The organism is Nitrobacter hamburgensis X14 (assembly GCF_000013885.1).
In the GTDB taxonomy this organism is placed as follows: domain Bacteria; phylum Pseudomonadota; class Alphaproteobacteria; order Rhizobiales; family Xanthobacteraceae; genus Nitrobacter; species Nitrobacter hamburgensis.
This window is the reverse complement of sequence record NC_007964.1, coordinates 1822423-1878229: the sequence shown is the minus strand read 5'-3', so window position 1 is coordinate 1878229 and position 55807 is coordinate 1822423. Positions and strand designations below refer to the sequence as shown.

60 protein-coding genes and 1 pseudogene (2 of these 61 running past the window's edge) are annotated in these 55807 nt (G+C 62.2%); 22 read left to right on the top strand and 39 right to left on the bottom strand.

Annotation, left to right across the window (positions count from 1 at the left end; translation table 11 throughout):
• Positions 1-607: the beginning of a peptide chain release factor 3 gene (locus NHAM_RS08580; RefSeq protein WP_011510179.1), read on the bottom strand. The gene continues 1013 nt to the left of window position 1, outside the view; the window shows 607 of its 1620 coding nt (coding positions 1-607); the start codon lies at positions 605-607; its stop codon lies off the left edge, out of view.
• Positions 608-830: 223 nt separating this feature from the next.
• Between NHAM_RS08580 and sugE the strand changes: the two genes are divergently transcribed.
• Entirely contained in the window at positions 831-1145 is a 315-nt protein-coding gene (gene sugE / locus NHAM_RS08575) for a quaternary ammonium compound efflux SMR transporter SugE (protein WP_011510178.1), read from the top strand.
• On the opposite strand, the gene NHAM_RS08570 is transcribed toward sugE, so the two are convergent.
• The 8 genes from NHAM_RS08570 to NHAM_RS08535 form a co-directional block, all read right to left on the bottom strand.
• Positions 1138-2142: an inorganic phosphate transporter gene (locus tag NHAM_RS08570; protein WP_011510177.1), complete on the bottom strand. Its 1005-nt coding sequence runs from the start codon at positions 2140-2142 to the stop codon at positions 1138-1140. The two genes, sugE and NHAM_RS08570, sit on opposite strands and share 8 nt — an antisense overlap.
• 14 nt (positions 2143-2156) lie before the next feature.
• A complete protein-coding gene (locus NHAM_RS08565) occupies positions 2157-2801 on the bottom strand; it encodes a DUF47 domain-containing protein (RefSeq protein ID WP_041358889.1) in 645 nt (214 codons plus the stop codon).
• 155 nt (positions 2802-2956) lie between these two features.
• On the bottom strand, positions 2957-3928 hold the full coding sequence (locus NHAM_RS08560) for a branched-chain amino acid ABC transporter permease (RefSeq protein ID WP_011510175.1): 972 nt from the start codon (positions 3926-3928) through the stop codon (positions 2957-2959).
• A 1-nt stretch (position 3929) separates the two neighbouring features.
• Positions 3930-4793, bottom strand: coding sequence for a branched-chain amino acid ABC transporter permease (locus NHAM_RS08555; protein ID WP_041358888.1), 864 nt, complete (start codon positions 4791-4793; stop codon positions 3930-3932).
• A 96-nt stretch (positions 4794-4889) separates the two neighbouring features.
• Positions 4890-6119 carry an ABC transporter substrate-binding protein gene (locus NHAM_RS08550; protein ID WP_011510173.1) on the bottom strand — a complete coding sequence of 410 codons (1230 nt, stop codon included), beginning with the start codon at positions 6117-6119 and terminating at the stop codon, positions 4890-4892.
• Positions 6120-6284: 165 nt separating this feature from the next.
• Positions 6285-7025, bottom strand: coding sequence for an ABC transporter ATP-binding protein (locus tag NHAM_RS08545; RefSeq protein ID WP_086008346.1), 741 nt, complete (start codon positions 7023-7025; stop codon positions 6285-6287).
• A gap of 7 nt (positions 7026-7032) precedes the next feature.
• A complete protein-coding gene (locus NHAM_RS08540) occupies positions 7033-7788 on the bottom strand; it encodes an ABC transporter ATP-binding protein (RefSeq protein WP_011510171.1) in 756 nt (251 codons plus the stop codon).
• 345 nt (positions 7789-8133) lie between these two features.
• Entirely contained in the window at positions 8134-8499 is a 366-nt protein-coding gene (locus NHAM_RS08535; protein WP_011510170.1) for an ArsC family reductase, read from the bottom strand.
• A gap of 122 nt (positions 8500-8621) precedes the next feature.
• On the opposite strand from NHAM_RS08535, the gene NHAM_RS08530 reads away from it, so the two are divergent.
• From NHAM_RS08530 to NHAM_RS08515, 4 genes are all read left to right on the top strand, one after another.
• Positions 8622-9062 (top strand): copper uptake system-associated protein, encoded by a 441-nt coding sequence (locus NHAM_RS08530; RefSeq protein WP_245270060.1) that lies wholly within the window; start codon positions 8622-8624, stop codon positions 9060-9062.
• A 155-nt stretch (positions 9063-9217) separates the two neighbouring features.
• A complete protein-coding gene (thrS, locus tag NHAM_RS08525; protein ID WP_011510168.1) occupies positions 9218-11263 on the top strand; it encodes a threonine--tRNA ligase in 2046 nt (681 codons plus the stop codon).
• Positions 11264-11345: 82 nt separating this feature from the next.
• Positions 11346-11909 carry a nitroreductase family protein gene (locus tag NHAM_RS08520; protein WP_011510167.1) on the top strand — a complete coding sequence of 188 codons (564 nt, stop codon included), beginning with the start codon at positions 11346-11348 and terminating at the stop codon, positions 11907-11909.
• A 208-nt stretch (positions 11910-12117) separates the two neighbouring features.
• Positions 12118-12303, top strand: a complete 186-nt coding sequence (locus NHAM_RS08515) for a hypothetical protein (RefSeq protein WP_011510166.1) — start codon at positions 12118-12120, stop codon at positions 12301-12303.
• A 107-nt stretch (positions 12304-12410) separates the two neighbouring features.
• Here the strand turns inward: NHAM_RS08515 and NHAM_RS08510 are convergent, their stop codons facing one another.
• From NHAM_RS08510 to NHAM_RS08500, 3 genes are all read right to left on the bottom strand, one after another.
• Positions 12411-13127 carry an outer membrane protein gene (locus tag NHAM_RS08510; RefSeq protein ID WP_011510165.1) on the bottom strand — a complete coding sequence of 239 codons (717 nt, stop codon included), beginning with the start codon at positions 13125-13127 and terminating at the stop codon, positions 12411-12413.
• A gap of 267 nt (positions 13128-13394) precedes the next feature.
• A complete protein-coding gene (locus tag NHAM_RS08505) occupies positions 13395-13820 on the bottom strand; it encodes a hypothetical protein (protein ID WP_011510164.1) in 426 nt (141 codons plus the stop codon).
• Between the two features lie 167 nt (positions 13821-13987).
• Positions 13988-14191, bottom strand: coding sequence for a His-rich protein BRANT (locus NHAM_RS08500; protein ID WP_011510163.1), 204 nt, complete (start codon positions 14189-14191; stop codon positions 13988-13990).
• A 359-nt stretch (positions 14192-14550) separates the two neighbouring features.
• Here NHAM_RS08500 and NHAM_RS08495 point away from each other — a divergent pair, with 359 nt between their 5' ends.
• The 3 genes from NHAM_RS08495 to NHAM_RS08485 all read left to right on the top strand — a co-directional run bounded on the left by NHAM_RS08495 (position 14551) and on the right by NHAM_RS08485 (position 16675).
• The gene (locus NHAM_RS08495; RefSeq protein ID WP_011510162.1) at positions 14551-15330 is read left to right on the top strand and encodes an NAD kinase; all 780 of its coding nucleotides are present in this window, start codon (positions 14551-14553) and stop codon (positions 15328-15330) included.
• Positions 15331-15435: 105 nt separating this feature from the next.
• Positions 15436-15981 (top strand): response regulator, encoded by a 546-nt coding sequence (locus NHAM_RS08490; protein ID WP_011510161.1) that lies wholly within the window; start codon positions 15436-15438, stop codon positions 15979-15981.
• A 115-nt stretch (positions 15982-16096) separates the two neighbouring features.
• Positions 16097-16675: an Hpt domain-containing protein gene (locus NHAM_RS08485; RefSeq protein ID WP_011510160.1), complete on the top strand. Its 579-nt coding sequence runs from the start codon at positions 16097-16099 to the stop codon at positions 16673-16675.
• A 227-nt stretch (positions 16676-16902) separates the two neighbouring features.
• On the opposite strand, the gene NHAM_RS08480 is transcribed toward NHAM_RS08485, so the two are convergent.
• The 4 genes from NHAM_RS08480 to folE all read right to left on the bottom strand — a co-directional run bounded on the left by NHAM_RS08480 (position 16903) and on the right by folE (position 20923).
• A complete protein-coding gene (locus NHAM_RS08480; protein ID WP_011510159.1) occupies positions 16903-18363 on the bottom strand; it encodes a DUF2336 domain-containing protein in 1461 nt (486 codons plus the stop codon).
• A 227-nt stretch (positions 18364-18590) separates the two neighbouring features.
• Positions 18591-19565, bottom strand: a complete 975-nt coding sequence (locus NHAM_RS08475; protein WP_011510158.1) for a transglycosylase SLT domain-containing protein — start codon at positions 19563-19565, stop codon at positions 18591-18593.
• Between the two features lie 172 nt (positions 19566-19737).
• Positions 19738-20181 carry a phosphoribosyl-AMP cyclohydrolase gene (gene hisI / locus NHAM_RS08470; protein WP_011510157.1) on the bottom strand — a complete coding sequence of 148 codons (444 nt, stop codon included), beginning with the start codon at positions 20179-20181 and terminating at the stop codon, positions 19738-19740.
• A 37-nt stretch (positions 20182-20218) separates the two neighbouring features.
• Positions 20219-20923: a GTP cyclohydrolase I FolE gene (gene folE, locus NHAM_RS08465; protein WP_011510156.1), complete on the bottom strand. Its 705-nt coding sequence runs from the start codon at positions 20921-20923 to the stop codon at positions 20219-20221.
• Positions 20924-21173: 250 nt separating this feature from the next.
• On the opposite strand from folE, the gene NHAM_RS08460 reads away from it, so the two are divergent.
• Positions 21174-21629 carry an iron-sulfur cluster assembly scaffold protein gene (locus NHAM_RS08460; protein WP_011510155.1) on the top strand — a complete coding sequence of 152 codons (456 nt, stop codon included), beginning with the start codon at positions 21174-21176 and terminating at the stop codon, positions 21627-21629.
• A 27-nt stretch (positions 21630-21656) separates the two neighbouring features.
• Here the strand turns inward: NHAM_RS08460 and NHAM_RS08455 are convergent, their stop codons facing one another.
• Positions 21657-22580, bottom strand: a complete 924-nt coding sequence (locus NHAM_RS08455) for a hypothetical protein (RefSeq protein WP_011510154.1) — start codon at positions 22578-22580, stop codon at positions 21657-21659.
• A 313-nt stretch (positions 22581-22893) separates the two neighbouring features.
• On the opposite strand from NHAM_RS08455, the gene yidD reads away from it, so the two are divergent.
• Entirely contained in the window at positions 22894-23238 is a 345-nt protein-coding gene (yidD, locus tag NHAM_RS08450) for a membrane protein insertion efficiency factor YidD (RefSeq protein ID WP_011510153.1), read from the top strand.
• Between the two features lie 262 nt (positions 23239-23500).
• Here yidD and NHAM_RS08445 read toward each other — a convergent pair whose 3' ends face one another.
• The gene (locus NHAM_RS08445; protein ID WP_011509106.1) at positions 23501-24610 is read right to left on the bottom strand and encodes an IS5-like element ISNha7 family transposase; all 1110 of its coding nucleotides are present in this window, start codon (positions 24608-24610) and stop codon (positions 23501-23503) included.
• A gap of 105 nt (positions 24611-24715) precedes the next feature.
• On the opposite strand from NHAM_RS08445, the pseudogene NHAM_RS08440 reads away from it, so the two are divergent.
• Positions 24716-25102, top strand: a pseudogene (locus NHAM_RS08440) (IS630 family transposase); the annotation flags it as partial.
• A 12-nt stretch (positions 25103-25114) separates the two neighbouring features.
• On the opposite strand, the gene NHAM_RS08435 reads toward NHAM_RS08440, so the two are convergent.
• Entirely contained in the window at positions 25115-26161 is a 1047-nt protein-coding gene (locus NHAM_RS08435; protein ID WP_011510152.1) for a hypothetical protein, read from the bottom strand.
• Between the two features lie 227 nt (positions 26162-26388).
• On the opposite strand from NHAM_RS08435, the gene NHAM_RS08430 reads away from it, so the two are divergent.
• A complete protein-coding gene (locus NHAM_RS08430; protein WP_011510151.1) occupies positions 26389-27432 on the top strand; it encodes a patatin-like phospholipase family protein in 1044 nt (347 codons plus the stop codon).
• A 12-nt stretch (positions 27433-27444) separates the two neighbouring features.
• Here NHAM_RS08430 and NHAM_RS08425 read toward each other — a convergent pair whose 3' ends face one another.
• The 4 genes from NHAM_RS08425 to NHAM_RS08410 form a co-directional block, all read right to left on the bottom strand.
• Positions 27445-27873 (bottom strand): CBS domain-containing protein, encoded by a 429-nt coding sequence (locus NHAM_RS08425; protein WP_011510150.1) that lies wholly within the window; start codon positions 27871-27873, stop codon positions 27445-27447.
• Between the two features lie 207 nt (positions 27874-28080).
• Entirely contained in the window at positions 28081-28869 is a 789-nt protein-coding gene (locus tag NHAM_RS08420) for a rhomboid family intramembrane serine protease (RefSeq protein ID WP_011510149.1), read from the bottom strand.
• Between the two features lie 173 nt (positions 28870-29042).
• Positions 29043-29528, bottom strand: coding sequence for a hypothetical protein (locus tag NHAM_RS08415; RefSeq protein ID WP_011510148.1), 486 nt, complete (start codon positions 29526-29528; stop codon positions 29043-29045).
• A 6-nt stretch (positions 29529-29534) separates the two neighbouring features.
• Positions 29535-29726 carry a hypothetical protein gene (locus tag NHAM_RS08410; RefSeq protein ID WP_041357854.1) on the bottom strand — a complete coding sequence of 64 codons (192 nt, stop codon included), beginning with the start codon at positions 29724-29726 and terminating at the stop codon, positions 29535-29537.
• Between the two features lie 398 nt (positions 29727-30124).
• Here NHAM_RS08410 and NHAM_RS08405 point away from each other — a divergent pair, with 398 nt between their 5' ends.
• The 3 genes from NHAM_RS08405 (at position 30125) to rpsD (ending at position 32521) form a co-directional block, all read left to right on the top strand.
• Positions 30125-30682, top strand: coding sequence for a PAS domain-containing protein (locus tag NHAM_RS08405; protein ID WP_011510147.1), 558 nt, complete (start codon positions 30125-30127; stop codon positions 30680-30682).
• 108 nt (positions 30683-30790) lie between these two features.
• Positions 30791-31588, top strand: a complete 798-nt coding sequence (gene murI, locus NHAM_RS08400; RefSeq protein ID WP_011510146.1) for a glutamate racemase — start codon at positions 30791-30793, stop codon at positions 31586-31588.
• 315 nt (positions 31589-31903) lie between these two features.
• Positions 31904-32521 carry a 30S ribosomal protein S4 gene (gene rpsD / locus NHAM_RS08395; RefSeq protein WP_011510145.1) on the top strand — a complete coding sequence of 206 codons (618 nt, stop codon included), beginning with the start codon at positions 31904-31906 and terminating at the stop codon, positions 32519-32521.
• Between the two features lie 66 nt (positions 32522-32587).
• Here rpsD and NHAM_RS08390 read toward each other — a convergent pair whose 3' ends face one another.
• The 3 genes from NHAM_RS08390 to grxD form a co-directional block, all read right to left on the bottom strand.
• On the bottom strand, positions 32588-32833 hold the full coding sequence (locus tag NHAM_RS08390; protein ID WP_347336446.1) for a PepSY domain-containing protein: 246 nt from the start codon (positions 32831-32833) through the stop codon (positions 32588-32590).
• 355 nt (positions 32834-33188) lie between these two features.
• A complete protein-coding gene (locus NHAM_RS24770) occupies positions 33189-33743 on the bottom strand; it encodes an O-acetyl-ADP-ribose deacetylase (protein WP_081434971.1) in 555 nt (184 codons plus the stop codon).
• Entirely contained in the window at positions 33740-34078 is a 339-nt protein-coding gene (gene grxD, locus NHAM_RS08385) for a Grx4 family monothiol glutaredoxin (RefSeq protein WP_198137011.1), read from the bottom strand. The genes NHAM_RS24770 and grxD overlap by 4 nt, the downstream gene beginning before the upstream one ends.
• Before the next feature lie 278 nt (positions 34079-34356).
• On the opposite strand from grxD, the gene egtB reads away from it, so the two are divergent.
• Positions 34357-35613, top strand: coding sequence for an ergothioneine biosynthesis protein EgtB (egtB, locus tag NHAM_RS08380; protein WP_011510142.1), 1257 nt, complete (start codon positions 34357-34359; stop codon positions 35611-35613).
• Between the two features lie 46 nt (positions 35614-35659).
• Positions 35660-36625: an L-histidine N(alpha)-methyltransferase gene (gene egtD / locus NHAM_RS08375; protein ID WP_011510141.1), complete on the top strand. Its 966-nt coding sequence runs from the start codon at positions 35660-35662 to the stop codon at positions 36623-36625.
• 188 nt (positions 36626-36813) lie between these two features.
• Here egtD and NHAM_RS08370 read toward each other — a convergent pair whose 3' ends face one another.
• The 6 genes from NHAM_RS08370 to purC all read right to left on the bottom strand — a co-directional run bounded on the left by NHAM_RS08370 (position 36814) and on the right by purC (position 43082).
• Positions 36814-37947 carry a low temperature requirement protein A gene (locus NHAM_RS08370; protein ID WP_011510140.1) on the bottom strand — a complete coding sequence of 378 codons (1134 nt, stop codon included), beginning with the start codon at positions 37945-37947 and terminating at the stop codon, positions 36814-36816.
• A gap of 84 nt (positions 37948-38031) precedes the next feature.
• The gene (locus NHAM_RS08365; protein WP_011510139.1) at positions 38032-38265 is read right to left on the bottom strand and encodes a BolA/IbaG family iron-sulfur metabolism protein; all 234 of its coding nucleotides are present in this window, start codon (positions 38263-38265) and stop codon (positions 38032-38034) included.
• A 594-nt stretch (positions 38266-38859) separates the two neighbouring features.
• Positions 38860-41094 (bottom strand): phosphoribosylformylglycinamidine synthase subunit PurL, encoded by a 2235-nt coding sequence (purL, locus tag NHAM_RS08360; RefSeq protein ID WP_011510138.1) that lies wholly within the window; start codon positions 41092-41094, stop codon positions 38860-38862.
• Between the two features lie 134 nt (positions 41095-41228).
• Positions 41229-41930 carry a phosphoribosylformylglycinamidine synthase subunit PurQ gene (gene purQ, locus NHAM_RS08355; protein WP_011510137.1) on the bottom strand — a complete coding sequence of 234 codons (702 nt, stop codon included), beginning with the start codon at positions 41928-41930 and terminating at the stop codon, positions 41229-41231.
• A gap of 12 nt (positions 41931-41942) precedes the next feature.
• Positions 41943-42185: a phosphoribosylformylglycinamidine synthase subunit PurS gene (gene purS / locus NHAM_RS08350; protein ID WP_011510136.1), complete on the bottom strand. Its 243-nt coding sequence runs from the start codon at positions 42183-42185 to the stop codon at positions 41943-41945.
• Positions 42186-42314: 129 nt separating this feature from the next.
• Positions 42315-43082 (bottom strand): phosphoribosylaminoimidazolesuccinocarboxamide synthase, encoded by a 768-nt coding sequence (purC, locus tag NHAM_RS08345; protein WP_011510135.1) that lies wholly within the window; start codon positions 43080-43082, stop codon positions 42315-42317.
• Positions 43083-43414: 332 nt separating this feature from the next.
• On the opposite strand from purC, the gene NHAM_RS08340 reads away from it, so the two are divergent.
• Entirely contained in the window at positions 43415-43741 is a 327-nt protein-coding gene (locus NHAM_RS08340; protein ID WP_041358884.1) for a DUF1476 domain-containing protein, read from the top strand.
• 165 nt (positions 43742-43906) lie between these two features.
• Here the strand turns inward: NHAM_RS08340 and cynS are convergent, their stop codons facing one another.
• Positions 43907-44395 carry a cyanase gene (cynS, locus tag NHAM_RS08335; protein ID WP_011510133.1) on the bottom strand — a complete coding sequence of 163 codons (489 nt, stop codon included), beginning with the start codon at positions 44393-44395 and terminating at the stop codon, positions 43907-43909.
• Positions 44396-44630: 235 nt separating this feature from the next.
• Here cynS and NHAM_RS28085 point away from each other — a divergent pair, with 235 nt between their 5' ends.
• Both NHAM_RS28085 and NHAM_RS08325 read left to right on the top strand, forming a co-directional pair.
• Complete coding sequence (locus NHAM_RS28085; protein WP_245270032.1) at positions 44631-45425, top strand: hypothetical protein; 795 nt, start codon at positions 44631-44633, stop codon at positions 45423-45425.
• A 69-nt stretch (positions 45426-45494) separates the two neighbouring features.
• Positions 45495-46229 (top strand): hypothetical protein, encoded by a 735-nt coding sequence (locus tag NHAM_RS08325; RefSeq protein ID WP_011510131.1) that lies wholly within the window; start codon positions 45495-45497, stop codon positions 46227-46229.
• On the opposite strand, the gene NHAM_RS08320 is transcribed toward NHAM_RS08325, so the two are convergent.
• The 5 genes from NHAM_RS08320 to NHAM_RS08300 form a co-directional block, all read right to left on the bottom strand.
• Entirely contained in the window at positions 46212-47291 is a 1080-nt protein-coding gene (locus NHAM_RS08320) for an IS630 family transposase (protein ID WP_081434946.1), read from the bottom strand. The genes NHAM_RS08325 and NHAM_RS08320 overlap by 18 nt on opposite strands.
• Positions 47292-47359: 68 nt before the next feature.
• Positions 47360-48439 (bottom strand): IS630 family transposase, encoded by a 1080-nt coding sequence (locus NHAM_RS08315; RefSeq protein WP_081434946.1) that lies wholly within the window; start codon positions 48437-48439, stop codon positions 47360-47362.
• Positions 48440-48676: 237 nt separating this feature from the next.
• On the bottom strand, positions 48677-50020 hold the full coding sequence (locus NHAM_RS08310; protein ID WP_011510130.1) for an IS1380-like element ISNha3 family transposase: 1344 nt from the start codon (positions 50018-50020) through the stop codon (positions 48677-48679).
• Between the two features lie 304 nt (positions 50021-50324).
• The gene (locus NHAM_RS08305; RefSeq protein WP_011510129.1) at positions 50325-50810 is read right to left on the bottom strand and encodes a hypothetical protein; all 486 of its coding nucleotides are present in this window, start codon (positions 50808-50810) and stop codon (positions 50325-50327) included.
• A gap of 285 nt (positions 50811-51095) precedes the next feature.
• On the bottom strand, positions 51096-52328 hold the full coding sequence (locus tag NHAM_RS08300; protein ID WP_011510128.1) for a TrmJ/YjtD family RNA methyltransferase: 1233 nt from the start codon (positions 52326-52328) through the stop codon (positions 51096-51098).
• Between the two features lie 312 nt (positions 52329-52640).
• On the opposite strand from NHAM_RS08300, the gene NHAM_RS08295 reads away from it, so the two are divergent.
• Together NHAM_RS08295 and NHAM_RS08290 are read left to right on the top strand one after the other, a co-directional pair.
• Complete coding sequence (locus tag NHAM_RS08295) at positions 52641-53858, top strand: NADP-dependent isocitrate dehydrogenase (protein WP_011510127.1); 1218 nt, start codon at positions 52641-52643, stop codon at positions 53856-53858.
• Positions 53859-53927: 69 nt separating this feature from the next.
• Positions 53928-54326: a VOC family protein gene (locus tag NHAM_RS08290; protein WP_011510126.1), complete on the top strand. Its 399-nt coding sequence runs from the start codon at positions 53928-53930 to the stop codon at positions 54324-54326.
• Positions 54327-54357: 31 nt separating this feature from the next.
• Here the strand turns inward: NHAM_RS08290 and alaS are convergent, their stop codons facing one another.
• Positions 54358-55807, bottom strand: partial view of an alanine--tRNA ligase gene (gene alaS, locus NHAM_RS08285; protein ID WP_041357852.1) — the 3' portion only. It continues 1226 nt past the right edge of the window; 1450 of the gene's 2676 nt are visible here — the last part of the coding sequence; its start codon lies beyond the right edge, outside the window; the stop codon is at positions 54358-54360.

The following is a 55807-nucleotide window of genomic DNA, read 5'->3' as shown; positions in this document are numbered from 1 at the left end:
GCAGGCGGATGCCGCCGGTCGCGATGTCGTAAGTGCCGAGAAAATCGCGGCCGCGCCCGACCGGCCAGGTCATCGGGGTGGTATCGAGCGCCAGCGTCTTCTCGATCTCGTCGAGCAGATCAAAGGTGTCGCGGCTCTCCCGGTCCATCTTGTTGATGAAGGTGATGATGGGAATGTCGCGGAGACGGCAGACCTCGAACAGCTTTCGGGTGCGCGCCTCGATGCCCTTGGCCGCGTCGATCACCATGACCGCGGAATCCACGGCGGTCAGCGTCCGGTAGGTGTCCTCGGAAAAGTCCTCGTGGCCCGGTGTGTCCAGCAGATTGAAGACCCGATTCTCGAACTCGAAGGTCATCACCGAGGTGACCACCGAGATGCCGCGCTCGCGCTCGATCTTCATCCAGTCTGACCGGGTGTTGCGCCGCTCGCCCTTGGCCTTGACCTGCCCGGCGAGATTGATGGCGCCGCCGAACAGCAGCAGCTTTTCCGTCAGCGTGGTCTTGCCGGCGTCGGGATGCGAGATGATCGCGAAGGTGCGCCGGCGCGCGACTTCCGCCGCCAATGGCGAGCGCGAGGGCGATACAGTCTGCAATGCGAGGTCGGACATTAGCGAGCGTGTGGCAGGGAAAACCGGTCGAATCAAGGGGATTTGCAGGGTAAAGCGCGGTTGCGAACCAGCGTTTGCGGCCTCATATAACAACCGGGGGGACGACCTTCCATCAGGCTATTTGATTGAGCATGATCTTGACCGAAAACCGGGTCCCACTTTTCGGGATCATGCTCTAACATTCGCGGGGACGACCCTGCCCGTTTTTCAAGGAAGGTTCGTCATGGCTTGGTTCTTGCTGTTCGTCGCCGGATTGATGGAAGTCGGCTGGGCGATCGGCCTTAAATACACAGAAGGGTTTACGCGACTGGTACCGTCGGTGCTGACGCTGGCGGCCATGGCGGTCAGCCTGGGGATGCTCGGGCTGGCGCTCAAGACGCTGCCGATGGGCACCGCCTATGCGGTCTGGACCGGCATCGGCGCGGTGGGAACCGCGATCCTCGGCATCGTGCTGTTCGGCGATCCGGCGACAATGGCACGGCTCGGCTGCATCGGCCTCATCGTCGCCGGTATCGTCGGGCTGAAGCTCGTTACTTGATGAACGCCACCGCCCAATAAGCCAGCGCAGCGACAGTCGCCGATGCGGGAATGGTGATGACCCACGCATAGACGATCGAACTCGCAACGTTCCAGCGCACCGCCGACAACCGCCGCGCCGCGCCGACGCCGACGATGGCGCCGGTGATGGTGTGGGTGGTCGATACCGGGACGCCGAGAAACGTCGCCGTGAACAGTGTCGCCGCGCCGCCGGTCTCCGCGCAAAAGCCCTGCATCGGCGTCAGCTTGGTGATGCGAAGGCCCATCGTCCGCACGATCCGCCAGCCGCCCATCAGCGTCCCCAACGCCATCGCGGCCTGACATGCCAGCACCACCCAGAACGGAACCTCGAACTGATCGCCGAGATAACCTTGCGAAAACAACAGCACCGCGATGAGGCCCATGGTCTTCTGCGCGTCGTTGCCGCCGTGGCCCAGCGAGTAAAGCGACGCGGAAAAGAACTGCAGGATGCGGAATGCGCGATCGACCGCGAACGGCGTCGAGCGCACCGATAGCCACGAGACGATGGCGACCAGCACCAGAGCAAGCAGGAACCCGACCAGCGGCGACAATACGATCGCGAGCAACGTCTTCGACAGGCCGCTCCAGACCGCCGCCGAAAAGCCGGCCTTGGCGATGCCGCCACCGACCAGCCCGCCGATCAACGCGTGCGAGCTGCTCGACGGAATCCCGAGCGCCCAGGTGATCAGATTCCAGACCATGGCGCCGACCAGCGCAGCGAAGACCACCTGCGGGTCGATCACGTTGGGGTCAATGATTCCGGTGCCGATGGTATTGGCGACGTGCAGGCCGAACACCAGGAATGCGATGAAGTTGAAGAACGCCGCCCATAACACCGCGTATTGCGGTCGCAGCACCCGGGTCGAGACGATGGTCGCGATCGAATTCGCCGCGTCATGCAGCCCGTTCAGGAAATCGAACAGCAAGGCGACGGCGATCAGGCCGACCAGAACCGGAAGAGCAAGCGTGGCGTCCACAGCGCGGCCCTGCCCTATACCTGCTCGATGACGATGCTGCTGATCTCGTTGGCAACGTCGTCGAAGCGGTCGGCGACCTTCTCCAGGTGATCGTAGATCTCGACGCCGACAATGAAGTCCATCGCGTTGGCGCTACGGTGTTTCAGGAAAAGCTCCTTCAGGCCGATATCGTGCAGATCGTCGACACGGCCTTCCAGCTTGCCGAGCTCCTCGGTGATCGCCGTCAGCATCGCGACGTTGTTGCTGATCGACTGAAGCAGCGGCAGCGCGCGGCCGACCAGATTGGCGCATTCCACGATCAGCGTGCCCATCTCGCGCATTGGCGGCTCGAAGGTGCGCACCTCGAACAGCACCACGGCCTTCGCGGTCTGCTGCATCTGGTCGATGGCGTCGTCCATCGAGGTGATGAGGTTCTTGATGTCGACGCGGTCGAACGGAGTGATGAAGGTGCGGCGGACCGCGGTCAGCACTTCGCGCGTGATGCCGTCCGCATCGTTCTCGAGCTGGCTGACCCGCTGGCAGAACACCGGTGTTTGTTCACCGCCTTTCAGCACCTCCTGAAGCGCCTGCGCCCCCTGCACGATCGTCTGCGAATGGCGGGCGAACAGGTCGAAAAAGCGTTCCTCTTTCGGCAGAAAGGACCGGAACCAACGCAGCATCGCAGCATCCACATTGCAGAAAATGAACCGGGCCGCCAGTCCGGATCGCACGGGTGTCATAAACCATTTCCGGGAAAGGTGGACTATCGGCATCGCAACCGGCGGGATCATCCACCGGTTTGTGGGCCCCAAACGGCTCCGTCCGAACGATGGATTTACAGCGATCGCTTGAAATAATGAGCAATTTCGCCGACCACGCCGCGGCGGAAAGTCAGCACGCAGACGACGAAGATCGCGCCCTGGATCACCGTGACCCATTGCCCGAAACCGGCCAGGTACTGCTGCATGGCAATGATCGCGAAGGCGCCGACGACAGGCCCGAATACCGTGCCGAGACCGCCCACCAGCGTCATCAGCACGATTTCACCCGACATCGTCCAGTGCACGTCGGTCAGCGAGGCGTTCTGCGCCACGAGCACCTTGAGCGATCCGGCAAATCCGGCCAGCGTGCCCGACAGGATGTAGGCCAGAAGCTTGTACTGGTCGGTCTTGTAGCCCAACGAGATCGCGCGCTGCTCGTTTTCTCGGATCGATTTCAGCACCTCGCCGAACGGCGAGTTGATGGCACGGTAGATCACCAGGAAGCCGAACAGAAAGCCGCCCAGAACGACGTAGTAAAGCGTGTCGGGATGCGACAGGTCGAGGACGCCGAACATCTTGCCCTGAGGAACGCCCTGGATGCCGTCTTCGCCATGGGTGAACGGCGTTTGCAGATAGATGAAATAAAGGAGCTGCGCCAACGCCAGCGTAATCATCGCGAAATAGATGCCTTGCCGGCGAATGGCGACAACGCCGGTGACGACACTCAGCACGGCCGCAGCGACAACGCCTGCGACGATCCCGAGTTCGGGCGGCAAACCCCATACCTTCAGAGCGTGCGCGCTGACGTAGCCGGACGTCCCGAGAAACATCGCATGGCCGAACGACAACAGCCCGCCGTAGCCGAGCAACAGATTGAACGCGCAGGCGAGCAGCGCGAAGCAGAGCCCCTGCATCACGAAGAACGGATAGATCCCGGTCATCGGAACGATGGCCAGCAAGGCCGTCATGAGGATAAAGGCGATCATCTCGTCGCCGATGGCGCGGCCATTTGCGGTCCGAGCGGTACCGTCGGTCAATGCTGGCATGTCAGGTCGCCCGTCCCGTCAACCCCGTTGGCTTCACCAGCAGCACCAGCACCATGAGCACGAAAACCACGGAATTGGAGGCCTCGGGATAAAAATACTTCGTCAGTCCCTCGATGATGCCGAGCGCAAATCCCGTGATGATCGATCCCATGATCGATCCCATGCCGCCGATCACCACCACCGCGAACACCACGATGATCAGGTCCGCGCCCATCAGCGGCCGCACCTGATTGATCGGCGCCGACAGCACGCCGGCCAGCGCCGCGAGGCCGACGCCTAACCCGTAGGTCAGCGTGATCATACGCGGCACGTTGATGCCGAACGCGCGCACCAGTGTGGGATTTTCAGTCGCCGCGCGCAAATAGGCGCCGAGCCGGGTCCGCTCGATCAGGTACCAGGTGGCGATGCAGACCACCAGCGAGCATACGATCACCCAACCGCGGTAGACCGGCAGAAACATGAAGCCGAGATTGATGCCGCCCTGCAATTCGTCGGGAATGGCATAGGGCAGACCGGATGAACCGAAATAGTTCTGGAACACGCCCTGAATGATCAGCGCGAGACCGAAGGTCAACAGCAGTCCATACAGATGATCCAGCCCGGTCAGCCATTTCAGCATGGTCCGCTCCATGACCATGCCGAAGATGCCCACGAGAACCGGTGCAACGATCAGCGCCGGCCAGTAGCCGATCCCAAAGACGTTGAGCAGGAAATAGGCGCAGAACGCGCCCATCATATAGACCGCGCCATGCGCGAAATTGATGATGTTGAGCATGCCGAAGATCACGGCGAGGCCGAGACTGAGCAGCGCATAGAACGAGCCGTTGATCAGCCCGACCAGAAGCTGCGCGGAGAGGGCCTGCAGATTGATCGACATGATGCTCTCGGCTTCAACCGGTCTATAACAGAAACGAGTATGTAATGGTTCCCCGGCGGCTCAGCACCGCCGGGGACCGCAGCGTCAATGCTTGACCAGCGGGCACTTGCTTTCCGACAACGGCCGGAACGCATCATCTCCGGGCGTGGTGCCGACCAGCTTGTAGAGATCCCACTCGCCCTTCGATTCCGCAGGCGTCTTGACTTCGAACAGGTAGGCCGGATGAATCGCGCGACCGTCGATCCGGATCGTACCCTTGCCGAACAGCGGATCGTCGGTTGGTATCTCCTTCATCTTGGCCACCACCTTGGCGCCGTCATGCGGATTGCCGCCGAGGGCCTCCAGCGCCTTGAGGTAGTGCAGCAGGCCCGCATAGACGCCGGCATGAACCATCGTCGGCATCGCATGGGTTTTCAGACGTTCGCTGAAGCGCTTCGAGAAGGCCCGGGTCTGGTCGTTCATGTTCCAGTAGAACGTCTCGCTCAGGTTGAGGCCCTGCGCCACGTTCAGGCCGAGCGAGTGAACATCCGACAGAAACATCAGCAGGCCGGCTAGTTTCTGGCCGCCCTTGACGATGCCGAATTCCGCCGCCTGCTTGATCGAGTTCGTCGTATCCCCGCCGGCATTGGCGAGCCCGATCACCTTGGCCTTCGATGCCTGGGCCTGCAGCAGGTATGACGAGAAGTCGGCCGTGTTTAGCGGCACCCTGACGCTTCCCAGCACCTTGCCGCCGGCGGCCTTGACGACCGCAGCCGTATCGTTCTCGAGGGCATGACCGAAGGCGTAGTCCGCCGTGATGAAGAACCAGCTATCGCCGCCGGCCTTCACCATGGCGCTGCCGGTGCTGTGAGCCAGCATGTAGGTGTCGTAGGTGAAATGGACCGTATTCGGCGTGCACTGCGTGTCGGTCAACTCCGAAGAGCCGGCGCCGGAATCGAGCAGGATGCGGTTCTTCTCTTTGACGATGTTGTTGACGGCGAGCGCAACGCCGGAGTTCGGGACATCGGCGATAATGTCGACCTTGTCGGTATCGATCCATCGGCGCGCGATGCCGGTACCGATGTCGGGCTTGTTCTGGTGATCCGCCGAGATCACGTCGATTGTCCAGCCCTTGGCCTTCAGCCCGGAATCATCGACCGCCATCTGCGCCGCGACGACCGACCCCTCCCCGGCGAGGTCTGCATAAAGGCCGGAAAGATCGGTCAGCACGCCGATCTTGACGTTCTTGTCCTGTTTGTCCTGGGCCGTCGCGCCGACGGTCATGCCCAAGGTCAGCGCCGTGCCAACGAGTAGAGCCGCTAATCTGGTTCTCATTGTCTCCCACTCCGTTTTAGTCCCGCCGGGGACGCTGCCTGGAGCCTTTCACCGTTTCATGGAAATGGTGAAAGACTCCAGGTTCTTGACTTGACACGTTTTCTTCACGCGAACCGGATTCCATCCTCGGGTCAAGCCCGAGGACATGCTTCGCTCGAAAACGCTCTAAACACCGAGATAGCTATGAAGTTTGTCCATGTTGGCCTGTAACTCGGAATTGGCAAAGCCGTCGATGATCCTGCCGTGCTCGACGACGTAAAAGCGGTCGGCAAGGGTCGAGGCGAAGCGGAAATTCTGCTCTACCAGAAGGATCGTGAATCCTTCCGACTTCAGTCGTGCGATGGTACGGCCGATCTGCTGGATGATGACCGGGGCAAGGCCCTCGGTCGGCTCGTCGAGCATCAGGAAGCGCGCCCCCGTACGCAGGATGCGCGCAATCGCCAGCATCTGCTGCTCGCCGCCGGACAGCTTGGTGCCCTGGCTGCCCAGCCGTTCCTTCAGATTGGGAAACAGCGTGAATATCTGGTCCAGCGACAGGCCGCCGCTGCGGACCTGCGGCGGCAACATTAGGTTCTCGCGCACATCGAGGCTCGCGAAGATGCCCCGCTCTTCCGGGCAGAACCCAACGCCCAAACGCGCGATCTTGTCCGAGGAGGCGCGCGCGATGTCGTGATTGTCGAAACGGATCGTTCCGGTACGTTTGCCGATGATACCCATGATCGACTTCAGCGTCGTGGTTTTGCCGGCACCGTTGCGGCCGAGCAGTGTGACGACCTCTCCCGCCGCGACGTTGAAGCTGATGCCGTGAAGGATATGGGATTCGCCGTACCACGCTTCGAGATTGTCAACCGTGAGCAGGGCGCCGCCGGCCGGCCTTGCGGCACCGGCAACGCCCGATACGGTCATCGTCCCGTCAGCCATGACCGGCTCCCAGATAAGCTTCCCTGACGCGCTCGTCCTTGGTCAGGTCGGCATAATTGCCCTCGGCGAGCACCTTCCCGCGTGTCAGCACGGTGATGATATCAGACAGGCTGGCGACCACGCTTAGATTGTGCTCGACCATCAGGATCGTATATTTGGCCGAAATGCGCTTGATGAGCGCGGCGATCCTGTCGATGTCCTCGTGGCCCATGCCTGCCATCGGCTCGTCGAGCAGCATCATTTCCGGATCGAGCGCCAGCGTCGTCGCGATCTCCAGCGCGCGCTTGCGCCCGTATGGCATCTCGGTGGCCAGCGTTTTCGCAAATTCGCTCAATCCGACGTCGTCGAGCAATTCATGCGCCCGACCGTTGAAGCGATCGAGCACCGATTTGGAGCGCCAGAAATCGAAGGAATGGCCGTGCTGACGTTGCAGCGCGACCCTGACATTTTCAAGCGCCGTGAGATGCGGGAAGACCGCCGAAATCTGGAACGACCGCACCAGTCCGAGCCGCGCCACGTCGGCGGGAGCAAGCGCGGTAATGTCCCGCCCGTTGTAGACAATCCGACCCGCCGACGGCTTCAGGAACTTGGTCAGCAGGTTGAAGCAGGTGGTTTTTCCCGCCCCGTTGGGGCCGATCAATGCATGAATGCTGCCGCGGCGAACGCGTAGAGCAACGTCGCGCACGGCGACAAAACCAGCAAATTCCTTGGTCAATCCGTGGGTTTCAAGAATGAACTCATTCGCCACTCAAAATTCCCCCTCAGCTATCGCTCGGTGTCCCCTTCGCGGCTGAGACTAGTTACTGACGGACCCGTTCAGTGCGCTTGGACACCACCCGGACCCGGTCGCCTATGTCGGGAATATGCAGTCAATGGACGGGATCGCGCAAGGTGCAAAGTAGCACTCGGCGGGCGTCTTGAGTCCACATTCCATCAGCCATTAGCGCATGATCCGCCAAAGTGTGAGCGGTTTGGCGAAAAGATCATGCTCATTCTCAATATTCTGGAGCGCGATCGGACGCAAAACCGGCATCCACTTTCGCTGATCGCGCTCCAGTCGAAATGCGACGTGACAGAACCGATCGAGGCTGCGCTATCGCTTCGTCTTCGGCGCTCGAAGCTCTTCTTCATAAACCTCCGGCTTGAAGCCGACGAGCAGCTTGTCGCCGGCCTCCAGCACTGGACGTTTGATCATCGACGGCTGCGCCAGCATCAGGGCCAGCGCCTTCGTTTCGTTCAGTCCCGCTTTGTCCGCATCCGACAATTTGCGAAACGTCGTGCCGGCGCGGTTGAGCAATGTTTCCCAGCCGAGCTTTGCGGCCCATCCCTTGAGCCGGGCGCGATCGACGCCGGCGGTCTTGTAGTCGTGGAAGTCATAGGCGATGCTATGGCCGTCCAGCCACGCGCGCGCCTTCTTCATGGTGTCGCAGTTCTTGATGCCGTAGATGGTAATGGTCAACGCGAGGCTCTCCGGGGATTGCGGCTTGAAACCGGTGGATCGGGCGTCACGGCTACGCGAGCCGCAACGGCCTGCGAAGCGGGTGTATTGTGAAGCGAATGTATAAGGAGATTTCGGTGCCGATGAAACTATTCGCCGCACTCGTCGTGCTTTGGAGCCTCGCCGGTTCGGCGATCGCGGGGCCGGACGAGGACGCGGTGCGCGATCTGCTCCATTCGACCTTCGACAAGCCGGAAGCAAAGCTGGTCATCGCACCGGTGGTCGCCAAAGCGGGCTACGCGATTGCCGACTGGACGCAGGGCGAGATGGGCGGCCGCGCGCTCCTCCACAACAAGCATGGACGCTGGACCATTATCCTCTGCGCCGGAGACGGAATCAGGAGCGCCGAAGCATTGCAGCGTGCCGGCATCGCGCCTGACGTCGCAGGTGAACTCGCCCAAGCGCTCGCGCAAGCCGAGCAAGCGCTTCCGGCCGACCGACTTGCGATGTTCGCCCGGTTCGAGGGGCTGCTGCGCATGGACGAAGCGGGCAACCACCCTCCCGTCCATGACCGGACGCACTGACCAACGATAAAAGGACAAAGCCGGCTTCTGCCTCCGGGTCGGACGGTGCGTCGCCATGCCTGCCGGACAGCCATTGCAACAGACGGACCGGCTGCTATACCGCTGCTTCCCGCTTACCTGCGCTCGTTCGCAGGAGTGAGCCACAGGAGAGATCGATGTCCGACAAGCGCGAAACCGCACCGGGATTCCAGTTTGGCCTCGCCAACCTGAAGCCCGTCTCGACCACCGAAAACGTCACCCTCGCCTTCCCCGACGGCGCGCAGCGTCAGTTCCCGAAAAACACCACCGGCCTCGATATCGCCAAGGGCATCTCGCCGTCGCTGGCGAAGCGCACGGTGGCGATGGCGCTCGATGGCGTGGTCAGCGATCTTGCCGACCCGATCGAACGCGACGCAAAAATCGAATTCATCAACCGCGACGACCCGCGCGCGCTGGAACTGATCCGGCACGACGCAGCGCATGTGCTGGCCGAAGCCGTGCAGTCGCTGTGGCCGGGCACGCAGGTCACCATCGGCCCGGTGATCGAAAACGGTTTCTATTACGACTTCTTCCGCAACGAGCCGTTCTCGCTGGAAGACTTCCCCGCGATCGAGAAGAAGATGCGCGAGATCATCGCGCGCGACAAACCCTTCACCAAAGATGTCTGGGACCGCGAAAAGACCAAGCAGGTGTTCCGCGACAAGGGCGAGGCCTTCAAGGTCGAACTGGTGGACGCCATTCCCGGCGACGAGCCGATCAAGATCTACTATCAGGGCGACTGGTTCGATCTCTGCCGCGGCCCGCACATGACCTCCACCGGCAAGATCGGCAACGCCTTCAAGCTGATGAAGGTGGCCGGCGCTTACTGGCGCGGCGACAGCAACAATCCGATGCTGACCCGCATCTATGGCACGGCGTTTGCGAGCCAGCAGGATCTCGACGCTTACCTCAAACAGATCGAGGAAGCCGAGAAGCGCGACCATCGTCGTCTGGGCCGCGAGATGGACCTGTTCCACTTCCAGGAGGAAGGCCCCGGAGTCGTGTTCTGGCACGCCAAGGGCTGGACACTGTTTCAGGAAATCATCGCCTATATGCGCCGGCGACTTGCTGAGGATTATGACGAGGTCAACGCCCCGCAGATGCTCGATAAGTCGCTGTGGGAGACCTCCGGCCACTGGGAGTGGTATCGCGAGAACATGTTCGCCGCGCAGTCGGCGGGCGACGAAGCCGAGGACAAGCGCTGGTTCGCGATCAAGCCGATGAACTGCCCCGGCCATGTTCTGATTTTCAAACACGGCCTCAAGAGCTATCGCGAATTGCCGATCCGCCTCGCCGAGTTCGGCGTCGTGCATCGCTACGAGCCCTCGGGCGCGATGCACGGCCTGATGCGCGTGCGCGGTTTCACCCAGGACGATGCGCACATTTTCTGCACCGAGCAGCAACTCGCCGACGAATGCCTCAAGATCAACGATCTGATCCTCTCGACCTATGAGGATTTCGGCTTTGAAGGCGAGCTTACGGTCAAGCTCTCGACCCGCCCCGACAAGCGCGTCGGCTCGGATGCGGCGTGGGATCATGCCGAAAGCGTGATGACGGCCGTGCTTGAGCAGATCAAGGCCAGGTCCGGCAACCGCGTCAAGACCTCGATCAATCCCGGCGAGGGCGCGTTCTACGGTCCGAAGTTCGAATACGTGTTGCGGGACGCCATCGGCCGCGAATGGCAGTGCGGCACCACGCAGGTCGACTTCAACCTGCCGGAGCGGTTCGGCGCGTTCTACATCGACGAACATTCCAACAAGGTCGCGCCGGTGATGGTCCACCGCGCGATCTGCGGCTCGCTGGAGCGTTTCGCCGGCATTCTGATCGAGCACTTTGCCGGGCATTTTCCGCTCTGGCTCGCGCCCGTGCAGGCCGTCGTTGCCACCATCACCTCCGACGCCGACGACTATGCCAGGGAGGTCGTCGCCGCCGCGCGCCGCGCGGGCCTTCGCATCGAGATCGACCTGCGCAACGAGAAGATCAACTACAAAGTGCGCGAACACTCGCTGGCGAAGGTCCCAGCTTTGCTTGTGGTTGGCAAGAAGGAAGCCGAAAGCCGTTCGGTGTCGATCCGCCGCCTCGGCAGCGACGGCCAGACAGTGTTGCCGACCGATGAGGCGATCGCAGCGCTGGTCGAGGAAGCCACGCCGCCGGACATAAAGCGGGAAAATAATCCGAAGTAACGGCGTATTCCGAAGGTGGGCGTCAGTCGCGACCGTCTTTTGCATCCCCTAAGCGGCGACAGCAGTTTTTAAGAGAGCAACCATGTCCGATATCATCGACTTCCTGCGCACCCGCCGCTCGGTCAAGCCACGCGATATGAGCAGCCCCGGTCCCTCGCCCGCCGAGATCGAGACCATCCTCACCATCGGAGCGCGGGTGCCCGATCACGGCAAGGTCGTGCCGTGGCGGTTCATCGTGTTCGAAGGCGACGGACGCGTCCGCGCCGGCGACGTCATCGCCCGTGTCTACGCGCGCAAGAACCCGTCGGCGCCGCAGGACGAAATCGAAATGGAAAAGAAGCAACTGATGGAAGCGCCGCTGGTGATCGGCGTGGTGAGCTCCATCAAGCAGCATCCCAAGGCACCGTCGTGGGAGCAGGTGCTGTCGGCAGGCGCCAGCGCCATGAGCATCGTCAATGCAGCCACCGCGCTCGGCTACGGCGCGAACTGGCTGACCGGCTGGTTTGCCTACGATCGCGACATACTCGACGGCCTCGGATTGAAGCCGGACGAACGATTCGCGGGTTTTATCCATATCGGCACACCGACAAAGCCGAACAAGGACCGCCCTCGCCCGGCCTTGTCGGATATCGTCACGCGGTTCTAGCGTCTCGCGCTCGACAGTCATTCGACCTGCCGTCGTGGTTCAGGACGGCGCCCGGCATCAGCACACCACACCGTTCGTAGAAAAACGGAGGCATCGATTTACGCTTGCTTCATGGGAGCAAATCTAGACTTGCTCCCAACAGAGCCGGCCGCGACAAATTCCGCACCGCGGATCCTTCGGCCGCTCGCCGCAACATCGGGGGTATCCGATGATAGTCGTGACTTTCATCATGGCGTTGGCAACGGCGGCGTTCTACGGCGCCGGCAACTATGGCATCGGCGCCGATCAACTTTGCTATTACGGCACGACATTTTGTGTCCACCCGGACTGGCTGGGGATTGCGACCCTGCTGCTGCTGATCTGGACGCTGTTTCTGAGGGTCGACCGCATCTGATCCGACGCGGGACCATGGTTGCGTAAGTAGCGCGCGCTGCAAGGAAAAGGCCGGCGCGAAGCCGGCCTTTGTCGTGTGATCCGTTATCGTCCAAGCTGGCGGCGGTCTCAATAATGAGGGGCCACCGGCCCGCCCCAGCCGAAGCGATAGTTCAGGCCCGCCTTGACGGTGTGATCGTCGTTGCGGAAGCTCGTTCCGACGATATCGGTCGGCGAACCCGCGGCGAATGTCGTTTTGCCGAAATTATAATACTGATACTCCACCTTGGCGGACCAGTTCGGCGCGAACATGTATTCGAGGCCGGCGCCGACGGTGTAACCGTTGTCACGATTTCCGGTGGTTGCGAAAGCCAGCGGCACGCCTGCGGCGTCGGTCACGCCGAGCCTGCTGTCCCGGAACGCATAGCCGCCCTTGGCATACAGAAGTGTCGGCCCCCAGGCGTAGCCGAGCCGGCCGGTCACCGAGCCGAGGCCGCGGTCGTTGCCGGTCACGATGTTGCCGCCCGGGAAGACCGCGCCGCCGTTGTTGTTGGTGAGCCAGCTATACTGGGCCTCGGCGCCGAGCACCCAGTTGTTCGCGAACTGGTAATCGGCGCCGCCCTGCACGCCGCCGAGGAAACGGCCGTCGCTTCCACTCAGGCTGCTGTCGCCTCCGAACGCACCACCGAGATGACCGCCGATGTAGAAGCCGGTCCAGTTGTAGACGGCCTGTGGCGGCGTATAGGGCGGGGGCGCCTTGGTATAGGGCCGCGGCGGAAGATCGGCCGCAAGCGCCGGTGCGGCGAAGGCTGCAACCGCCGCAGCGGTGAGCAAGAATTTCTTCATGATGGGTTCCCCTTCTCGGTGGCTACGACCATCGTCAAACAACGTGGCGCGAATTTGGTTGCCTGAAGGCAACAAGATTGCGGCGATCGTTTGCAACAGTGATACGTGCGCAACATTCGCGGTTCCCATGTAGGATATCTCACCCGGCAAAACAGCACTCGCGCAAGTCGCGCCGTGCAGATAGGTCGTCCGCTGAAGGCTTAACGAGCTCTCCGAAATGTGATCGATTGGGTAAACCGCTCGAACCCGCGACGCTCCGGCCGATGCTCAGCGCGTCAGCCTCTCCAGTTCGGGGAACGGCGCGTAGACGGCGCCGGCACAGAGTTCGCCAGCCTTCTCGATCATGCGATCGAGCCGTGCATCGACATAAACCACCGCGCGCTGCGCCCCACCCCGATAGCTGCCGTCGATCTCGCGGGCGTTGTAGCGCAGGCAGCTCACATAACGCAGCCGGCCGCCGACGGTGCGCTGGACCGGCTCCGCCATCGCCGCATCGCGAATGCCAACGGGATTGTTGAGGTAGGTTCTGAGAAACGCGAGGATTTGCCCGCGATAGTCCGCCGGGAACGGTTGATCGGCCACGCCGCGATCATCGGTATAGACCACGCCGCCCTGATCGACGCTGTCGGTCACGCAGGCCGCGAGCGGTCCCGCCAGCAGCACGATCGCCAGAAATTTCGCAGATGCCCCCAACGCCGGTCCGTCTTCAGGTTCGTGGACTCCCCATGAAGGTCTAGACCGCCTGCGGTCGAAATGAAATTCGCAATCCGGTTATCCGACGCAAAAAATAGGCTGTGGCAGATCGGGCCTGCGGCGACCGGGGGCGATCGCCGCAAGCCATGACCGGCACCCTGACGCAATCAGTAATGCTTGTGGACGCGATGATGATGGACGTGCCGAGTATGATGATGATGGCGTCCCATCTTGGCGTTGGCTTTCAGCGCGTTCGACTTGAGGGTCACCGACTTGACGGCCGGGGCATGACCCGTCCGGGCCGTGCCGGCCATCGCCGGCGCAACAAACACGGAAGCCACGAGCAGCGCGGCGGAAATCATTTTCAGCATGGTCGTCTCCTTGGAGCTTGATCGCCGAGTTGATCGGCCGGATGGCTGGGCTCTCGATCATGGCTTACAATAAGACCGCGACGCTGAACGCGCGCTGAACGCGACAGCAACCGCCGTTCATCTGGGTGAATGGCTGGTCATATTGGCAATGCCGCCGATTACAAAGTTTGCTGAAAAAAGTATGCGAACTCCCGCTCGAAAACGCTATAGCGGCGCCCGGCCTTGTCGTGTCCGCTAACCATGGCCCGATCCGGCCCTCGACACGCCACCGCAAAGCGCGGTTAAGTGCCGCCTCGACAACCGCCGGCGCCACCGGAAACGATACGCGCCGGAGCAGCCGCAGAAGTCTCCAAATTATCATGACCTCACCCCAACCGTATGACCGCATCGCCTTTGTCGCGGGCACAAGCCCCGAAGCGCAGCAGGCGCTGACGGAATTGGTGAATACCTACGGCAATCACGATCCCGCGGATGCCGATGTGCTGGTTGCGCTCGGCGGCGACGGGTTGATGCTGCAAACGCTGCATCGAAACATGCGCTCGGGAAAACCGATCTACGGCATGCACCGCGGCACTGTCGGATTTCTGATGAACGAATATAGCCGGCACGATCTGCATGCCCGCCTCACTGCCGCGACCGACACCGTGATCCATCCGCTCCTGATGCGCGCAACCGATATCCACGGTGAGGTTCACATCCATCACGCCATCAACGAAGTGGCGCTGTTTCGCCAGACCCACCAGGCCGCGCGGCTGCGCATCCTGATCGACGAGCGCGAACGCATGGCCGAGCTCGTCGCCGACGGTGTGATGGTCGCGACGCCGGCCGGCTCGACCGCCTACAATCTGTCGGCGCAGGGACCGATCCTGCCGATCAACGCGGCGCTGCTGGCGCTGACGCCGATCAGTCCTTTCCGTCCGCGGCGCTGGCACGGCGCGCTGTTGCCGAACACCGCCATCGTGGTGATCGAAGTGCTTGAAGGCGAAAAGCGCCCGGTGGCCGCCGTCGCCGACCACGACGAGGCCCGCAACGTCCGCCGCGTCGAGGTGCTGTCCGACAAGACGATTTCGATGCGGATGCTGTTCGACCCCGGCCACAGCCTGGAGGAGCGGATCCTGAGCGAGCAGTTCGGGCACTGAGTCCTTTTTCCCTCCCCCTCGTGGGAGAGGAGAAAGAGCGGCAACCATTCGTTAACGGCGCCGGCATATAGTTAACGGTGAGTATACCGGGCCCGCTTCAACACCATGTACGGCATCGACTTCAACAAGCTGCGGTTTCTCGTCTGCGACGACAATGCGCACATGCGCCGCATTCTGCGCACCCTGCTGCATTCGTTCGGCGCGCGCGAAGTCTACGAGGCCGAGGACGGCGCCACTGCCCTCGAAATGTATACCCATTATGTTCCCGATATCGTCATCACCGACTGGGCGATGCCGATCTTCGACGGCATCGAGCTTGCGCAGATGATCCGGCAGCCGGACTCGAAAGGAAATCCGTTCGCCCCGATCATCATGCTGACCGGACACTCGGAGAAGCGGCGCGTTACCGTTGCGCGCGATGCCGGGGTCACCGAATTTCTGGCGAAACCGATTTCGGCCAAGGGACTCTATCAGCGAATCCTGAACGTCGTGGTCTCGCCGCGCCCCTTCATCAAGACCAAGAACTATTTCGGTCCGGACCGCCGGCGCAACACCAGCACCGCCTATGTCGGCCCGGAGCGGCGCGGCGGCAAGGAGCCAGACGTCATTCCGCAGCCGTCGCTGCTGGATAAGGCCCGGGCTCCAGGCTAGATTCTGATTCAACTGCGTTGAATCAGAATCTAGCCTTACCTTTTGATTGAGCATGGTCTTATTCGAAAACCGGTTTCCACTGTTCGGGATCATGCTCTAACGAGGCACAGGCACCATGCCAAAGGACAACCTGCCCGCGCCGAAGGTCGAGGCATTCGCAGACCATCACGTCATCACCCCGCCCAATCGGCTGCGCAAGGTGATGCGGCTTGTCGACGAGAACAATTTCGAGGACCCGGTCGCGCGCGCCGAGAAAGCGCTCGCCGGACTCTCCGACGAATTCGCCAAATGGATGGCGATCGAGTGTGATCGGCTTGCCGCCGCGCACGCTGCCATTCTCAAGAATGGATTCGCTCCGGCCGCGCACGACGAACTGTTTCGTGCCGCGCATGACATCAAGGGCGGTGCCGCAACCTTCGGTTATCCCTTCGCCGGCGCCGGCGCCGAAAGCCTCTGCCGCGTCATCGAACATGCGCCGGCTCTCGACCGCGTGCCTGCGGAGCTGATCGCCTATCACATCAACGCGATCCAGGCGATCGTGCGCGAGCATACGAGCCCCGGCACCGAGGCCATGGCGAAGGAAATCAATCGCAAACTGCGTCTGGTTGCCGACGAATATCTCGCCGCCGTCAACCGTGACCGTCCCGAGCACCTCGAAGCCATCCTCGCGCCGAGCATCGCGCCGGTGGAATAGGTTGTCGGGACGGGGCGATGCACCATCCGGCTGGCACCTCAGAGCTGACCGAAAATGAGGCGTCATCGTCCGCGAAGGCGGACGATCCAGTAATCAAGGTCAGCGTGACGGAAAATCGGGGCAATATTGGATACTGGATACTCCGCTTTCGCGGAGTATGACGGTGCATGTTGCACATTCGTTCAAAGGCGTATCCGGTCAGCCTCTCAGGATGACGCAACGGAGGATTACGCTGCCGCAAGCAGATCGCTGAGCAGCGGCTCGCGGCGCCGTGGTTCATAAGGCGCAGGTTCGTAAAACCTTGGTGCGCGGCGCAGGGGTTCGTGAAATACGGGCTCATCAAACCTTGGTTTGCGGCGCTCGCGTTCGCAAGACTCGATTTCGCAAGACTCGATTGCGTAAGGCTCGGCCTCGTAAGGTTCGACTGCGGGAGGCTCGGGTTCATCGAGCGGAGGCTCGAATGAGTGAGGCTCGCAGAACTGTGGCTCGCAAAACTCGGGCTCGCAAACCGGCACTTCGTCAACTTCGTCATACGCCGGCTCCGCAGCCGCTTCGGCTACCAGTTCGTCACAGAACACGCGCGCTTCCTCGCGCGCCGATTCCGTCGCGAAGCGCCGCAGCAGGATCAGCAGAGGCTCCGAAACCTCGGTGGGCGCCGTTTCGCACATCGTCAGGACCCGTTCGACCATGCGCCGGCGCAGCCGCGTCGCACCGCCGACGGTCCCCACAAAGCCGATCTCGTCGCGCGCTTCCAGCGCGGCGCGAAACGCAGGGAAGGTGGATTCCGGCAGCCCTGCCCGCGTCAGCAGCGCGGGCAGACTCGCACCGCCACGATCGTGAACCAGCGCGGCGACGCGGCTCAAGGGCAGGCCCGATAGTTCCACCAGCGCATGATCGAACAGGTCGAGATTGCCCGACAGCAGCGCGCGCAGGATCAATCCGGCGGTGAGTTGCCCGGTGGCGCGCAGGTGCGCGACCAGACCGCGCATATCGTCGTCTCGCGCACGCGCCGCGATGTTGACGATGGAGCGATCGCGGGCGTCGCTGGCCGCGCGGCTGGCGCGATCGGCGCCGAGCCAGTTCCGCGCGACGACGAACTGCGCCAGCGTATCTGAGAGCTTTGCGACCAGCGCGAGCCGCGTAGCCGCGGGCAGATCGTCGAGCGCCAGCATCGATTCCCGAATCGCCGCGAGATGGCCGTGCCGCTCGACGATCCGGGCCCAGGACAGCGGCGCGAGATCGGCGCCCGGATTTTCGATGAGTTCGAGGGCCGCCGCCGCCGAGCCGACCTCGGCGATGGCGGCGCAGACCGATACCGGAACACGGGCGCGGCGCGCGACGGCGCACTGCACCTCGCAGCTACCGGTCGCGACGATGTCGACGAGGTCCGCATCGATCAGCAGCGGCGAATGTTCGAGAACCGAAATAGCAACCGAAGGCTGATCGACCGACAGTGCCTGGACGATCGCCGCCGGCGCGGTCGCGCTGCGCGCAAAAACCTCCGCCATCGCCTGCCGAACCAGCGGCGACGGGTCATCGAGCTGCATCAGGAGCCCGCCCTCGGCGGCCGCGCGATCGTCATCGGATAGATCCGATATGAGCCAGGCGCGGGCCAGCGCTCTTGTTGCTTCCGCCCGCTCGCCCGCGGGAGCGGTCCGTACCCAACTGATGAACTGCCGAACGATCATGGTGTTTCCGGCCTGCGCAACCTGAGACGACACCGTGACGCGATGCCACTGTCATAGAAAATAAACCACGACGCTTAACAAATGGTTCACCATAACCGTTTGCATTCGTTGACGTTTCGTTAATATCGGGGATGAGCGGCGCGAAAGGCGTGTGTGCGCGTGCCTGATGCGGATTCTCACGCCTGTTTGGCTTGGCACATCGCGCGCAAAAGTCGGAGAAGGAAAGCCTACCCGCTGTAGGTGCCGTTGCGATCGCTGAACAGATCGAACGGCTGACGCGAACCGGAATCGGATGAAGTCTGCGCATCCGAGCCCGCCGCAACGGATCGCGTGCCCCACAACTCCTGAACTGCCGGAGACACCGGCTGCGTGCGCTCGCCGACCTGAAACAGCGAACGGAATACCGGCTGCGCGGCGGGGTCCATTGTCGCGGATGCGAGCGGCGTGACGCCGCGAACATCGGGCAGGCGCGACAGATAGGCCGCATGATCTTGCGCCGCAGACGCCGCCGCGAACGGCGCGCTCACGCCGAGCGATGCCATCGCACTGCGCGTCGCCGGCGAACTGGCAGCGACGGCATAGCGCCGGTCCAGGTCGGCGTAGACTTCCGACACGCTGCGCGCGCGGCCGTCGCGATCATAGAAGATCGGACGGTTGGCGGCGGCGGCGTTCGGAAACAGCCGCGCGCCGGATGCTTGCGGATTATCCTGCGCGTTCGCGATCAGCTTTGCCGCGCCGCCGACGCCCATGAAGTGCGCCATGTAGAGTTCGCTGTCGGTCGGTCGGCGGCCGATCAGGCCGGTCAGCTTGAAGCTGTTGGATTGCGTCAAAACGCCGGCCATGGCGGACGCGAGGGCCGGATCATCGCGCAGCTTGAGAATGGCGGCGCGGGTCGCGGGATCGCTGACGGAATAGCTGCCCGACGGGGATTTGGTGATGGCGTCGGCGTAGCCGTTATAGCCAAGCACGGGACCCGCCTCTTTTACCATGCCGAGCCAGGTCTGCTCGATGAACTGGAAGAGGCCCTTGGCGGACGACGTGCCCGCGGCGGCCTGAGGATTGAAATTGGATTCCATCTTGGCGGTCGCGAGCAGATATTCGAAGCTCGCGCCCGTGGCATCGGCTGCTTGCCGTATGGCGGTCGCTATTCCGCTGAAAATGCCGGTCAGTCCGGAAGCGGCATTGGCGGCGTCGACGGTCATGTTGATCTCCCGCTCCCCCGCGAAACGGCCGCCTCGCCTTCCAGCGTGTTATCGGCAAATCCGCCGTGCCATGCCGACTCCTACCGGTCCGAACGGTTGTTCACTTCAGCGCAAGGTGGAAGATTATGGTTAACAGGACCTTAACGGACCCAATGCAACGGCCTCGCCGCCCTCAAGACTTCTTATGATAGACGTCGGCCGGATCGAACAACCTGTCGGCGTCGACAAACGCCACGCGCGCTTCGCCGCCCTCGCCTCTGGTCACCGCCCGATAAAAGCAGGACCGCCGCCCGGTGTGGCAGGCGGCGCCTCGCTGCTCGACCTTGATCCAGACCGCGTCCTGGTCGCAGTCGGTCCGCATCTCCACCACCCGCTGGACCTGACCCGAACTTTCGCCTTTCCGCCATAACGCCTTGCGCGAGCGGCTGTAATACCAGGCGTCCCCGGTCTCGACGGTCCGCCGCAGCGCCTCCTCGTTCATGTGCGCGACCATCAGCACGTCGCCGGTTCTGGCGTCGGTCGCGACGCATGTGACGAGTCCCGACGCGTCGAAGCGGGGCTGAAACGCCAGCCCCTCCTCGATTCCGGATTCGGATGAAGATGTCGGTCGAGACACTGGAAATCTCTCGAAAATTGCGAGCGAAGGATTAGCGCTAGCTCCCTCGCACCATCGATAGGAAGCGCGCCTGCTCCGCCGGATTATCGCGGAACACGCCGGTGAACCGGCTGGTGAGGGTCAGCGCGCCGTGCTTGGCGACGCCGCGCACCGACATGCAGGTGTGCTCCGCCTCGATCATCACCGCAACGCCGCGGGGTTTGAGCACCTCGTCGACGGCGGCGGCGATCTGGGCGGTCATGTGCTCCTGGGTCTGGAGGCGCCGGGCGAAGATGTCGGTCAGGCGCGCCAGTTTGGACAGCCCGACCACCCGCTCGACCGGCGTATAGGCGATATGCGCCTTACCGTAGAACGGCATCATGTGGTGTTCGCACTGCGAGGTGAACGCGATGTCGCGGACCAGCACGAAATCGTCATAGCCTGCGGTTTCGCCGAAGGTCCGGTTCAGCACCTCGGCCGGGCACTGATGGTAACCCTGATAAATCTCGTCATAGGCCTCGATTACCCGGCGCGGGGTATCGAGCAGTCCCTCGCGGTCCGGATTTTCGCCGATATAGGACAACAGGGTCCTGACCGCGTATTCGGCCTCGTGTCGCGACGGACGCGACTGGTCCGGCTGAACGGCTGCGTCCATAAACTCAGACGGATCCAGTTTGGCGGGAGAGAATCCAGCAGCTTTGGCGTTATTGGATTTGACTTCAGAAGGTTTGCTGCCGCGCAGCGGCTTGATCAATGCGTCCATCTTCACTCCGTTCGACCGGCCTCATCTGAGAGACCGGAGTGTCACCGGGCAGACGGGGCAGCATTGCGAGCTACCGGACGCCTGAGTCCCTTGATTAGACATTGCAACAGCCGAATTGAACTTCAATCCGGGTGCGGCGGAAAATCGCCGGATTGTATTTCCCGGCATTGGATGCATATATAAGCTTTGAGGTTCCCGCCGCCAAGAGCGTCGCGCGGCCTCTTCAGCGAATTCAACGCCTTCAAATCCTATGCTGAACGACGTTTACAACAAGAGCATCATCGAGCTGGCCGGCAATATTCCCCGCCTGGGCCGCCTTCCGGCGCCGGACGCCAGCGCCACGGCTCACTCGAAACTGTGCGGATCCACCGTCAAGGTCGACCTCACGATGGACGGTCCCGTTGTCACCGACTTCGCCCACGACGTGAAGGCCTGCGCGCTCGGCCAGGCCTCATCCTCGATCATGGCGCGCCACGTGGTCGGCTCGACCGCCACCGAGTTGCGCGAGCTGCGCGAGATCGTCCGCAGGATGCTGAAGGAAAACGGCGCGCCGCCGCAGGGCAAGTGGGCCGACATCGCGCTGCTCGAGCCGGTGCGCGACTACAAGGCGCGGCACGCATCCACCATGCTGACGTTCGATGCGGTGGTCGATGCCATCGGTCAGATCGAGGCCAAATCGGCCGCGCTGACGCCCGCGCAAAGCTGAAACAACTCAATCCGTTCTGCCTGAGCGCTACTGCTGATGTTGAGTTGGTGCGGCGGTCGCCGCACCACCCACCGGAATCGCCTCGGCGGTTTTGGTCGGCTGGCTGGTCGTCGCCGCCGCAGCGGCCGCATTCGTGACGCTTGCCGGAAAGCGATCCTGCACCGGTTTCGTAACCAGGCCGGCAATGGGAGCCTCCGTGGTCCCCCCGCCAGGCAACACATCCGCGACGCGGTCTGTCGTCACCAGATTGGCCGCGCGCAATTCCTCCGGCGACAGCTCGTGAAGGTCCTCCCACGGAGGAATGCTGAGCGCCAAGTGCAGCAGGTCGCCGGTACCGCCCATATCAAAGGTGTATTTGGCGAGCCGGCCGATGTCGCGTTCCACGATCATCAAATCCTGAGCGGAATAGCTCGCGGCCCTGGCATCCTCGGCGCGATCGCCCATCCAGATCTGATGCACGCGAACATGCGCGCGCTCAGGCACATAACGGGTTTTTCCCGACAACAACATGAACACGCACATGGACTCGCAGTAGGCTTCCGGTAGTACCGCGGCGCGATCGCCGACCACAGTCTTGGCTACGACGCTGGTCCCCACCGTCGTAGCCAGGCCGAGCGCGCGCCAACGCCGCCCGAGCGCGATGGCGTCGTTGACCGAGCCGCCGCTGGAGTCCAGCACGACCGTCATGCCGGCAACGTCGCGCCCGCCGGTGAAATCGTCGAAGGCTTTGGGGGTCTCGGCGGTGACGATGCCGACCGCGTTGATCCAGCTCCGGCAGTGCGGCTCGCAGGCGGTCCAGGTGAACCGCATCGGCTGCTTTCGTGCTTCGAGGGCCGCGTTGGCTGAAACCGGGTTATCAAGCGTCGCCGCGAAAGCGGGCAAGGCAAAATAAAAAGCCGCAGCGCACAGGAGCGCCCATCCGCAGGAGCCAGATGATTTCGCGAGCCTCAAGTCGGTTCCCCTCACCCCAAGTCTATTCTAACATCCAGGTCTGCTCTCGCACCAAAGCTTCCCGATCCAACGTCACTCGGACGTTACAACCGAAACCCACGCGATAATTCCGTCATCGGAGCGTTATGAAAACTAGCCGCGAGATTTGTCGGCGTCCATACAACCTTTGCTGCGTTTGTCCCAAGAGTATACGATATCTTGGTGCCTGTGACGAAATTACCAAGTTGATGGGTTCCTTGCGGGAACCCTGCGAAACGGGGCCGGCAGGCAAGCGCACCCGCAAGCGCCTCTGAGAGGGATGCTCCGGAGATTCATGAAGCCGACGCGGCAAAGTTCCATCCACTGTGCCGATTGTGCGAGAGCCGCTCTGCGGCTGCCCCGCAATAGCGGACGGGCGCTGATCTGGATCTATCGCCACACCCTGTCGCCGCTTGTGGGTTTCAACTGCCGACACCTGCCGACCTGCTCGGTCTACGGCGATGAAGCCATCGAGCGCTTCGGACTTTGGGGCGGCGGCTGGATGACGCTGGCGCGGCTGCTGCGCTGCCAACCCTGGGGGACGTCCGGGATCGATAATGTTCCCGCGACGAAACCACCCGGCGCCTCGTGGTATCGGCCGTGGCGTTACGGTCGCTGGCGCGGCGTGAACGCCCCTTGAGACGTCGACGCAGGGGTTTCCGATTTGGAGCATTTTCCGGCTAGAGCCTTTTCGCTTCTGATGGAATCAGAAGCGGGCTCCATGATTTTAATTTGGCACGTTTTCTTCACGCGAACCGGTATCCACTTCGCTCGAAAACGCTCTAACAGGCTGTTGAAGAAGTTTCCCACGGAGACGGATATGGAATGGAGTCAGCGTGATCTGCGGGCGGCGCCACCATCAGGGTCCTGATCGAGCATCTTGACGGTGCACGACTTGTGTTTCACGCGGCGGCTGCCAGGAGTTTGGGCAAGCGGATCAGGTTGTAGGCCGCCAGCGCCAGGGTGAAGGTGGCGTTGACGCGGTCGCGGCCTCGCAGCTTGATCTTGGCAAGTCCGGCGGAGGCCTTGATCCAGCCGAACACCTCCTCGATGCGCTTGCGACAGCGTTGGCTGACGGCATATCCGGCATGACGGAGAGTCCTCTGGTCGATCGCGGTCTTGCGCGGCTTTCCGGTCTTGCTCAAATGCCCGTCGATGGCGATGTGCGGCGTGACCGAACGCCGTCTTAAGTCCTCGACGAATGCGGTGACGTCATAGGCCTTGTCGGCGCCCAGCGTGATCCGCCGCTCGCTTTGGCCGCGGTGGCAGTCGATCAGCGCCAACGCCTGATCCCGCTCCGCCGTTCCGGTCGCCCGGCTCACGCCACCCAGCACCGCCAGTCCGTTGCGGTTCTCCATCAGGGCATGGCCGATGTAGCAAAGCTTCGCCGGCTGGCCGCCGCCCTTCTTATAGAGCCGTGCCTCGGGATCGGTCGTGCTCTGATGCGTCTCGTTGCAGCGCTTCTCGTTGTGGAAACTGCGCTCGGCGTTGCGTCCCGGTCCATCACTGTCCTGGTCACCGCCGTCCTTGCGCCGGAAGCTCTTGATCGATGCCCACGCCTCGATCAGCGTGCCGTCGACCGAAAAATGCTCGCTTGATAACAGCCGCTTGACCTGGTGCTGCCCCATCAGCGCGTTCAAGAACTTCGCGGCGATCTCACCTTCAAGCAATCGGTCGCGGTTCTTCGAGAAGGTCGAGTGGTCCCACACCGGGTCGTCCACGCCCAAGCCCACGAACCAGCGCAACAGCAGGTCGAACTCCAGCCGCTCCATCAACTGCCGTTCCGAGCGGATCCCGTAGAATGCCTGCAGCAGCATTGCCCGAAGCAGCTTCTCCGGTGCGATCGAGGGACGGCCGAACGCCGTGTAGAGCTTGTCAAAGTCCCTCGACAGATCATTCAACGCCGCGTTCGCGATCTGTCGGATCGTTCGCAGCGGATGGTCGGAGCGAATCCGAGCCTCCAAGTCCACATAGCTGAACAGCGAGCCTGACCGTTCGTCGCTTCCCCGCATCGCTCCCCCCTCGACGCATCCGCATCAAGAGAATCATGCCCAGAACCGCTGCGCCAGAGACTTCTTCAACAGCCTGCTAAGTGGAATCCGGTCAGCCGCAAGAAAGCAGGCCTCAAGTGCGATGGCCTCGTCGCCCCCTGGGTTATCGATGCCCCAATGAACCGGATCATCTTCGAGACCTATGTCGACACCCAACTCGCGCCCGCCCTCAGGCCCGGTGATGTCGTCATCCTGGATAATCTCTCCAGCCACAAGAGCGAGAAGGCCGAAAAAGCCATCCGCGCACGGGGCGCGTGGCTCCTGTTCCTGCCGCCCTACAGCCCGGATCTCAATCCCATCGAAATGGCCTTCGCAAAACTGAAAGCTCATCTGCGAGCCGCCGCAGCCAGAACCATCGACGCTCTCTGGAAAGCCATCGGCAACATCTGCGCGCTCTTCTCTCCGCAAGAGTGCTCAAACTACTTCAAAGCCGCAGGATACGGATTCAATTGACTACCCGAGGCTCTAGCGCGCGACGACTTCGACCTCGCCGTCGACGCCGTTGACGACCTCGAAGCCACGCTCGAAAACCTTGCCTTCGTTCTTGGCGATCACGCGGTACTCGCCCTCGGCCAGGATCACGCGGGGAAATGCGCCGATCGATTCCTTGATGACGTCGCCGCCGGGCGTCAGCACCGACCACGCGGTGTTGGCCAGCGCCTCGCCGCCCTTGTCGCTGACGAGCTTCAGGGTGATGACAGCGGCGCGATGCGAGATCGTCACGTCGGTCAGCTTCGCCGCTTGCACGCGAATGTCCGATCGCACGACCGAATTCGCATCGCCATAGGTGGAAACGATGTAGTAGGTGCCCTCCGGCAAGAGGATCACATCGCCCGCTGTGACGTTAGGCACAAGCGGCGCGCGCTCGGTGCCTTCGAACTGGCTGCCCTTGTAGATGCTGAAGGAAATCTGGTTCGGCGGAATCATCGACGCGCCGACGCGGCCCTCGATCCGCAGGCCGCCCGCCGGCAACACGAACGTCTCGTGGTCGGCATCCGGTTTCAGTGTCACGGGACGCACGGCGCTGACCAGCCCCAGCGAGACGTACACCACGTAGCTTCCCGGAGGCAGCACGATGTTGGGCGTTCCGCCGTGATCCTCGCGCATCAGCTTGAAGACGCCGGTCTCATCGGGGCGATCGGAATAAACTCGCCAGATCAGCCCGCTGTTGATGACCGGCAGATCCTTGCCGAAACGCGCAGTCAATGACAGAACCGCCTGCGCGGGAGCCACGATGGCGGGCGGCGGCGTCGTCAGCGGCACGGCGGCAACCGGGGCCTGAGTCAATGGCGCCGGCAGATTCGGCATGGAAGCCGGGCCCGAGGACGGCGCGAGGCTGATCGCAGGCCCCGACGGTGCTTCCGGAACGAGGGCGGGCGGTACCGGGGGCGGGCGTTCGCCGAACAATTGCGCCGAGGCCGCGCACGGAAACGCAACGAGGAGCGCGACCAATGCGAGCAAAGGCCACGAGCGCCAGCCCGAATTGAATCGATGATTGCCCCCGAAGATCATGGTTCCGGTTTTTCCCGGAAATCACGGCGAATTCAAGCCTCCGCATTCACTCATGACTGCATCCCGTTGTGGAAGGCTTAAAAGCTTGACCTTCCGGTTGAAACGTCGCCGTCTGGTGATAACTTCTGCTGAAGCGGAGCAACGTCCGGCACAAGTCACGCCTTTCATGCGTCCACCGTGTCTGCCGGAAGCACGGAAACCGATGTCACCAGTCGGAGAATTCCATCGTGCTCGAAAGTTTGAGAGGCCACGACCGTAACGGGTCGAGTGGCCAGAAGGTAGGATTGGACAGCGTCAGGCGACCGGTGATCGGGCTGGCTCTGGGCGGCGGCGCCGCGCGCGGTTTCGCGCATATCGGCATTCTCCGCTCCCTGATCGCGCACGGCATCGAGCCCGATGTCGTGGTCGGCACCTCGATCGGAGCCGTGGTCGGCGGCGCCTATGCCGCGGGTCGCCTTGACACCCTGGAGGAATGGGCGCGCAGCCTGCAGCCTCGCAATCTCTTCAGTTATCTCGATATCCGGCTGACCGGCTCCGGACTGATCGGCGGCGCCAAGCTCACGGCCCGGCTCGAGGCGTCGCTCGGTCAGGTTCAGATCGAGGACCTGCCGGTCAAGTTTGCAAGCGTCGCCACCGAAGTCCGCACCGGCCACGAAATCTGGCTCACGCACGGCCGGCTGGTCGATGCGATGCGCGCGTCCTATGCGCTGCCCGGAATCTTTGCGCCGATGCTGGTGGGCGATCGCTGGCTGGTCGATGGCGCGCTGGTCAACCCGGTGCCGGTCTCCACCGCCCGTGCGCTAGGCGCCGAAATCGTGATCGCGGCCAACCTTTCCAATGACGTCTTCGGTCACAGCATCACGATCTTCTCTCATGGCACGCAGAACGATGCGCAGGAGGAGGTCGTCGAAGCTCCACCGCCGAAACGTGGTTTCGGCAAGTTCTTTTCCGCCGAGCGAACGGTCAAGCGCCAGCTCTTCGGCGGCGGCGGTCGCCCCGGAGTTGTGACGGTCATGACCGACGCATTCAACATCATGCAGGACCGCATCACCCGCGCGCGGCTCGCCGGCGATCCGCCCGACCTTTTGATCTCGCCGCGGGTCGGCCAGATCGGCTGGTTCGATTTCCATCGCGCTAACGATCTGATCGCGCATGGCACGCGCGCCGCGGATCGTACCATCGAAGCGATCGTCGAGGCGATCGAGATTCTCTCGCCGAAGTCGCCGGCGGATACCACCGGCGCGGACACCGAGACCGAGCCCAATCCCTGATATTATCCGCGCTCAGGCGGTCTTGATGTAGTCGCGCAGCGCTTCCTGCTCGGCCTCGTATTCCTGAACGCGCAGCTTGACGACGTCGCCGATCGAAACCAGGCCGACCAGCCTGTCGTCCTCCACCACCGGCAGATGCCTGAATCTTTCCGACGTCATGATTTCCATGAGGTGGGTGACCGTATCCGACAAACGGCAACTGACGACCTTGCGGGTCATGGCGGCACTCACCGGCTCGTCGAGCGCAGCCGCGCCGCGTTCGTCGAGCGCACGGACGACGTCACGCTCGGACAGAATGCCGTCGATGCGCGTGCCGCTCATGACGAGGACGGAACCGATCCGCCGTTCCGATAGAAGCTTCACCGCAGCCGCCAGCTTCACGTCGGGCTCGACGCTCACGACCTGGTGACCCTTGGCGGTGAGAATAGCACAGACTGTCATTGTCGCCTCCGACAGCTGGATCGCGCAGGATCGTTCTGCGTGACCCTTGATTCTTTGTATTCAGGCGACAGTCGAACGTTCAATTTGTTCACGGGCGAAACGCGCCAAACAGGTCGTCATTTCCAGCACGAGAACCGGATTCTACCTAGCCTGACTGGGCGACAATGATGAATGAAATCGGTCCGCGCCGCAAGCACTCGTTACTCGCTACGGGACCCGATCCGCGCCGCCGGACGACGCACTCGCAGCATCGCGCGGCGGACGAGGCACCGGATCGAACAGCGAAAACAATACAAGGCCTGCCATGAAGCCCCCGATATGGGCCTGCCAGGCAACGCTGCCGGACTCGGCGCCAACTGCGACCGATCCCATCCCGAAGATGATATTGATGCCGAACCAGATCGCGAGAAACGCGAGCACGCGCGGATTTTGCAGCGCGCGCATCAGCGACAGCGCGGGTACCTGGGCCGCCGCGTCGGCGTCATTGCCGCGAAAGGACAGAAAGCTGCCGCGCACGAAGGCGAAGCGGATCGCCGCCGCCATCGCACCCGACACCGACGCCGACGCGCCGATCATCGGCGCAATGCTGTGCTCGTGGGTCACAAGATGCGCGGCCGCGCCGGCGACGGCGGTCACCGCCATGAAAAGAAAAAACCTGAAGGCGCCGAAGCGGCGCGCTACAGCGCTGCCGAAGGGCAGCAACCACAGCACGTTGAAGCCGATATGACTGAGGTTGGCGTGCAGCAGCGAATAGGTCACGAAAGTCCAGACCTTGGCGCCGCCGCCTCCCGGGAACGTCGCCGTCAGCAGACTCGGATCGTACCGCTTCGGAATGAAGCCGAACGTCTCGATGGTCCAGTATTCCAGATCGGGCGGAAGCGCCGACCACACGACATGAACGATCGCAAGAAGGCCGATATAGGCGGTCAATGCCCCTGGCAGGGTCAGGATCGGCTCTCGCCGGGGCTCAGGCGGAAGTTCTGGCGGAGAGACCAAGGGCTGCAACCTGATGGGGCCGGCTCAAGCGGGTGATGGGCAAATAGGCGGCTTGGCCGGGTTGTGCAAGGAATGGCGCGACCAACTCAACGAAAAGAGAGATCCTGAGAAATCCTTGGCCTTTGCCAATTCACGAGATTTCGGAGAAGGGCGATCAGGTGCAGCCAACGAGGTTACGAACTCCTGCGCCTGGAACGCACCCAATAGACAAGTAGTTTGTAGACGAACACGATCGCGGCCAATATGCCTGCGGCTTTAAGGAACCAGAGTCCCATTTCGTTGAAATCGCGAGCCCCGTGATCTCTTACTCGCTCCTTGGTGACCTCGTTCGCAGCAGTGACGGGTTCCTTGTCGGTGAGATCGCCCACGGCCGGGTTCGATGCCGCGTCGTCTTTGGTAGGGAGGACCAATTGGGATTTGTCTGCTTCAACGGCCGAATCCGATCCCTGAGGACTGGTCGCACTGCAGGTTGCTTGCAGGCCGATCACAAGACCAAGCACGAACAGCGAGAAGCGCAGGACCTTCCCAGCGTTATTCATCCAGCGTCTGGCTCTGCCATCATCATTGTCGCGTGCGGGATAATCGCTGAACTGTGCTCTGAACTGTCCTGTGTCCGCTCTCATGCCACCACCATCTCGGCCGGCTTCGTGCCGGATCATGCCACCTCATACCTCAATCCCGCCCTTGCTGTCGATCTTGGCGAGGGCGGCGGCGAAGCCGGCATACACACCCACATTGTCGCCGAATCCAGGCCCGATCGGCTCATCTCTCGTTTTCGCGGTGCCGACCGCCAGCAGCGCGAGTGCTGACCCGATAGGCCCGCCGATGAATTCGGAAATCGAGGTCGAACATTTCAACAGTGCTAACCGAAACGAAAAAAGGGAGGGTCTGAGAAACCCTCCCTTTGATCCATGTCCGGTTTTTCGTCGGGCGGGTGTCGATGAGGTCGATCCGATATCGCTACCTCACCCCGCGACGACGACCGAATCTGTTCGACGCCAGCCTGTTTCGTCGCTCCGCCGGTCTAGATAAAACGGCGAGGAGGACGAGTGGGCAGATCATACCCGCTCTCCGGGGAATCCCAACCTCATAGTTAATTTAACGTTAATGGCACAAAACCGTGTGCCGATGACGTCAAAGCCGCCGGCGGCATGGACGCTGCAACATCCCTCCTGCACAACAGGAAACGGCACTGCGGTGCTCTGAAGCAGGACAGATATGTCCGCGTCACGCCGCCGCCAGGACGGTTTAAGTCATGAAACATCCATCGAACCGCGCGTTCTATGCCTATTGGGATGAGAAGCGCGACGGCGAGCGCGCTCCCGACCGCCGTGCGCTCGAACCTGGCGCGGTCCGCGAACTGCTCGGGGACATCTTCGTCCTCTCCTACGATCCGGAGAACGGATATCCGTTCCGGGTCGCGGGCACCCGGGTCTGCGCCCTGCTCAACCGCGACCTCAAGGGACAGAACTTTGCCGCGCTGTTTGCGGCCGCAAGCCGCGCCGAGATCACCGACATTCTCGGCGTGGTGTCCGAAGAACTGCTCGCCGCCGTCGCCGGCGTGACCGCGACCGCACGGGACGGATCGCTCGCGCACCTCGAACTGTTGCTGCTGCCCTTCAGCAATCGGGCGCACACGCCGATCAGCCTGACCGGGCTGCTGGCGCCGATGCAGCACAGCGGCCAGCCGCTCGGCGACTTCACCCTCACCTCGTGGCGATACATGAATCACCCGCCGCAGCGCTTCGTGCCGCGCGTACTGAAGAAGCTCGCGATCGCGCGCGGCTTCATGGTCTACGAAGGATTGCGCTGACCGGTCGCCGCGCGAGCACCCGCCTTTAAGTGACCACCATCCGGGGATGGACAAATCGACACAATCGGTAAAAACTCCGTGGCAACCCGACCGTCCTAAAATTCCCGCGTGGCAGACACTCCCACCATACTCGTCCTCGATTCCGGCCTCGGCGGCCTCACCGTGCTGCGGGAGATCGTCAAAGCCCTGCCCGGCGCACGATATGTCTATGTCGCTGACGACGCGTTCTTCCCCTATGGCCACCACAGCGAAGATGAAATCATCGCCCGCGTGGTGCCGCTGGTCGGCGAACTGATCGACACCTACACACCAGACCTCGCAGTCATCGCCTGCAACACGATGTCGGTCTCAGTGCTGGGGCCGTTGCGCGCCGCCTATTCCGTACCGTTCGTCGGTACGGTTCCGGCGATCAAGCCGGCCTGTGCGGCCTCAAAAACCAAGCGCGTCTCGGTGCTCGGTACCCGGGCGACCGTGCAGCGCGAATACACCCAGGCGTTGATCCGGGATCACGCCCGAGCCTGCACCGTGACGCTGGTCGGCGCGGCGCACCTCGCCCGGCTTGCGGAGGACGCCCTGCGCGGCAAGCCCGTCAGCGACGCCGATATCGTGAGCGAGATCGCGCCCTGCTTCGTTCCGGCCGCCGACGGCGGCGCGCTGCGCACCGACGCCGTCGTGCTCGCCTGCACGCACTACCCGCTGCTGCTCGACCGGCTGCTCAGGCTTGCGCCATGGCCGGTGGCCTGGATCGACCCGGCGCCTGCGATCGCCCGGCGCGTTGTCGATCTGCTCGGACCGGGCGACAGCGGCGGCCGCGAATTCCCGCCGGAAATGATCTTTACCTCAGGCCGCTCCCGCACCCTGACGGACGCGCTGGCGCCGTTTTTCGGCGGCCGGGTGCCGGCCTGAGCCGCGTATCGCGCGGGTGGTTCGCGTTTGATTGCCGACCCGAAACAGGCGTTTTCGGGTCGAGATTTCCCCTGCTTTGGTTTGACAGGGGAACGGTTTATCCCTAGAAAACCCCTGCACGCGGGCCGGTTTCGGCCCGCGTTGCGTTTCGCGACCCGTGGACCTGCCCATCAAGCTTATGGTCGGGGCCTGTCGGCAGCGGGTTTGGCATGATCCCGAAAAGTGGTCTTCCGGTTTAGGAAACCAGATCATGCCCAGACCATCTGCACAGGAGGGCGCGTTTCCTCAACCCGTAGACTTTGACAAGAGGACGCGATGACTAAGCGCAATGAGGCGAAGTACAAGATCGATCGCCGTATGGGCCAGAACATCTGGGGCCGCCCGAAGAGCCCCGTCAACAAGCGCGAATACGGCCCCGGCCAGCATGGCCAGCGCCGCAAGGGCAAGCTCTCCGACTTCGGCACCCAGCTCCGCGCCAAGCAGAAGCTAAAAGGCTACTACGCCAACATTTCCGAACGCCAGTTCTACGCGATCTACGTCGAGGCGACCCGCTTGAAGGGCGATTCCGGCGAGAACCTGATCGGCCTGCTCGAGCGCCGCCTCGACACCGTGGTCTATCGCGCGAAGTTCGTGCCGACCATGTTCGCCGCGCGCCAGTTCATCAACCACGGCCACGTCAAGGTGAACGGTCGCCGCGTCAACATTCCGAGCTACAAGCTCAAGGTCGGCGACGCCATCGAGGTCAAGGACGCATCGAAGCAGCTCGCGCTGGTGCTGGAAGCCAACCAGCTCGCCGAACGCGACGTGCCTGATTTCATCGATGCCGACCACAACAAGCAGACCGCGAAATTCGTCCGCATCCCGCACCTTGCGGATGTGCCGTTCGCGGTGCAGATGGAACCGCATCTGATCGTCGAATTCTATTCGCGCTGATTCGCACCGTCTCAGTCCCAGAAAAAGCCCCGGATGTCCGGGGCTTTTTACTGCCTGCAAGCTTGGTCAACGCGCTGGCTTGTGCCCGACCACCTCGCCCGAGCGTGGATCAAGATAAATCTTCTGCCGTACGCCGTTCAGCATCGCCTTGGCCTCCCAGCAGCGGCCATCGTCGGCCTCCAGCTTGCTGACGTCGGTGTATCCCTTCTCCATCAGCTTCTGAATCACCTGGTCCGCGGGCATCCAATCGGATCCCGGCTGGTCTGCATACGCGAAACTGGTAGCCGCCAAAACCAGCATCATCGTCGCCACGGCGACATGTCGTATTTTCATCCCATGATCTCCCTGCAACGAAGAAATTGGCTTACCCCCAGAACTGCGGCCAGTCGTCAGGGTTCCCGTCCCGCGACTTCACGTCCCACGGGCTATGAGCAACACGAGCTATGAGCACACGGCTACACGCCGCCGCGCGACCCGAACAGAATCGGTTCTGCCTGGAGCCCTTTCGCTTCTGATGGAATCAGAAGCGGGCTCTATGATTTTGATTTGACGCGTTTCTTCCCGCGAACCGGTATCCATCCTCGGGTCAAGCCCGAGGACATGCTTCGCTCGAAAACGCTCTGATATGCACGACGTTCGTCCGTCGCCGGAATGCCTGACGGCGCGCTCACTGCGCACGAGCGCGGGGGATCTCCAGCAGCGCTTGCCGGTGTAATCGCGCGCTGTCGTTCGAAAAGCAGCAGAAGAGGACTTGCGAAACGGAGGGAGCCTCTCGCAGCGCATCGATCACCGTTGTCACCGCGATCCGCGCCGCATCGGCGGCCGGAAAACGGTAGACGCCGGTGGAAATGGCGGGAAAGGCGATCGATTGCAGGTTGTGCGCCTGAGCCAGCGCGATGGCGCTGCGATAACATGAGGCAAGGAGCTTATCTTCGCCCGACCAGCCGCCCCGCCAGACCGGGCCGACCGTGTGAATGACATGCCGCGCGAGGAGCCTGTAACCACCGGTTATCCTGGCGTCCCCGGTCGCGCACCCCTTGAGCGCCCGGCACTCCGCGAGCAGTTGCGGTCCCGCCGCGCGATGGATCGCGCCGTCAACACCGCCGCCGCCGAGCAGAGACTCATTCGCTGCGTTGATGATTGCATCAACGTCCAGCGTCGTGATGTCCTCAACGATAACGTCCAGCCGCGCCGGACCGATGACGCGGCCGGCCGTCGTCAGGCCGATGCCGGTGCGCTGAGCGTGATGCCTTTGTCGGTGAGCAGTTTCTGCAACTCGCCGGCCTGGAACATCTCACGGACGATATCGCAGCCACCGACGAATTCGCCCTTGACGTACAACTGCGGGATCGTCGGCCAGTTCGAGTAAGTCTTGATGCCGTCGCGCAGGTCGGGAGATTCAAGCACGTTCAGGCCCTTGTAGCCCACGCCGACGTGGTCGAGAATCTGAACCACCTGCCCCGAAAAACCGCACTGCGGAAACTGCGGCGTGCCCTTCATGAACAGCACAACGTCGTTCGACTTCAGTTCGGTCTCAATGAAATCCTTAATGCTCATCATCACATCCTTGTGGCCACAAGATCAGGGGGCCGCGAGCGGTCCTCCCAGTTGCCATACCTATAACCCGAAACCGTTGTGTAATAAAGTCAATTGCCGGAGAGCTGTCATGCCCTACCCCTCCCGGCGGTCGTCATGACTGCGGCGGCCGCAGCGAATTGACAGGCGGCTGCGACCTTATAACTCCGGCGCCAGGCTCCATGAAAGGTAGTACGGCGCTGACTATTCTCCGGAACCCACCGTCCGGAGCAGCGTTCTCTCCTAAACCGGAGATTTCCGTGACGAATCCTGCGTCTGCCGCGACCGCACCAGTCGCTCCGAATCCGTCGCTGTTTTCCAATTCCGGAACGCTGGCCGGCCGTCTGACAGATGCATTTCTCGCCGTGCGCGGCGAAACGGAGCGGCGTGCGGGCCCGCTATCGCCGGAAGATCAGATGGTGCAGTCAATGCCGGACGCCAGTCCGACGAAATGGCACCGCGCTCATACCACCTGGTTCTGGGAGCAATTCCTGCTCGGCCAGCACAATCCCGGTTACGTTCCGTTCCATCCCGATTACGCCTTTCTGTTCAATTCCTACTACGTCAGCGCCGGCCCGCGGTATGTCCGCGCCCAGCGTGGCCATATCACCCGCCCCGGCGCGGAAGAGGTCACCGCCTATCGCCGGCATGTCGATGCCGCTGTCGTCAAATTCTTCCACGACGCGGGCGATAAAATGCTGGCCCGGCTGGCACCGCTGGTCGAAGCCGGCCTCAATCATGAGCAGCAGCACCAGGAATTGATGCTGACCGATATTTTGCACGCCTTCGCGCAAAATCCGATTTCACCTGCCTATGACGGGTCGTGGAGATTCCCGACGCCGAACGCGGGCGTCGGCGGATGGATCACGCTGAACCAGGGCATCCACACCATCGGACATCAGAGCGACAGCTTTCATTTCGACAATGAAAAACCCGCGCACCGCGCCCTCGTAGGGCCGGTGAAGCTCGCACGCAATCTCGTCACCAATGCGAACTGGCTGGCTTTCATGGACGACGGCGGCTATCGCACCGCGACGCTGTGGCTGATGGACGGTTTTGCCGCCGCCACCAACGAAGAATGGGAGGCGCCGGGCTACTGGCACAAGACCGGCGATGGCTGGCAGGTCATGACGCTGGCCGGCTTGCGGCCGATCGATCGCGACGCACCGGTCTGCCATGTCAGCTACTATGAGGCCGATGCATTCGCGCGCTGGAGCGGCAAACATTTGCCGACCGAAATGGAATGGGAGGTCGCGGCGCGGGCGGGACAGCTCGATGACGCGTTCGGCCTTGTCTGGCAATGGACGCGAAGCTCATACTCGCCCTATCCGGGGTATTGCGCGATCGAGGGAGCGCTCGGCGAATACAACGGCAAGTTCATGGTCAACCAGTTCGTGCTGCGCGGCTCGTCGCTGGCGACACCGGAGGGGCACAGCCGCATCACCTACCGGAATTTCTTTTATCCACACCACCGCTGGCAATTCACCGGTCTGCGCCTCGCGGACTACGGAGCCTGACCTTCGTCAACTCAAATGCGTTGCGACGCGCGCCGGAGAGACTGTCATGAATCTGCACGCTGCCGCTTTGGCCGAGGCACCCAGATCCGACGAAACCACGCCGGCATTCGCCAGCGATGCCATCGCAGGATTGACGCGACAGCCGAAACAACTCTCGCCGAAGTATTTCTACGACGCCGCCGGTTCCGAACTGTTCGAGCAGATCACCCGGTTGCCGGAATACTATCCGACCCGCGCCGAACTCGGCATTCTGCGCGCCCACGCGGCGGAGATAGCGGCGATCCTTCCGCAACACGCGGCGCTGGTGGAGTTCGGCGCCGGCGCTGCCACCAAGGCGCGGCTGCTGCTGGGCGCGAGTGAATTCGCCGCCTATGTGCCGGTGGACATATCGGGGGATTTTCTCAACGCGCAGGCGCGAGGACTGCGAAAGGATTTCCCGCACCTCCAGATCTATCCGGTGACAGCCGATTTCACCACGCCGTTCGTTCTACCCGACCGCATCAGGACGATGCCGAAGGTCGGCTTCTTCCCGGGTTCGACGCTCGGCAATTTCGAACCTCATGAGGCCTGCCGCTTTCTACGCGGGGCCCGCGACATTCTTGGCGAAGGCGCGTACATGCTGATCGGCGTCGACCTCGAGAAGGACGAACGGATGCTGTATGACGCCTATAACGATGCCGCCGGCGTCACCGCGCGCTTCAACCTGAACATGCTGGTTCGCATCAACCGCGAACTCGGCGGCAACTTCGACCTGTCCGCGTTCACCCATCGCGCGATCTACAACCGCGAGCGCCACCGGATCGAGATGCACCTCATCAGCAAGAGGCCGCAGACCGTCCGCTTGCAGGGCCGCAGCATCTCGTTTCGCAGCGGCGAGAGCATCCACACCGAGAGCAGCTACAAATACAGCCTCGACCGCTTCAGCGCGTTGGCGAAGGGCTCGGGCTGGACGCCGACGGCGTCATGGACCGACCCCGACGCGATGTTTTCGGTTCACGCGCTGAGGTCCTGAGCCGCTGCTCGTTCACACGGAATCAAACTCACTGTTGAGGTCATGCCCGGACTTGATCCGGGCATCCATCTTCTTTCGAAGATTGATGGATTGCCGGGTCATAGGCGAGCAAAGCGACGCCGTTCTTCGAACGGCTATGCCCGGCAATGACGAAGGAGAAGCTGTTTCCATCTTAAGTATGAAACGCACTAACCATCATTTTGCGGCTGACGCGAGCCAGACCCCAGCGAGATCGCCTCCCACGCCGCGACCATCATCAGGATCGCTGCAACGACTGCCGCAAGCGACAGCAGCGTGAGCCCGGAGGCCAACGGAATCAACGCAATCAACAGGCCGATTCCGACCAGGTGAGAGAGCTGGAAGATGCCGCGGATCGCGTGCTTGAACAGGATCGTCCCTATCAGATACAGCAGCGGTCCGCCCACGATGCTCAGGATTTCCCTGCCGCCGACATGCCCGCCCGGATGCGCGAGCAGCAACTCGTCGCCGACGGCGGATACGATGATGCCGGCCACGACCGGAAGGTGCAGGTAGGTATAGGCCAGCCGCGCCAGCCTTCCGGTATCCGCGGATTGAGAAATATGCTCCGAGCCGGCCTCCGCGCCGATATGGAAGTAGACCCACCACATCGCGATGCTGCCAAGCAGCGCCACCAGGAAAGCGCAAACCGTGGTCGCCGTCCACGCCGTTTCAGCGAAGGTCGCGCCGGTGACGACAATGGACTCGCCGAGCGCGATGATGATGAACAGCGCGCATCGTTCGGCCATATGGCCGCCCTCGACGTCCCAGTCCCGCGTGGTGGAGGCCCCGAGACGAGGGGTGCGGAACCGCATCGCCGGGCCGGCATATTCGATCGCGAGCGCGACGAGCCACAACCCGATCCGGATATTGCCCTCGGCCAGCCCTCCCCCGATCCAGAACACCGCACCGGTGCCGAGCCAGAACAGGATGCGGATGACGTTATTGCGCTGGCCGACCGCCGACGTCGGCACCGACCACAGAAAGAACAGCGTCCGTCCGACCTGCATGACCGAATAGGCCGCCGCGAACGTCAGCCCCCGGCTTTCGAAAGCCTTCGGGATCGAGGTCGACAGCAGCAGGCCGGCGATCATCAGACCGAACAGCATGACCCGGACCGGAGCCTGTTCGGGATCGAGCCAGTTGGTGATCCAGGAGGTGAAGACCCAGACCCACCACACCGCCAGCATCAGCATCGTCACTTGCAACACGCCAAGCGGCGTGAAGTGCGCGAGCAGCGAGTGCGAGATTTGCGTGATCGCGAAGACGAATACCAGGTCGAAGAACAGTTCGACGTAGGTCACACGGTTGTGCTGGTGGGGCTGCGTTCCCGCAGAAGCCTTCCATCGTCGTTGGCGCGCGACATCAACCGCTCTGTGACGGCGCGGCTACTCCGGAACGCCGGTCTGCAACGCCAGCGCGTGGAGCACGCCGCCCATCTGCCCCTTCAGGGACTGATAGACGATCTGATGCTGCTGCACGCGGGACTTTCCGCGGAACGACTCGGAGATCACGGTCGCCGAGTAGTGGTTGCCATCGCCGGCGAGGTCCTGGATCGTCACTGCGGCGTCCGGGATCGCTTCCTTGATCATCGATTCGATATCCCGCGCTTCCATGGCCATCAAAGTCTCTCCCAAATCCGCCACGCCCCCGAATCATGCACCGGAATCGCCGCAACGGCTGCTCAACTTAACGTGGCCGCCCTATCCCGTCACGCCGATCAATCCTATATCTGCATGAACTTTTTAACCGCAAGACGGCTTCCGGAAGATACCCGGTCCCGATCACACGCTTAACGCCGAACCCCGGCCGCGTCAGGGGGGGCCGCTAGTGGTACCGTGATCGCCTATCCGATACAACCTATGCCCTGCCCCCTGAAGAAGGTCAGCTACCCCGGCGGCCCTGTATACCCGTGAGAAGACGCCAGGCTGGCAGCGTTGTCGCGGACCAATCGCGTGACAAATTGTCCTCCCCCGGCACGGGCTGCTGGGTGCTGAATTGGACGAGGACGGCGGCGCTGCTTCAAATCCCCGATGCAAAGCGCGTTCTGTGAATGAACTCCGGCTCAACACGAAAAACGTCATACTCCGCGAAAGCGGAGTATCCAGTATCCCATAGCTGTTCTGATTTCTAACGAGGCGCAGCGGAATACAGGATCGTCCGCATTCGCGGACGACGACACCGCATTTCTCGGCGAATGTTCGGAAAAAACAAAGTCAGCGGTCAGGAATGCCACTGGTCTCGACTCTCCCGGCCATATAGTCCGGCAGCCAGCTTTCAAAGCCATGCTGCAAGGCTTTGACGTGAACGGCGCGCTCGCCGGCAATGGCGATCTCGTGACCGCCGGTCAGGCCGATCTGGACGCAAGGCACCTCGACCGCCTTGAGCTTGGTGAAAACGCTCAGCAGATCCTTTTCGTGCACGGTGACGATGTAGCGGGCCTGATCCTCGCCGAACCACCAGGCGTGCGGCACGATCGCTTCAGGTGCGGCATCGAGCGCGGCGCCGATGCCGCCGGCCATCGCCATTTCCGCGAGCGCTACGAGAAGTCCGCCGTCGGAAATGTCATGAACTGCCGTGACCGTCCCCGCATGGATCATGCCACGCACGACATCGCCGTTGCGTTTTTCCGCGGCAAGATCGACCGGCGGCGGCGCCCCCTCCTCGCGCCCGCAGACGTCGCGCAAGTAAACCGACTGACCGAGCCAGCCCTGGGTCTCGCCGATCAGCAGGATGCACTCGCCCTCGGCCTTGAAGGCAAGCGATGCGGACTGGGTGAAATCGTCGAGCAGGCCGACGCCGCCGATCGAGGGCGTCGGCAGAATGCCGCGGCCGTTTGTTTCGTTGTAGAGCGAGACGTTGCCGGACACGACCGGGAAATCCAGCGCGGTGCAGGCGGCCGCGATGCCCTTCAGGCAGCCGACGAACTGGCCCATGATCTCGGGCCGTTCCGGGTTGCCGAAATTCAGGTTGTCGGTAATCGCAAGCGGACGGCCGCCGACAGCGGTGATGTTGCGCCAGGCTTCCGCCACCGCCTGCTTGCCGCCCTCAAACGGATCGGCCTCGCAATAGCGCGGCGTCACGTCAACGGTGAGCGCGAGGCCCTTCGGCCCGTCCTCGACACGGACCACCGCCGCATCGCCGCCGGGACGCTGCACGGTGTTGCCGCCGATGACGTGATCATATTGCTCCCACACCCAGCGCTTCGAGCACAGCTCCGGCGTCGCGATAAGCTTTTCCAGCGCATCAGCCACCGGCAAACGCGGCGCAACGTCGCGGGCGTGGACGACGGGTAACTGCGGCGACGGCACATGTGGCCGGTCATACAGCGGCGCTTCGGACTCAAGCTCCTTGATCGGCAAGTCGACCATCACGTCGCCGCCGTGCTTGACCACGAAGCGCTGCGACGGCGTCGTATAGCCGACGATAGCGAAATCGAGTCCCCACTTCCTGAAGATCGCCTCCGCTTCCTTTTCCTTCTCGGGCTTCAGAACCATGAGCATGCGCTCTTGCGATTCCGAGAGCATCATCTCGTAGGCGCTCATGCCCTGCTCGCGCGTCGGCACGCTGTCGAGATCGAGATCGACACCGAGGTCGCCCTTGGCGCCCATTTCCACCGCCGAACACGTCAGGCCCGCCGCGCCCATGTCCTGGATCGCGATGACGCAATCCGTTTCCATGATTTCGAGGCAGGCTTCCAGCAATAGCTTCTCGGCGAAGGGATCGCCGACCTGAACGGTCGGGCGCTTCTCGGCGCTGTCGTCGTCGAATTCGGCCGACGCCATGGTGGCGCCGTGAATGCCGTCGCGGCCGGTCTTGGAGCCCAGATAGACGATCGGCATGTTCACGCCTGACGCCGCCGCATAAAAGATCTTGTCGGCGTCGGCGAGGCCCACCGCCATGGCATTGACGAGAATGTTGCCGTCATAACGGGTGTGGAAGCGCACCTGCCCGCCGACAGTCGGCACCCCAAACGAGTTGCCATAGCCGCCGACGCCCGCGACCACGCCGCCGACGAGATGCCGCGTTTTCGGATGCGACGGATCGCCGAAGCTCAGCGCGTTGAGGCAGGCGATGGGGCGCGCGCCCATGGTGAAGACGTCGCGCAGGATACCGCCGACGCCGGTGGTCGCGCCCTGATACGGCTCGATGTAGCTCGGATGGTTGTGGCTCTCCATCTTGAACACCACCGCCTGCCCATCGCCGATATCGATGACGCCGGCATTCTCGCCGGGACCCTGGATCACCCACGGCGCTTTCGTCGGCAACCCGCGCAGATGGATGCGCGAGGATTTGTAGGAACAGTGTTCGTTCCACATCGCCGAGAAGATGCCGAGTTCTGTGAATGTCGGTACGCGGCCGATCAGCTTCAAAATGCGCTCGTACTCGTCCGGCTTGAGGCCGTGCGAGGCGACGAGTTCGGGGGTGATCGGGGGATCGGTGCGGTTCATTTCATAAAATTCTTGTCAAGTTTTTCGACGGCGTATCGTCAATTGCCCATTTTGTTAAAGAGGCTTTGGGCAGCCTCGATCTGTTCCTTGCGGACCACCTTTGATCTGCTTTTCACTTATCGTCGTGGCGTTTCTTACGCCGCCCGCTCCAGATGCGCGACGAGGCCCGCGAACAGCCCGCGCCCGTCGGTGCAGCCCATGATGTCTTCGACGTGATTTTCCGGATGCGGCATCATGCCGAGCACGTTGCCGCGCACGTTGACAATGCCGGCGATGGACTGCGCCGCACCGTTGATATTGTGAGTGTCGCCGATCTCGCCGGTCGCCGAGCAGTAGCGATAGAGCACGCGCCCCTCGCCTTCGAGACGGCGAATGGTCTCCTCGTCGGCGGCGTAGTTGCCCTCGCCATGCGCGACCGGCACGCGGATCACCTGCCCGGCATTGTAGCCGCGCGTGAACGGCGTATCCGAGCGTTCGACCCGCAGGTGCACGTCATGGCAGATGAACTTCAGCCGCGCATTGCGCATCAGGATGCCCGGCAACAATCCGGACTCGCAGAGAATCTGAAACCCGTTGCAGACGCCGAGCACGAGACCGCCGTCGGCCGCGAAGGCGCGCACCGCGTCCATCACCGGCGAGCGCGCGGCGATGGCGCCGCAGCGCAGATAGTCGCCGTATGAGAAGCCGCCGGGCATCACCACGAGATCGGTCCCCTTGGGCAGCGACGTCTCGGCGTGCCACACCATCGCGGGCTCGTGTCCCGAAATGAGTTTCAGCGCGCGCGCCATGTCGCGCTCGCGATTGATGCCGGGAAAGACGAGGATCGCGGATTTCATGTCGTACGGCGCCTAGCTCAGAACCTCGACCCGATAGTTCTCAATCACCGTATTGGCGAGCAGTTTGTCGGCGGCGGCCTTGAGCGCGGCTTCCGCCTTCGCTCTGTCCGCGCCGGCGAGTTCGATATCGAACACCTTGCCCTGGCGCACACTGGCGATGCCATCGACACCGAGCGACTTCAGCGCCCCCTCGATCGCCTTGCCTTGCGGATCGAGGATGCCGGTTTTCAGTGTAACGGTGACGCGTGCCTTCATCTAACCCTCGTCATTCCGGACGATCCGCGCAGCGGATCGATCCGGAATCTCGCCAACCTCTGGATTCCCAGATGTGCACTCGCACATCGCGGTTCGCGGCGATGCCGCGCCCGCAATGACGTATTGAGCTTATCCCTTCACCAGCACCGGACCGGCGCCGAGCGGCCGCTCGTTTTCCATTAGAATGCCGAGCCGCTTCGCAACTTCGGTGTAGGCCTCAAGCAGCCCGCCGAGGTCGCGACGGAAGCGGTCCTTGTCGAGCTTCTCGTTCGACTTGATGTCCCACAGCCGGCACGAGTCGGGAGATATTTCATCGGCGACGATGATTCGCATCATCTCGTTTTCGAACAGCCGGCCACATTCCATCTTGAAATCGACCAGCCGGATGCCGATGCCGAGAAACAGCCCGGTCAGGAAGTCGTTGACGCGGATCGCCAGCGCCATGATGTCGTCGATCTCCTGCGGCGTCGCCCAGCCGAACGCGGTGACGTGCTCCTCGGACACCATGGGATCGTTGAGCTGGTCGTTCTTGTAGTAGAACTCGATGATCGAGCGCGGTAGCTGGGTGCCTTCCTCGATGCCGAGCCGCTGCGACAGCGACCCCGCTGCGACATTGCGGACCACGACCTCGAGCGGCACGATCTCGACCTCGCGAATCAGTTGTTCGCGCATGTTGAGACGGCGGATGAAATGGGTCGGCACCCCGATGTCGTTGAGGTGCTGGAACAGGTACTCCGAAATCCGGTTGTTGAGGACGCCCTTGCCCTCGATCACCTGATGTTTCTTGGCATTGAACGCGGTCGCGTCGTCCTTGAAGTGTTGAATCAGAGTGCCGGGCTCCGGTCCTTCGTAAAGTACCTTGGCCTTGCCTTCGTAAATGCGACGCCGACGGCTCATAGGGATGTACCGTGTGTTGTTGAAATCCATGAAGTTGATGTGCTCCGAGCGTTCGATGTGACCCATGGCGGAGCTGCCGCGAAGCCGGGATCTTGAACAAGTACAGGAAACAGAACAAGAACCGAGCCCGCCCGCAACCTAGCCGATTGAGCCACCCAGCACAATCAATGCAGTCGATCAGGCGCGAAGTTTTACCGTACTCCCTGCGACCTTGCGCCCGTTGTTCCCGGATCGGCCATTCCCTATCTAGAATGTGATCTAGGATGTCGAACCGGCTGCCGCAACATGCCCGGTTCGGCAGCTTCGGCAATAATGGAACCGGACCCAAAACCATGAGCACATCATTCGATAAGCGCGGAGAAGGTTTTGAGAAGAAGTTCGCACTCGACGAGGAGCAGAAATTCAAGGCCGAGGCCCGCCGCAACAAGCTATTGGGACTGTGGGTCGCGGAGAAGCTCGGAATCGCCGGCGATGCCGCCAACGCCTATGCCAAAGAGGTCGTCGCCGCCGACTTCGAACAGCCCGGCGACGCCGACGTGGTTCACAAGGTGATGCGCGACCTTACCGCCAAAGGCGTCGCGCTCACCGAACAGGAACTCCGCGCCCAGATGGACACGCTGATGGCACAGGCCATCGCGCAGGTGAAGGCGGGGGCGTAACCGCGCCGTTCGAAATTATCGGGAAAGCTATCATCATCCGCGTAAGCGGATGATCCAGTATTCCGCGCCCGCATTTCAAGAGATGCGGTGGCTGCTGGATCGCCCGGTCCGTGTGCGCAATTGCGCACTTGGCCGGGCGATGACGATCAGTGGTGCGGAGGGCGCTCACTCCTCCTTGAGGCCGTATTCCAGATTGTTGCCGGTGGCGCCGTAATACTTGAACGGCAGGAATTTGCCGGTCATGCCGATCTTGACGCGGTCGCCCTTGGGATTGGCGACGCGCGCAATTTCCATGTCGAAGTCGATCGCCGACATGATGCCATCGCCGAATTCTTCCTCGATCAGCGCCTTCAGCGCCGGTCCGTTGATCATCACCAGTTCGTACAGGCGATAGAGCAGCGGATCGGTCGGCGGCATCGGCGTGCCCGCGCCGCGCATCGGCACCTCGTTGAGCATCGCGATTTCCGCCTTGGAGAGGCCGAACAGCTTTCCGGCCGCCGCCGCCTGCGGCTTGGTCAGCTTCATATGGCCGAGTAGCGCGCTGACGATCAGAATTTCCGAAAACCCGCCGATCTCGCCGGCGATGTATTTCCAGTTCCATTCCTTCTCGCGCTTGATGTCGAGAATCTTCTCGGTGAGGTCGGACCGCTTCATTGTCGTCTCCCATCTGAAAACGTCTGGGACAGTGGCCGTGCAATGCACGTGCCATGGACAGGACAGCGATTGACTTGAGAAAATCGGTCCGGACGGCGAGCGATTGACCAGAATTTGCGCAACGCATGCCGCTTGAGCGGGCACTCCCTTAAACCGCGTAATGGCCCGCGAGGCGGGACGAAAACTTAAACCCTCGCCCTTGCCTCCGTTGGGTTATAGGATTATATTCCGTGGCATGGTCCTGCCTCGCACCCCTTCCCTCACCCGCCTCCGCGTCATGCCGGACGAACCCGCCGAGGGCTCGACCGTTGCAGGTCCGCCCGCCGTTCAGGCAAGCGACCGGCCAAAGGGCACACGGCGGCCGCATCCGGATTCCAGCGTCCGTGCCGTGCGGCACCTTGTGGAGACGACCACGCTGACCTTTGCGCAGATACAGGCCCGAACCGGAGGCAACCATTCGACGATAACGCTCTGGAAGCGCAATCAAGGCTGGACGCGCCCGGCGTTCGCGGCGCGCCATTCCTATGACGTGCCGCTCTGGCGGGCCGGCCCACGGCAAAAGACGGCCGCGTTGACAGGACGGCTGGTTGCGATCGCCGAGCGTATGGTGCGCGAGTTGGAGGAGAAGCCGGACACAGACATCGACAAGCTGATGCAGGCGATGGAGGCGTTGAAGATGGCGCGGCTGGAGGCCAGGACTCGAAATCGTCACTGGCCTGTCATCGGCCCCTCGCGCACCGGCCGGGAGGTTCTCAACGAGCAGGAGGCGATCCGCGCCGCGCTCAAGGAAATGCGCCGCGGCGGCGTCGACATCGACCGCGCGCCGCAGGAGGCGCTGGACCTCGTCATCGATGCCAACCTGCCGGTGGAGCAGGATCATCCGGCGCTGAGAGAGAGAGAGAGAGAGAGAGAGGGAGCAGGTGAGATGTACTTCGCAAGGCGGGTTAGGCGCGAAGCACAGCAACTCACCATCGTAGGTACTGACGATAATTGTGAGTGGGTCGGTCTGCGTCGTGGTGCGAAGACCTAGTGCGGGCTATTGTGATAGGGACACGTCTAATAACGCACTGGGACAGACCTAACGCGAGGGCAACTTGAAGTGGCAAGGTTTGTTATTCTGGAACCCCGACAAGGCAAACAGGTCGAGATCGATTTCGCCGAGTTCGTCGAATTCGTAAAGGGCGCAACTGTTCAGACGGCAGCCGCTGGGAAAAACTTTCTTGAGCTAGGTTTAGCGGAACAGATGAATGTGCGCATTCAAACGTTGGATAATGGCGACTTGGCCGTGACGATCATGTCTACTTTGAACGAGGGAGACATCCCACCAATCCGACTCCAGATCATCGAAGCTGATGAGATCGCATCCGCCGCGCTGGTCGAATCACGCATCCGCGCTCTACGGCAATCTTATGCGATCGTCAACCTGCTCCAGAACGATGGAGCCGAGGCACTGCAGCGAGTGCTTGCTGACGACCCGAATGTTGACCTTGAGTTAATGCTGATACCTGAAGAGCGGCTATTTATCACGGCGGCCGCGGCAGGATCTTTTTGGCTCACTATCGTGACCAAATCTGCGAAGGCGTACAAAATCGCCAAATACGCGTTAGCTTTACCCTACAAAGAAGGACGAGAGGCCTTGCTCCGGAGGGTTGAGGCTGACACCAGGCTGCGCGAACTTGCAGTTGAAGAGAAGCAGGCAGAGCTTGGATTGAAGCGCGTGAAAGGTCTAGTAGACACTTTTAACAGCATTGAAAAAATAAAGGATAAGACGGGTCGGGAAAGACTAAAAGACTCCTTTCTGAACAATCTAGAGCAGCTAGTGGATGGAATCTAACACTTGGTGCCCGCGTCTGACGGCTCGGATAATTTTGTTGGGATCGGCAGTCCATGTGAAGGGCTTCGGTTCGGCGTTATGTTCGATTACGAAGCGATTGATTGCAGCCTGCAGGTCGACGACCGATCGGAAGATGCCGCGTTTCAGTCGTCGTTTTGTGAGTTTGGCGAAGAAGCCCTCGACGGCGTTGAGCCAGGATGCTGATGTGGGCGTGAAGTGGAAGGCCCAGCGGGGATGCCGGGCCAACCACTGGCGCACTTTCGGGTGCTTGTGGGTTGCATAGTTGTCGACGATAGCGTGGATTTGCTTTCGCGGCGGCACCTGCGCTTCGACGGCGTTGAGGAAGCGGATGAACTCCTGGTGCCGATGGCGCTGCATATTGCGGCCAATGACGGTGCCGTCGAGGACGTTGAGGGCCGCAAACAGTGTCGTCGTGCCATGACGCTTGTAGTCGTGGGTCATCGTCCCGGCGCGACCCTTCTTTATTGGCAAGCCGGGCTGGGTGCGGTCGAGCGCCTGGATTTGGCTTTTTTCATCGACCGAGAGAACGACGGCATGGGCGGGCGGATCGACATAGAGGCCGACGACATCGCGCAATTTGTCGACGAAGCGCGGGTCAGTGGAGAGCTTGAACTGTTTCACCCGGTGCGGCTGCAGCCCATGGGCGCGCCAGATGCGTTGAACGGAACTCGCGCTGATATCGACGACCTTCGCCATCATGGCCGAGGTCCAGTGGGTCGCCTCTGCTGGCGGCTCGGTCCGGGTGAGCGCCACGACGCGTTCAGCGATGCCCGACCCCAGCGGCGGAATGCGCGAGGGGCGTGTCTTATCGTGCAGGAGGCCGTCATAACCCGCCACCATGAAGCGTTCCTGCCAGCGCCACACACAGGTCTTCGACTTGCCGGTCCGGCGCATGATCTCATGGGTGCCGAAACCGTCCGCGCTCAACAGTACGATCTCGGCCCGCCAAACATGCTTGTGTGGGGTGTTGCGATTCCGCGCCAGCGCCTTCAGATGGCGGCGGTCGGCAGGCTTAAGGGTGATGAAAATTCCGGTTCGCATGCGCCAGACTCGCATGCATCCAGTCAGATGGGAATCCCATCCCGGATTCAAATGTCAGACGCGATCCACTAGTGGATGGAATCTAACACTTGGTGCCCGCGTCTGACGGCTCGGATAATTTTGTTGGGATCGGCAGTCCATGTGAAGGGCTTCGGTTCGGCGTTATGTTCGATTACGAAGCGATTGATTGCAGCCTGCAGGTCGACGACCGATCGGAAGATGCCGCGTTTCAGTCGTCGTTTTGTGAGTTTGGCGAAGAAGCCCTCGACGGCGTTGAGCCAGGATGCTGATGTGGGCGTGAAGTGGAAGGCCCAGCGGGGATGCCGGGCCAACCACTGGCGCACTTTCGGGTGCTTGTGGGTTGCATAGTTGTCGACGATAGCGTGGATTTGCTTTCGCGGCGGCACCTGCGCTTCGACGGCGTTGAGGAAGCGGATGAACTCCTGGTGCCGATGGCGCTGCATATTGCGGCCAATGACGGTGCCGTCGAGGACGTTGAGGGCCGCAAACAGTGTCGTCGTGCCATGACGCTTGTAGTCGTGGGTCATCGTCCCGGCGCGACCCTTCTTTATTGGCAAGCCGGGCTGGGTGCGGTCGAGCGCCTGGATTTGGCTTTTTTCATCGACCGAGAGAACGACGGCATGGGCGGGCGGATCGACATAGAGGCCGACGACATCGCGCAATTTGTCGACGAAGCGCGGGTCAGTGGAGAGCTTGAACTGTTTCACCCGGTGCGGCTGCAGCCCATGGGCGCGCCAGATGCGTTGAACGGAACTCGCGCTGATATCGACGACCTTCGCCATCATGGCCGAGGTCCAGTGGGTCGCCTCTGCTGGCGGCTCGGTCCGGGTGAGCGCCACGACGCGTTCAGCGATGCCCGACCCCAGCGGCGGAATGCGCGAGGGGCGTGTCTTATCGTGCAGGAGGCCGTCATAACCCGCCACCATGAAGCGTTCCTGCCAGCGCCACACACAGGTCTTCGACTTGCCGGTCCGGCGCATGATCTCATGGGTGCCGAAACCGTCCGCGCTCAACAGTACGATCTCGGCCCGCCAAACATGCTTGTGTGGGGTGTTCCGATTCCGCGCCAGCGCCTTCAGATGGCGGCGGTCGGCAGGCTTAAGGGTGATGAAAATTCCGGTTCGCATGCGCCAGACTCGCATGCATCCAGTCAGATGGGAATCCCATCCCGGATTCAAATGTCAGACGCGATCCACTAGCCCGTCCTATTCGTGAGAGTGCGGTTTTTTGGTTCGATTGATGTGACTGCACATCTCCTCGGACGAGGCGCATAGGATTGCCTTCGGCTTTTCACCGCCTGACGACCGGTACTTTGCAACGCGTTTGAGGGATGGGTTGGGCGAAGGGGGCGCACGCCCCGGCGGTCAAGGACCGTGTGGCAGCAGCGAGCCCGGCAAGCTGCGGAAGAGGTCGGCTTCGGGACATGCCGCGGCGAACGCGAGGCGAATGCGGCTCGCGGTCTCGACGACCCTGGCTGCGATTTTCAAGAGACGAAGACGCAGCGTCGCGAACTCGGCAGTGGCCAATTCGCGGGCTTTGGGAATGGCGTCGCGCACGGTCAGCATCAGCCAATAAGCGGCGGTATGGAGCACGAGACGGACCTGGTTGGCGAGCGCCGAACGGCAACTGGTGCGATCGGAGGCGAGCTGCGTCTTATGCAGCTTGATCAGGTTCTCGGCCTGGCCGCGCGCGCAATACAGGCTGTCGTAGATCCACTCGGCCGAGCCGGCATCGAGGCTGGTGACGACGAAGCGGATGTCGAGGCCGAGCATCGTCGCCTCAATACGGGCGACGGTGCGCCGTTCGCGATCCCAGGACTTGGCCTTGTGGCGCGTCTCGGTATAGCCGCGCAGAACAGCCAGGTTCTCGATGGCGCGTCGGGTGCGGATGTCGTCAGCGACCTCGTCGACTTTTCTGGCGAGCGGCTTGGTGCCGGACAGGCCGAAGATGTAGTCGATGCCGTTGTTCTCGCACCACGTCATCGCCTCCGGCCGGGCATAGTGCCCGTCGCCACGGACCGTAATTCGCGTGTTGTGCCATCGCGTGCGGATGTGCCGTACCAGGCGGCGCAGATGGGCGCGCACCTCGACGCCGCCCGGCGTCTTGCCCGGCCGCAGCACGACCGCCACGGGCCGGCTCTTCTCCGTGTCGTAGACGTGGATCGGCAAGAAGCAGCGTTCGTCATAATGAGCGTTGAACAGCGAGAGCTGCTGATGACCGTGGACGACATCGCAGGTATCATCGATGTCGAGCGTGACGGATGCCGGCTCGCGCGGGTAGCTATCCATCCATGCGTCGACCAAAGTGTAGGTCAGCCGGATCACGTCGCGCAGGCGCGGAGCATTCTCCAGGCGCGACAGCGTCGGTTGGGAACACAGATCGCGACCGCTGTCCGGCAGCCGTCCGCAGGCCAGCTTGAATGCCGGATCGGACCGCAGATGATCGAGGTCGTCGGCGTCCTCGTAGCCGCAGCAGATCGCGAACATGCGAGCGCGAAACATATCGACAAGGCTGTGCACGACCCGCGTCGGGTCGCGCCGGTCCGGGAACACCCGGGCCAACTTGTCGGCCAAACCGAGACGTCGCTCGGCCGTCGCCAGAAGCATCACGCCCCCGTTCGATGTCAAGCGACCGCCATCGAAGGCAGCTGTGACTTTCTTGGCGTGAACGGCTGGAAACGAGAATGGCAGAATCGTATCATCGGTCATGGCGGGCGTGGCGTTCGCGATTGAAGGTCATGGGGTTGGCTTCGCAACCGAATCCTACGCCGCATCAGCGCTTTACACCACGCTCGCCAGCCTCTCAGGCGCACTCTCACGAATAAGACGGGCTAGGAGTTCTCGAAATACTTCCATCACCTAAGAAGCCTGATGAGAGATAGCTCATGGAGCGGGAATTAGCGAAGCGTGACCCGCATTTCGTAGCACAAATTAACAGAGCAAGAGACTTCGCTGTGTGCCCAACGGGCTAACGCTAAACTGAGGCGACCGCGCATCGAAAGGCGACTCGGCGTTATTCACTGATCAAAAAAAAATCTCCAAGCATCTGCAAAACAAAGCCTAAGAAAAGGAACAGTACGCCGCGCTTCTTGTAATAGAAGAAGCTGATCGGATGGTCGTTAATCTTCTCCTCGTTTATACCCTCTGGCATAATCAACTCTCGCATCGCTGAAGAGGGATAATTGTCGTATTCATTTGGTTTAAACCCGCTGAGTGAGTGGGTGATCTCCTCAAGGAGAAACAGGCGCGCCGCTCCGGCAATATCGAACAAGAGACCTGAAGCAGTGAGCACATGACCAGTGTTCCAGAAAAAGGAGACAGGAATTAACGCGACCGCTACCAAGAGCGTGATCTGAATACCGGCACGTATGCGAATTAAAGACGTAGTGTCGTCATTGCCGATAACAAATCTGAGCACAGGATCGATGGCGTATGCCCATAATTTGTCTCCGACCTTCGCAAAAATTGAATACTCTGGGCGACCACCTAAACCGTACATACGGCCACTCCTGATCGTTAGCTTTGCGCCAATTGCATTCCCAACTCACCGCCAGTTCTCGTCATCTGGATCGGGCTCATCCTCGGAAAGGTGCGCAACGGCGGCGAGCGTCTCGCGGACCGTTTTCGGAGCTATGAACGATTGGGTAAATACCTCTGCGTGAGTTATAGGCGACTCCGTGTCATCTGTTTCTCGCCAATTTACATCGCAGGCACCGACCACATAGGATGATCCCTGAGAGCAGGCACTTCCGGAATTCGAGTAACAACAAGCTCGATCAGCGATTCATCGCTGCCCATCGTGCCCTACGGCCCCCTCGCCCTCCCCCGCCGCCATCCTCACCGCCAACCCGTCCAGCACGCGCGCCAAATCCGCCTCCACCGCCGCCGCCTCGATCTCGACGACGCGATAGCCGCGCTCGGCCAGCCAGGCACCACGGCCTGCGCGGTCGCGCGCGATGGTGTCGCTCTCGTTCGGATTCACCAGTTCGATCGCGATGCGTTGCACGAACGACACGAAATCCGGAATGTGCCGGCCGACCGGTGTCTGCCGCTTGAACTGGCCGGCGAAGCGGCGGTCGCGGGTTAGCGATTGCCACAGGATGCGCTCGGCGTCGGTCGGATTTCGTCTGAGCAGCCGCGCCAGCCCGCGCACCGTGCTGCTGCTGTCTGCGGAAGCCCCTCCCGGCCCCTGCTCGGCCAGCAATGCCCGCAGCCGCGTCGCTTGCGCGCCGTCGAGCACCCCGCCCTTGGCCGGTCCCTTGCGCCCCTCAGCGATGGCCATGACCACGCCGTGCAGCGTGTGCATGTCCTGCTTGGTCGGCTCCATGCGGGTGAAGATGTTGCGCAGGTTGACCAGCATGGTGTCGCGCTTCTCGGCCGGGCGGAGGAATTCGACCTTGTCGAGTTCGCTGACGAGATTGTCGAAGAACGCCTGCATCTGGTGCTGGGAGGCCCGCTCCGAGCGTTCCGGCATGGCGAACGGCAGCGCGGCCCGCGTCACCAGTTTGAACCATTCGTAACCCATCAGCAGCACCGCCTGCGCCAGGTTGAGCGAGGCAAAGCCCGGATTGACGGGATAGGTGATGATGCGGTCGGCCATCGCCACCTCTTCATTCAGCAGGCCGGCGCGCTCGCGGCCGAACAGGATGCCGACATGGCCGCCGGCCGCGATCTGCACGGTCGCCTCAGCGGCCGCCGCTTCCGGCGCCACCACCGGCTTGGCCTGATCGTGGGCGCGCGCGGTGGTCGCTAACAGCAGCGTGCAGTCGGCGACCGCGGCCTCCACGGTGTCGAACAGCTCGACGTGCTTGAGGATATGGTCGGCGCCCGCCGCCGCGCGCTGGGCCGCGACATTGGGCCAGCCGTCGCGCGGGTTGACGATGCGCAGCCGCGTCAGGGCGAAATTGCCCATGGCGCGCGCCGCCATGCCGATGTTCTCGCCGAGCTGCGGCTCGACCAGAATCACGGTGGGGCCGACCGCGTCGATGCCGGTTTTTGTCCTGTCGGTGCCGGACATCTCGCTTCACTTTCTGCGTTCGGGTCTTAGATTCTGATTCAACGGCGCAAAGGCCGTGTCTTCGATTGCGCCTTTACGAGTTTTTCTCAAGTAAAATAATCAGCTTATGGATTAGCCCTGACTCTCCGGCGGAAGGTGAGCGCCTGCCGCCAAGATGCAGACCGGGGCCCGCTCGCGAAGCGTCAGAACATCCGGAAAATCAGCGCTGTAAGGCGGCGCGTTCGGCTTCCGCCTGCACCATCGCGATGCTATAGCCCGAAATGGCCAGGCTGCCCTCCCGAAGCGCGTTATCCCGAAAAGGCCCGATCTCACATGGCAAAAATCAAGGTGACCAATCCCGTCGTTGAACTCGATGGCGACGAGATGACCCGGATCATCTGGCAATACATCAAGGACAAGCTGATTTATCCGTTCCTGGATATCGACCTGATGTATTTCGACCTGGGAATGGAGTCCCGCGACCAGACCGACGATCGGGTCACGATCGACGCGGCTAACGCCATCAAGAAGGTGGGCGTCGGCGTGAAGTGCGCCACCATCACGCCGGACGAGGCGCGGGTGAAGGAATTCGGTCTCAAGCATATGTGGAAGTCGCCGAACGGCACCATCCGCAACATCCTCGGCGGCGTGATCTTCCGCGAGCCGATCCTCTGCAAGAACGTGCCCCGCCTTGTCCCAGGCTGGAGCAAGCCGATCATCATCGGCCGCCATGCCTACGGCGACCAGTATCGCGCCACCGAAATCAAGTTCCCGGGCAAGGGCACCCTGAGCATGAAGTTCGTCGGCGAGGACGGCACGGTGATCGAGCACGAGGTGTTCAAGGCGCCCGGCCCCGGAGTCGCGATGGAAATGTATAATCTCGACGCGTCCATCATCGACTTCGCGCGCGCCTCGCTCAATTACGGCCTGCTGCGCGGCTACCCGGTCTATCTGTCGACCAAGAACACCATCCTCAAGGTCTATGACGGCCGCTTCAAGGACATCTTCCAGGACATCTACGACCGCGAGTTCAAGACACAGTTCGAGGCTCGCAAGCTGACCTACGAGCATCGCCTGATCGACGACATGGTGGCCTCGGCGCTGAAATGGTCCGGCGGCTATGTCTGGGCCTGCAAGAACTACGACGGCGACGTGCAGTCGGATACGGTGGCGCAGGGCTACGGCTCGCTCGGCCTGATGACGTCGGTGCTGCTGACCCCGGACGGACAGACCGTCGAGGCGGAAGCCGCCCACGGCACCGTGACCCGGCACTATCGCGAGCACCAGAAGGGCAAGGAAACCTCCACCAACTCCATCGCCTCGATCTTCGCCTGGACCCGCGGCCTGTCGCATCGCGCCAAGCTCGACGACAATGAGGCACTGGCGAATTTCACGGCCACGCTCGAAAAGGTCTGCGTCGAGACCGTCGAAGCCGGGTTCATGACCAAGGACCTGGCGCTTCTCGTCGGAGCCGACCAACGCTGGCTGTCCACCACCGGCTTCCTCGACAAGGTGGCGGGCAATCTCACCAAGGCGATGGCGGTAGTGTAACGCTCAATCCATTTTTGTTCTTGATATGTTCCAATCGACAGCATAGCTTCCTCCGAAACGGAGGACGCTATGATCGCTTATGTCACCATCGGCGCAATTGACGGCGATAAATCGGGCGACTTTTACGATGCCTTCTTTGATCCCATTGGCAGCGAACGCAAACTCGCGGGCGGCGGCTGGATCGGTTACGGCAAAACGGGTCCCGGCAAAACCATGATGGATTGCGATACCGCGATCTGCTCACCGTTCGACGGCAAGGCCGCGCGGGCGGGAAATGGCATCATGGTCGCTTATGCCGCGCCCTCGCCGGAGGCAGTGAAAGCCGCGTATGACGGTGGGATGAAGAACGGCGGCACTGACGAAGGAGCGCCGGGCTTTCGCCCACCGGATGCGAAATCCGGATTTTACGCAGCGTATCTGCGCGATCCGACCGGCAACAAGCTGTGTGTGTTTTGCGTGGTGCAATGAGCAGCCGCTCGAACCGCGAGCATCGGATGGCTTAGCCGCCCATTGCCGCGGCGATGGCGTCGAGCGCGGCGCCCGCTTTGGCGCCATCCGGACCGCCGGCCTGCGCCATGTCCGGTTTGCCACCGCCGCCCTTGCCGCCGAGCACTTCCGACGCCTTGCGCACAAGATCGACCGCCGAGAAGCGCGTCACGAGATCGGGCGTCACGCCGACCACGATGCTCGCCTTGCCGTCGCCGCTGGTCGCGACCAGCGCAACCACGCCCGAACCCAGTTGCTTCTTGCCCTGATCGGCGAGGTTCTTGAGATCCTTGATCTCGATGCCCTCGACCGAACGCGCCATCAGCTTGATGCCGCCGACATCGCGCACGCCCGCCGCGCCGGACGATGCGCTCGCGGCCCCGCCGCCCATGGCGAGTTTCTTGCGCGCTTCGGACAGTTCGCGCTCGAGTTTCTTGCGTTCCTCCATCAGCGAGGTGATCCGCGGCGGCATATCGTCGAGCGTGGTGCGCAACTCGCCGGCGGCGGTTTTCGCAAGCTGGATGGCGTCGTTGGCGTGATGGCGCGCATGATGCCCGGTCAGCGCCTCGATCCGGCGCACGCCCGAGGCGACCGCGCTTTCGCCGGTCACCGAGATCAGCCCGATATCGCCGGTGCGTTTCACATGGGTGCCGCCGCAGAGCTCGACCGACCAGCCAAGCGCGTTGCTCGCCGCGCCCTGCCGCCCCGTGCTGCCCATGGACACCACGCGCACCTCGTCGCCGTACTTTTCGCCGAACAGCGCCCGTGCCCCGGCCTCGCGCGCATCGTCCACCGCCATCAGGCGGGTCGTCACCTCGCCGTTCTCCAACACGACGTCGTTGGCGATGTCCTCGATGCGGCGCAGCTCGTCCGCGCTGATCGGTTTGTTGTGGACGAAATCGAACCTCAGCCGCTCCGGCGCGACCAGCGAGCCGCGCTGCGCGATGTGATCGCCGAGTACCTGCCGCAGCGCCTCGTGCAGCAAATGGGTCGCGGAATGGTTGGCGCGGATCGCGCCGCGCCGGGCGCGGTCAACCTCCAGCGCCAGCGCCATGCCGGGCGTGAGTGTGCCCTGCTCGACGGTGCCGAGATGCACGAACAGATCGCCTGCCTTCTTCTGCGTATCGGTGACGCGGACGCGCACGCCATCGCCGGTCAGAATGCCGGTGTCGCCGACCTGACCGCCGGATTCGCCATAGAACGGCGTCTGGTTCAAAACGATGGCCCCGCTCTCGCCGGCCTTGAGGCTGTCGGCTTCCTTGCCGTCCTTCACGAGCGCAGCGACGGCGCCCTCCGCGATCTCGGTCTCGTAGCCGAGAAATTCCGTGGCCCCGAGTTTTTCGCGCAAAGGAAACCAGATCGTCTCAGTGGCGGCCTCGCCCGAGCCCGACCACGACGCCCTCGCCTTGGCCTTCTGCTGTTCCATCGCATCGGTGAACGATGCGATATCCACGCCGATGCCG

Coding starts and splice junctions, on each gene's coding strand:
- NHAM_RS08530 (WP_245270060.1), top strand. CDS start 8,622: ATGAAACTATTCGCCGCACTCGTCGTGCTTTGGAGCCTCGCCGGTTCG.
- purC (WP_011510135.1), bottom strand. CDS start 43,082: ATGAGCCGTCGGCGTCGCATTTACGAAGGCAAGGCCAAGGTACTTTAC.
- NHAM_RS08475 (WP_011510158.1), bottom strand. CDS start 19,565: ATGACCGTCGACGCCGCCAATGCCGCTTCCGGACTGACCGGCATTTTC.
- NHAM_RS08460 (WP_011510155.1), top strand. CDS start 21,174: ATGCTGAACGACGTTTACAACAAGAGCATCATCGAGCTGGCCGGCAAT.
- purS (WP_011510136.1), bottom strand. CDS start 42,185: ATGAAGGCACGCGTCACCGTTACACTGAAAACCGGCATCCTCGATCCG.
- NHAM_RS08315 (WP_081434946.1), bottom strand. CDS start 48,439: ATGCGAACCGGAATTTTCATCACCCTTAAGCCTGCCGACCGCCGCCAT.
- NHAM_RS08495 (WP_011510162.1), top strand. CDS start 14,551: ATGACCTCACCCCAACCGTATGACCGCATCGCCTTTGTCGCGGGCACA.
- NHAM_RS08545 (WP_086008346.1), bottom strand. CDS start 7,025: ATGACCGTATCGGGCGTTGCCGGTGCCGCAAGGCCGGCCGGCGGCGCC.
- purQ (WP_011510137.1), bottom strand. CDS start 41,930: ATGAAATCCGCGATCCTCGTCTTTCCCGGCATCAATCGCGAGCGCGAC.
- yidD (WP_011510153.1), top strand. CDS start 22,894: ATGAAGCCGACGCGGCAAAGTTCCATCCACTGTGCCGATTGTGCGAGA.
- NHAM_RS28085 (WP_245270032.1), top strand. CDS start 44,631: ATGGTCCTGCCTCGCACCCCTTCCCTCACCCGCCTCCGCGTCATGCCG.
- NHAM_RS08310 (WP_011510130.1), bottom strand. CDS start 50,020: ATGACCGATGATACGATTCTGCCATTCTCGTTTCCAGCCGTTCACGCC.
- sugE (WP_011510178.1), top strand. CDS start 831: ATGGCTTGGTTCTTGCTGTTCGTCGCCGGATTGATGGAAGTCGGCTGG.
- NHAM_RS08340 (WP_041358884.1), top strand. CDS start 43,415: ATGAGCACATCATTCGATAAGCGCGGAGAAGGTTTTGAGAAGAAGTTC.
- NHAM_RS08405 (WP_011510147.1), top strand. CDS start 30,125: ATGAAACATCCATCGAACCGCGCGTTCTATGCCTATTGGGATGAGAAG.
- NHAM_RS08480 (WP_011510159.1), bottom strand. CDS start 18,363: ATGATCGTTCGGCAGTTCATCAGTTGGGTACGGACCGCTCCCGCGGGC.
- NHAM_RS08560 (WP_011510175.1), bottom strand. CDS start 3,928: ATGCCAGCATTGACCGACGGTACCGCTCGGACCGCAAATGGCCGCGCC.
- purL (WP_011510138.1), bottom strand. CDS start 41,094: ATGAACCGCACCGATCCCCCGATCACCCCCGAACTCGTCGCCTCGCAC.
- rpsD (WP_011510145.1), top strand. CDS start 31,904: ATGACTAAGCGCAATGAGGCGAAGTACAAGATCGATCGCCGTATGGGC.
- NHAM_RS08485 (WP_011510160.1), top strand. CDS start 16,097: ATGCCAAAGGACAACCTGCCCGCGCCGAAGGTCGAGGCATTCGCAGAC.
- NHAM_RS08520 (WP_011510167.1), top strand. CDS start 11,346: ATGTCCGATATCATCGACTTCCTGCGCACCCGCCGCTCGGTCAAGCCA.
- NHAM_RS08425 (WP_011510150.1), bottom strand. CDS start 27,873: ATGACAGTCTGTGCTATTCTCACCGCCAAGGGTCACCAGGTCGTGAGC.
- folE (WP_011510156.1), bottom strand. CDS start 20,923: ATGGACGCATTGATCAAGCCGCTGCGCGGCAGCAAACCTTCTGAAGTC.
- cynS (WP_011510133.1), bottom strand. CDS start 44,395: ATGAAGCGGTCCGACCTCACCGAGAAGATTCTCGACATCAAGCGCGAG.
- NHAM_RS08445 (WP_011509106.1), bottom strand. CDS start 24,610: ATGCGGGGAAGCGACGAACGGTCAGGCTCGCTGTTCAGCTATGTGGAC.
- NHAM_RS08515 (WP_011510166.1), top strand. CDS start 12,118: ATGATAGTCGTGACTTTCATCATGGCGTTGGCAACGGCGGCGTTCTAC.
- NHAM_RS08290 (WP_011510126.1), top strand. CDS start 53,928: ATGATCGCTTATGTCACCATCGGCGCAATTGACGGCGATAAATCGGGC.
- NHAM_RS08305 (WP_011510129.1), bottom strand. CDS start 50,810: ATGTACGGTTTAGGTGGTCGCCCAGAGTATTCAATTTTTGCGAAGGTC.
- NHAM_RS08415 (WP_011510148.1), bottom strand. CDS start 29,528: ATGATCCGGCACGAAGCCGGCCGAGATGGTGGTGGCATGAGAGCGGAC.
- NHAM_RS08300 (WP_011510128.1), bottom strand. CDS start 52,328: ATGTCCGGCACCGACAGGACAAAAACCGGCATCGACGCGGTCGGCCCC.
- grxD (WP_198137011.1), bottom strand. CDS start 34,078: ATGAGCATTAAGGATTTCATTGAGACCGAACTGAAGTCGAACGACGTT.
- NHAM_RS08365 (WP_011510139.1), bottom strand. CDS start 38,265: ATGGCCATGGAAGCGCGGGATATCGAATCGATGATCAAGGAAGCGATC.
- NHAM_RS08320 (WP_081434946.1), bottom strand. CDS start 47,291: ATGCGAACCGGAATTTTCATCACCCTTAAGCCTGCCGACCGCCGCCAT.
- thrS (WP_011510168.1), top strand. CDS start 9,218: ATGTCCGACAAGCGCGAAACCGCACCGGGATTCCAGTTTGGCCTCGCC.
- NHAM_RS08435 (WP_011510152.1), bottom strand. CDS start 26,161: ATGATCTTCGGGGGCAATCATCGATTCAATTCGGGCTGGCGCTCGTGG.
- NHAM_RS08490 (WP_011510161.1), top strand. CDS start 15,436: ATGTACGGCATCGACTTCAACAAGCTGCGGTTTCTCGTCTGCGACGAC.
- NHAM_RS08510 (WP_011510165.1), bottom strand. CDS start 13,127: ATGAAGAAATTCTTGCTCACCGCTGCGGCGGTTGCAGCCTTCGCCGCA.
- egtD (WP_011510141.1), top strand. CDS start 35,660: ATGAATCTGCACGCTGCCGCTTTGGCCGAGGCACCCAGATCCGACGAA.
- NHAM_RS08565 (WP_041358889.1), bottom strand. CDS start 2,801: ATGCTGCGTTGGTTCCGGTCCTTTCTGCCGAAAGAGGAACGCTTTTTC.
- NHAM_RS08550 (WP_011510173.1), bottom strand. CDS start 6,119: ATGAGAACCAGATTAGCGGCTCTACTCGTTGGCACGGCGCTGACCTTG.
- NHAM_RS08500 (WP_011510163.1), bottom strand. CDS start 14,191: ATGCTGAAAATGATTTCCGCCGCGCTGCTCGTGGCTTCCGTGTTTGTT.
- NHAM_RS08295 (WP_011510127.1), top strand. CDS start 52,641: ATGGCAAAAATCAAGGTGACCAATCCCGTCGTTGAACTCGATGGCGAC.